The following is a 55,989-nucleotide window of genomic DNA, read 5'->3' as shown; positions in this document are numbered from 1 at the left end:
CCGAAGTCGCGGGCCTGAAGCTGAAAGTGGTCAAGTCCGGCTACACCAAGTGCGCACGTTGCTGGCACTTCCGTGAAGACGTTGGCGTGCACGCCGAGCATCCTGAAATCTGCGGTCGTTGTGTCGACAACATCAGCGGCGCGGGCGAGGTTCGTCACTATGCCTAATGCGTCGGCTGGCCGTATGGGCCGTCTAGGCTGGCTGTGGTTGAGCGTGCTGGTCGTGGTCATTGACCAGGCCAGCAAGTTCCACTTCGAGAACTCGCTGAGCCTGTATCAGCAGATCGTGGTCATCCCCAGCTACTTCAGCTGGACGCTGGCTTACAACACCGGCGCAGCGTTCAGCTTCCTGGCTGACAGCTCCGGCTGGCAGCGCTGGTTGTTTGCACTGATTGCTGTGGTGGTCAGTGCGGTGCTGGTGATCTGGCTCAAGCGCCTTGGGCGAAATGAAACCTGGCTGGCGATTGCCTTGGCACTTGTGCTGGGCGGCGCGCTGGGTAATCTCTACGACCGCATCGCGATTGGCCACGTCATCGACTTCATACTGGTGCACTGGGACACTCGCTGGTATTTCCCGGCGTTCAATTTTGCCGACAGTGCGATCACTGTAGGCGCGATCATGCTTGCGCTGGATATGTTCAAGAGCAAGAAAACCGGAGAACCCGTTCATGACTGAACAGTTGATGACCGAACACGCTACACAGGAAACACGCATCGGTCAGAACACGGAAGTCACCCTGCATTTCGCGTTGCATCTGGAAAACGGCGACACCGTCGACAGCACGTTCGATAAAGCCCCGGCGACCTTCAAGGTCGGCGATGGCAGTTTGTTGCCAGGCTTTGAAGCGCTGATTTTCGGCTTCAAGGCAGGCGACAAGCGCACTCTCCAGGTTCCACCGGAAAATGCGTTTGGTCAGCCCAACCCGCAAAACCTGCAGGTCATGCCGCGCTCGCAGTTCAAGAACATGGAGCTGGCTGAAGGCTTGCTGGTGATCTTCAACGATGCGGCCAATACTGAGCTGCCCGGTGTGGTGAAAGCGTTTGACGACGATCAGGTGACCGTCGATTTCAACCACCCGTTGTCCGGCAAGACGTTGACTTTCGAAGTCGAAATCTTCGAGGTGAAGGCGCTCTGATCGGTCAGATCGCCTGCGGCCCCGACCTGGCTCGGGGCCTTTTCGTTTTTATGTTTCATTGCGCGTAGATACGAGGCACATCATGCAAATCAAACTCGCCAACCCACGTGGCTTCTGCGCCGGGGTGGACCGTGCGATCGAAATCGTCAATCGCGCGCTGGAAGTGTTTGGCCCGCCGATCTACGTGCGCCATGAAGTGGTTCATAACAAATTTGTCGTCGAAGACCTGCGCAGTCGCGGTGCGATCTTCGTCGAAGAGCTGGATCAGGTGCCCGACGACGTCATCGTCATCTTCAGTGCTCACGGCGTTTCCCAGGCAGTACGTACCGAAGCCGCCGGTCGCGGTTTGAAGGTCTTCGACGCCACCTGCCCGCTGGTGACCAAAGTTCATATCGAGGTCGCGCGTTACAGCCGCGACGGGCGTGAATGCATCCTGATCGGCCATGAAGGCCACCCTGAAGTCGAAGGCACGATGGGCCAATACGACGGCAGCAACGGCGGTGCCATCTATCTGGTCGAAGACGAGGAAGACGTCGCTAATCTGCAGGTCCAGAACCCTGAAAAATTGGCGTTCGTGACGCAGACAACTTTGTCCATGGACGACACCAGCCGGGTCATCGATGCCTTGCGTTCGCGCTTTCCTGCCATCGGAGGCCCTCGCAAGGACGATATCTGCTATGCCACGCAAAACCGTCAGGACGCTGTCAAACAGCTGGCCGACGAGTGCGATGTGGTGCTGGTGGTAGGCAGCCCGAACAGCTCGAACTCCAATCGTCTGCGTGAGTTGGCTGAACGCATGGCGACGCCAGCCTATCTGATCGACGGCGCCGAAGACATGCAGCGCAGCTGGTTCGACGGTGCTGAACGGATTGGCATCACCGCAGGGGCTTCGGCCCCGGAAGTCCTGGTTCGGGGCGTGATTCAGCAGCTGCAGGCCTGGGGCGCTATCGGCGCCGACGAACTGGCGGGTCGGGAAGAAAACATCACCTTTTCGATGCCCAAGGAACTGCGCGTCAAGCAGGTTGAGTAAACCGTCTCACGCGCACGGTTCCGTGCCGAAGCCTTCGTTTCGAAGGCTGACGCGTCCCGTGACCGCGATGGCGATTTGAGCGTGGCTGGCGGGTGAGTCCTTGAGGCACACCGCCAGCGTCCCGTTGCCGTTATTGATCAGCCGTCCCGTGCTGTCAAACCCGACGCGGGCCGCGACTCGGGTATTGCCCACCACCTTGATGTTTCGATGACCGCTGCGTTCGGCGAGGATCAGTTCATCGTCGTCTCGAAACTGATTTCGGTTGGCATCGACGAAAACATTCCAGCCTCGACTCCATCCGCCCTCAAGGGCCTGCATGATCACCGGCTGACCTCTCAAAATGGCTTCTACGCGCGCCAGCCTCAGGCCGCTGATCAATTGCTGGGCGGTGTCCTGACGGCGCTGTGAATCAATCAAGGCGCCAAACGCCGGCACTGCCAACGCGGCGATGATCCCAATCAATACCAAACCCGCCAGCAACTCGATGAGTGTCAATCCTTGCTGCCTCACGCTGGCTCTCCCTGACCCCCAATGCCCTCTAGCAGACCCGCCAGGAGGTGAGATGACAAGGGGGCCGATTGTCAGCCGATATGTCCGCAAGGTGCGGTTACACACCGGTCAGGCAGGCTTCTGGTTATCGGCTTCAATGGTCCCTGCACACGGACTTGCACAGAGGCAGGTATGCATACGAGATCGAGACAGGCAGGGATGACGCTGATTGAAGTGTTGGTCGCTCTGGTGGTGTTTTCCATCGGCGCGCTGGGCGTAGCGATGTTGCAGCTCAACGCGCTGAAGCACACCGACAGCGCCATGCGCAGTACCCAGGCGAGCTTTATCGCGCAGGATTTACTGGAGCGCATCCGCGCCAATCCCGACGCGAACTATACGTTGTCCTCCCTGAGCCAGGCGCCCGTCTCCGGTAATCCCGATAATCCCAGAGATCAGGACCTGTTCGATTTTGCCGACCAGCTTCGGCGCATGGTCGGGGACGATGCGCAGGCCAGCGTCTCGGTCAACGGTGCTCATGTCACCTTGGCGCTGGACTGGGACGACTCACGCGCTGAGGGGGAAACCGGACACAGGCAAACGCTCACGCTGAGCAGCCTCACGCAAGCCCTTCGGCCATGAGGCGTCAGACGAAGGGCTTCGGGCTCGTGGAAATCATGCTTGCTTTGGCGCTTGGGCTGGTGATGTCCCACGCGCTCATGCAGATTTTTATCAGCAGCAAAAGCACCTACCTGAGTCAGGCATCGTCGGCGGGCCTGCAAGAAGATGCGCGTTTTGTCCTGAGCAAGGTGGTTCAGGAAATACGCCTGGCCGGCATGTTCGGCTGCCTGGCGACAGTTCGTGACGCCAGCGCGGGTGGACAGTTTTCAGCGGCCGCTCGCGCACCTGTGGAGTGGCAGGCGCAGCAACAGTCGCTGACACTGATCACGGCTGGCGTAGGGCAGGGCGGATCTTGGCACAACTGGGAGATTCATACGGACTGCCTGTCATCCGCCACCGCATGGACCCGAGGCCGCGCGCCACGTCTTACCGAGGGCGAACTGATGCTGCCGATCCACAAACAGGTGTATCGCTTCAATCCGAGCCGGGGCGAGTTGGCGCTCAACGGACAGCCACTGATCAGTAACGTCCGGGCCTTCAGCGTGCTCTTCGGCGTCGCGTCGGGGGTCGCAGAGCCCGGCATTACGCGTTACACCGATCAACCCGATCCCGCGTTGATCCGCAGTGTGCGGCTGACATTGACCCTGTTTGACCCGGCAGACCGTACTCAAGAGCAGACCTTCAATGTCGTGGCTGCCGTTCGTAACCGGCTTGGTTGAGGAGACACCCATGAACGCTCAACGCGGCGTGGTGCTGATTGTCAGCCTGGTGTTCCTGCTGATGCTGACCCTGCTCGCCACCTCATCCATGCAAAACGCCACCCTTCAGGAGAAAGTCGCGGGCAGCCTGGCGCTGCGTCATGAATCGTTTCAGAGGGCTGAAACGGTGCTCAGATCCGCAGAGGCCACGGTTCTTGCGCCCGGATTCTCCCTTCCCGAATGCTCGACCCCGGCGACGTGCCTCCCGCCGATGGAGGCGCTGACCCGTTCCGCCGCGGGCTCAGGCGGCGCGTCTGGCGTGCGCTGGGTGGCGAGCCTCGGTGGGTTCTATGGCATTCAGTACCTGGGGCAGACCGAGGATCCGGCCGGCGCAGGAGAGCGAGGCGAGTTTCGCCGGTTGTACCGTGTCACGGCCGTCGGCCTTCAGGGCTCCACGAGAACCGTGCTGGAAAGCATTCACACCGATAACGGGCGAATCATGTGGCGACAACGGTTATGAACAAGCGGTCACTGTCGAAGCGCGGCAAGGGATTTACCCTGATCGAACTGCTGATCGCCATCGCCGTCGTCACGATCCTGGCGGCGATTGCGTACCCGACGTACACCGAACACACGAAGAAAACCCGCCGCTCGGAAATCGCCGGTGTGCTGGTCGAGGAAGCGCAAAGGCTGGAGCGCTTTTTCTCCCGCGCAGGGCAGTACTCAAATACCGCCGGACCTCCCGTTCGGGAACATGAGGTTGCTGTCGGAAACGCGTTTTATGCGATCAGTGCCGAGCGTTCGGAACAGGCATTCGTCCTGACAGCGATGCCTGTCGCCGGAACGCTGATGAGCGGCGACAGATGCGGCGGGTTCGTGTCGGATAACACTGGCAGGCACGACAATGTGGGGATGTCGGGTGATGCCAGTGTGGCGGAGTGTTGGGGGCGGTGAGGTTGTTATCTCCAGCACTCCGGTGTGTTCGGTGTTTTTGTCCCTGCCTGATCGAGGGTCATGGTGCCGCACGTATCGTTGGCCTGAGTGCCCTGGGGGGCAATCTGCAGGGTGTAAGTGGTTGCACTGGACGATCCGGTGACGAAGGTCAGCTGGTACTTGCTGCTGGCCGAGTTCAGTATGGTGACCTTATCGTCGGCGACCAAGCCGATGGTTTTCAGTGTTGCCCCCGAGTAGGTGTTGTTCTGGGCATAGAAGCGCTCGGTTCTGGCCACCGCATCGTTGAGCATCGCAAGACCTTCGGCCCGATACCCTCGTTGCACGTAGCGGGTATAGGAGGGGTAGGCGATGGCAACTAGAATCGCCACGATCGCGACAGCAATCATCAACTCGATGAGGGTAAAGCCACGCTGTTTAGAGGGTCTGATAAGCATGTGCAAACTGTTCTCATGGTGAGGGGATCACCCGCCAGCTCTGGCGGCCGTTGTATTTGAGCCCGGTGAATACGCCTGTGCCGCCTAGGGTCCCGGTGCTGCTGCCTGCGCCGTCGCTGTTATACATCGTCAGCAGCCCGGAGGGGTTGTTGTTCGATGACAAGGTGAAGCCTCCGGCCACTGAGTCAAAGCCGCTGACCACAGTGCCATCGAGGCTATCGTCCCGGCTAATCACGCCGTTACGGTTGAAATCAAAGACTGAAAACGTCGTCGCGCCGCCCGTGTTCGGGTCCAGGCCCAGGCGTTTGCCCAGGATCCCGGCCTCGCAGACGTCGGCAATCGGCGTTCGGGTTGCAACGAACAGCACGCTGCCGGAAATGGTTAGCAGGTCGACCATCCTCTCGCCGACAGCCGAGACGGTGGTGATGTTGTTGACCGTGGTGCTGGTTTGCAGGTCCAGGTACCAGCCGTATTTGGTGGTCCAGTCGACGCCATTGCGGGTCACCGTGCGCAGGCCCGTGGTGCCGCCAATGCTGCCAGCGGCCGACGACAACGTCTGGCTTTGCAGGTTGCTGCGTGCAATCGACGCCAGCGTGCTGGACGCCGCTGGGTTGGTCGCTGCTTGACCCGCGGTCTGTTTGTCCCAAATGCCGTAGAGGCTTTGCACGTCCTTTGAGGTCTTGTCCGCCGATGTGAAATATCGCCCGGTGCCAAAGATCACCAGGGTGCCGGTTCCACTGGGGTGCGGATAGACGGTCGGTGGTGTGGTGATTGACTGAGGGTTGGCCGCCGCCGTCGGCGAGGAGGCGGTGAACAACGGCTTGTTGCCGAACGCCACTTTGTAGTTGGAAGCGGTGGCCTTTTCAGTCAATGAGCTGCCGATCAGGTCGAAGCGCCACAGATTGCCCAATAGATCGCCGGCGTACACATAGTCGGCAATACCGTCGGAGTTGGAGTCGAGGATAGCGGGGGTGGACAGGCCATTTTCCACTTTGGGGCTGCTGTCCGGCACCGCCATTTTCTTGATGACCGCTCCAGTCCCGACGTTGAGTACGAACAGGCTGGCATTGCCGCTATTGCCGTTATACCCGCTGCCGAATATCACGCCCCACTCGCCTGAATGCAGCTTGGCGATATAGGGTGTGGAGAACGTCGAGCCCAAGTCCACGTCGTTCTGCGAGGTGAACTCCCACAGCAGCTTGATGCCGCCGGGGTCGGTCACGTCCAGCGCGAAAATCTCACGCCCGCCCGCGCCAAGGCTACCCACCAGCACGGTGTGCCAGGCCCCGCCAAAATACGCATCGGAAACTATCGACGAGCCATCGACATAGAAGCGGTGCAGCGATGAGTCGGAGTTGTAGGTCGAGCTGCTCAGCGCCCCCAGGTTGGCGATGACGGCCGACGGTATGAAGGCAAATGTCTCGACACCGGTATTGGCGTTGAAGGCGTGGAACATGCCGTCGTTGGCGCCGACGTAGACCTGAGGAACCCGGGAACTGACAGACGCTTGAAATGCGCTGTAATCCCCTGGCTTGCCATCCAGGGCGTCGGCTGCCGACGCAATGAAAGAGGTTTTCTGCACCACCACGGGCTGGGAGTTGATGATGTCGCCCAGTACCGAAATCGGCGAGCGTCGGCGGAATGTGGTGCCTTCCAGGGTCCGTACACCGCGGATGAACGACACCTGATCCGAGTTCAGCACGCCATTGGTGTACTGCGCGGAGTACTGCCATCTGACCCCGTTGAAGACCCGACCGGCCAGGTTGCTGTAGGTGAAGTCCTGCAGGCCGCTCCCGGCCGAGTTGGCCATCTGTATGTTGCGTTTGCCGGGGTCGGGTATCAACGCCGCTGCAGACCAGTTCACCGCAGTGGTGCTGGTACCACCGGTGTAGTCATAGGTCGCGGTGGTCTTGATCAGGTCGCCGCTCCACTGATTGACGTTGAAACTGTTGGTGTAGGTGGAAGTGGTGGTGGAAGACGCCTGCGGTGGTGGCGATACTGCCGGTGGCGAGACCGAGGTGTTTTTCTGCACGATCTGGCTGAAGGCTTCCTGAAGTTGCTGTTTGAGCGTCGAGGCGCTGCTCACCAGAAAGTAATTATCCGGGGTGCCAGAAACGTTCGAGTCCCATTGTCCAGCCACCGGCAGGCTGTTGGTGGTGTTGTCCTTGGTGCCGAAGCCGCCCCATTTGGCGGCGTACCACAGCGGGTCCTGCAGGTTGGTAACCGAGCGCGCCGAGGACGGGCTGAATGTGCGGGTGTGACTATCGCTGCCGTTGACGATGGCACTGCCGGAGCGGCGACCGGGCAGCAGATCAGCCGTCCCAGTACATTGGTTCGAAGGCACGCAGGCCCCGGGCAGTTTGGTGCCTGGGGTGTCGAGTTCGTAGTGGCTGTTACCGGCCCCGCCCCCGGTGACTTCCAGATAGATACCGTCGTTGGTGGTGCCGGAAATGGTGTAGCCCATGTGCGACTCTGCGCCTGACACCGAGTAGACCGTCTGGGTGACGACGTTCAAGGTGCTGGCGGCAGTCACTGACACGGTATACAGGACGATGGCGTCCATGTCGTAGTCGCAACCCTGCCCGCAATCGTCGAACACGACGCGGAAGATCGCCTGCGGCCGGCCGCCATTGACGGTGGTGTCCACTGGCTGGCCGGGCATGTTGTACAACGAGTCGATGTAAAAACCGGTGATCTGCTCGGTGACTCCGCTGATGACCTTGCCGAATGGCAGCAGGGTGATCGTGGCGCTGCCCACTGGCATCTGAATGCGTGGCAGGGTGGAGGACAATGCAATGGAGAAGGTCTGAACCTTCTGGCTGCCCAGCGTGGTGATCGGGTTGGTGTTGGCGTAATAGGCCACGGCCCCTGCGTTGAAGGTCCCCTGTTTGGTGGGTTCTTCCGGCAGCCCGCGGATGTTGCCTAGGCTGGTGGCCGATTTGGCGGTGGGCGCCGTGTCGGTCAGGCTGGTGGTCTGGCCGATATTGATGTTGCGGCTGCCTGAGCCAACGTCATTGGTCCAGATGGTCTGGCCCTGGGTCTGCGCGCTGAATCCGCTTAGCGCCGAGGTCGCAGTGGGCGCATTGCTGGTGGTGAACGCGCTGCCGGGCAGGTCCGAGTCGTAGGTCGGGTTGACGTCGCTGAACAGCGTCTCGAATGGCTTCGAGCAGCTGGGGAAGGTCGGCGTGCTGGCGTCCGGGTTCGGCGAGCTCGAATAGGGATTGGTCCAACTGGTCAGGCCGCTCAGACCGAGGGCGGTGTCGCCTGCGCCGGAAAGGAACGCAGTGGTCGGCGTGGTTGCACCACTGAAGTAGCGCATGGTTTCGAACATCATTTCCGCCAGCGGATTGCCCCAGTCCTGACAGGTGCCGTTGGTGGTAGTGTTACCGGTGCTGCTGCAACCACTGTTGCGGATTCGCAGGCCGTCCAAGGTGCCGATGATGCCGCTTTTGACGTAGTTGCCGTACTGGTTCTTGGTGCCGAAAATCCCGGTCGAGGTCTCGATTTCGTTGGCAAAGCTGCTGATGGCTTTGCGAATCACCCCGCCCTGGATATTGTTCTGATAGGTGCCGGTCATCAGGCCGAAGTACATCTGGTTGCCTTCACCGTAGTCGTGAAGGATGCCGGTCGGTTTGTACTTACCGTTAGGGTAAAGCCGGCAGTTGCTCTCCAGGAAGCCGGTTTTGCACACTTCCACCCTGACTTGATAGTCGCTGGGGAAGACCACGACATCCTGGAAGTTGGTGTTGGTGGCGACCGATCCGCCTTGGGTCACTTCCCGCGAGACCCAGCCAAAGACGCGGATGTTCGACACGTTGGACAGCACCCGCAGCAACGGCGCCGAGTTTTGCGTGTTATTGGCGAACAGCGTGTAGTTGCTGCCGGTGGGGTTGGTCAACGGCGTGTAGTCGGAGAGGTTGTAGCCGTCGACCGCCAGGCTGCGGTATTCCTTGCCCCAAGTGTGGGCGTCGGTGGGAATGTAGGCACGTTCGAGAATGGTCTGGTTGGTGCTATCAGTGCTGCGATAGCCACCGTACAGCACTTTGCGCAGCGCATCGGCCCGAGAGGTCGTCAGGTAATTGAGGTAGTCGCCGCTCCAGCTTCCCGGACATTTCTTCAGGTTCGCAGTCGAGGTCGTCGAGGCGGCTGTGAAGTAGCCGCCGCTGTAGTTGTAGCAGGTCAATGAATCGAAATAGCCGAGATAGTCGATCGACGGTTTGTAGCGAATGTCGATCGAGCCGTCGCCGTCCAGGTCCGAGGCGTCGTTGTACGCCGGGAAAAACAATTTGTGGTCACGCCCCACGACCAGCATGTTCAGTGGTGGCACCGAGTTGTTGACGAACAGCGGTGCCTGGGCGGGCAACTGGCTCACGGCGCCGAGTGCAGCAGGCGATGCCAACGCCAGCGTGGTGGCAAACGCACCCATCTGCTTGATGGTGCTGACGGCAGGAAGAAGGCTCAGGTAACGGCTGATGTTCATTGGTTGTAATACCGGCCTATGACAGTTCGCAGAGTCACGCGAGGGGTGGTGTTATCGCTGGTGCACAGCACCGTTGAAGCGCACGCATTGACTTCGTAATAACGGAACCCGCAGCCCGTGCTCGCACAGTTGCCCAGGCTGGTACCCACCAGGTTGCCCAGGTCCACTACGTACCACTGCACCTTCACATCGTAGTTGATGGCGACGGTGGTCACGTTATTGCCGTCGGACGTGGTGAAGCGCACAGGGGTATCGATCGACGCCGGGACCGCGAGGTCCGCAAGGCTCCAGCGCAGGCAGAAGGTGCTGTTGCAGACACTGCTCGCCGAAGGCGGCGCCGCCTGGCTGATACTCGCCTCGCCGATCCGCAGTGCGCCCTCGGCGGCATTGAACAGGGTCTTCTGGTTTTTCAGGTTGCCGGTGATGCGCGATTCGAGTGAAACGCCGCGCATGCTCGACAGCGCCAGCAGCGTGATGATCAGCAGCATCATGATCGCCACGAGCAGCGTCGCGCCATTCTGATAGTGACGTGGGCGCGCGCAATGGGTCGAGGTGATGGGCCTCATTTCATCTGGTTCCTGATCATGGTCGTGCCCTGGACCAACTGATAGATCTGGTTGCTGTCAGCCAGCTTGTCGCCGAACCGGCTGTTCCACTCAGCCAGTGCGGAAGACGGGGCCGCGGTGTCGCGCACCGACGCGCTGCCCTGGCTTTGCATAAGCACCGTATAGCGCACCGCCCCGATGGTATTGGCGGCCAGCGGTTTGACGTCGAAGGTCGAAACCTCCTTATTGTCCCCACTGCCGGAACCGTACTCGAAGCGCAGCCCTGCAACGCCCGTGACCAAAGGCAGGGAGGTGCTGCCCGAGGTGCAGATAATGGATTGGCTGGCGGCATCGAACTCGATTTTTTCGACGATGACCGGATTAATCTGCCGATACGGCGAAATGATGGTGTCCTGGCTGGCGGCCGGCAAGGCCGTGCCCTGGCAATTGACGTCCGTCTTGTTGGCGGCCTGATAGCGCAAGCACAGAGCAGTGGCCGAGACCGCAACCACCGAAGCGTCATCGGCGAAGGTGCATCCCAGGCCGACGCTGGTGGAAAACGTCTTCGCGGGTTGGCTGCGATAGCCCGCCTTGGAAAGCTCCTGGCTCAGCACCGCTAGCGCGAAGCGGCTGTTCTCCTGATTACCGACCTGGCCTTGCTGAAACAAATAGCTCTTCTGATTATTAATGAAGATTTGCGTGACGCCAAGAATCAGTACTAAGCCAATCACCATCGCAACCATCAGCTCGATCAGCGACAGCCCTCGTTGTTGGTCAGCGTTCAGGGAAATGCTTGTCAGACGCTTCATTACAGTCGTGTCCTGATGCGATAAGTGCACGTCGTACTGGGGCTGGTCACTTTGGCGTCCATGCATTCTGCAGCTGTCTTGACCGTCCAGGCGACCTGAATCTCAACTTCGGTGTTGGTCTCGGTGGTGGTGCCGCAGGCGGTGGCCGTCACGTCTCCCGGTACAGCGCTACGGCAGATGTAAAAGGATTTGGCCAGCAGATCAGTGCCTCCCGGCAACGCCTTGCCTGCCTGAACCGCCCAGCATCCAATCTGTCCTGAAAGCGTTGTAGGCGTCGGATTGCAGTTGGCCGGTGCCGTCGGAAAACTGGCACCCGGTGGGGTGATGCAGCTGTTGGCTTTCGTACAGCTTCCGGCCGTGCGGATAATGTCGACCAGATCGTCCACCAGCATTATGGCGGTGTTGCGCTGTACCGAATCCTGGGTGTACGGGATGGACTTGCTTTGCAGCGCGACCATTCCCAGAACGCCGATAACTGTGATTAGCAAGCTCACTAGCACTTCGATCATGCTGAATCCGCCGCTGCGGTTACCTGTGCAGGGCTTCATCAGCAGCCACTCGGTTTGGCAGTGGACGGAGGAGTGACGCGGCCGCTGGTGGATAACGCGACGTATTGTGGGGCGACGGCGGGATCCGTGGAGTGCAGGATTTCAAAACATGCGCTCGTCGAGGCCGTTCCTGTGGCGGTAAACGTAACGCTGTTCACGGCTGAGTTAATCGCTACACCTGCCTGCAGACCGTTCGATCCGACCTGCCTGAGCCGGGTGCCGTTGCCGGTCGCGCCCAATGCCACCACGATACTGGTCGTGTTAACAGGAGCGCTGATATTGACGACAGTGCCACGTGTCACCGCCTCAGCTCGGGCGTACTGCAGCAAGCTATAAAACTCGTCCGCCGCTGATCTGACGTTCATTCGATGAATCAAACTCGAAAAACTCGGCAACGCAATCGCCGCAAAAATCCCGACGATCACCACCACCACGATCAATTCGATCAAGGTAAACCCGGCGCTGTTGCCCCTATGAGGACCCTGCCAACGGCGATGCAGATTCGGGCGTGTGTGTGGATACGGACGCCCTGCGCTGAAATCCATCAAGGAAATTCCATTTTTCGTTTGAAATATGGTGATACTACTCAGGTTCGAAGTCGCTATGTAGTGGATGTCCGGGGATATTCGCCGGACCAGTGGCATGGCGTTGATTGTTGGCCATTGTCGAGTCGGTTTTTCAGCCACCTGTGGGGCGCAACCGGCGTTTATTTTCTATTGATGATCAGGTTCTGCATGTCCAGGCAACACGTGGTAATCGTCGGCGGTGGCGTCATCGGTCTGTTGACCGCTTTTAACCTCGCGTCAAAGGTCCAGAGTGTGGTGCTGCTCGACCGTTCAGGTGTGGGGCAAGAGTCTTCCTGGGCCGGCGGTGGGATCGTTTCGCCGCTTTATCCGTGGCGCTACAACCCGGCCGTGACGGCGTTGGCGCATTGGTCGCAGGATTTTTACCCACAGCTGGCCGAGCGGTTACTCGAGGTCACGGGTATCGATCCTGAGGTGCACAAGACCGGTCTGTACTGGCTGGATCTTGATGACGAGAAGGAAGCGCTGGAGTGGGCTCAACGGTTGAACCGCCCCCTGTCCTCCGTGGACATCTCCCAGGTGCATGACGCCGTGCCGGTGATGGGTGGTGGCTATTCCCGTGCGGTGTACATGCCCGACATCGCCAACGTGCGTAATCCCCGGCTCGTCAAATCGCTCAAGGCGGCGTTGCTGGCAATGCCGAACGTGACGATTCATGAGCAGAGTGAGGTCAGTGATTTTGTGCGCGACGGCGACAGGATCATCGGGGTGAGCACCGCTGCCGGTGATGTGCTCGGCGACAGCGTTGTGTTGGCGGCCGGGGCGTGGAGCGGCGACCTGCTCGGCAAGCTCGGTCTTGAATTGCCGGTCGAGCCGGTGAAGGGACAGATGATTCTGTTCAAGTGCGCGTCGGATTTCCTGCCCAGCATGATCCTCGCCAAAGGCCGCTATGCGATCCCACGTCGTGACGGGCACATTCTGATTGGCAGCACGCTGGAATATGAAGGCTACGACAAGACACCGACCGACACGGCGCGTGAAAGCCTGAAGGCATCGGCGGTCGAGCTGATCCCGGCGCTGGCGGACGCTGAGTTGGTGGGGCACTGGGCAGGATTGCGGCCGGGCTCTCCCGAGGGGATTCCATACATCGGCTCGGTACCGAATCACGATGGGCTGTGGCTGAACTGCGGCCATTTCCGAAACGGACTGGTGCTGGCCCCCGCGTCCTGTCAGTTACTGACCGACTTGCTGGTGGGCGATGCGCCGATTATCGATCCGGTGCCGTATGGGCCAGAAGGAAGAATCCAGAGCTAAGGTGTCATTGCCTTGTGTCCCTTATTCGCTTCCAATGATCGTGATCTTGTCCTGCTCGGTCACGCGCAACACGAAGCTGTTTCCGGCTTTGAGCTTCGCCGCCCAATCAGCTGGCGAATAAAGCGTCGGGTTGATTGTTCTGCCCAGTAATTCCTCGAGCGGGATCATACGCTCCAGCACTTCGCTGTAACTGATTCCCTCGCCTATCAGCATCAAGTCAATGTCACTGGATGTGTTCGCGGTTCCTTTCGCGATTGATCCATAGATGAAGGCTTGCTGAAGACGGTCCGCAAACGGCATCAATTCCACCCGCAAGTGATCGGCGATGCCGAAGGTTTTGCGCACGATAGCCACCAATTCCTGGAAAACAGGATTATCGGGATTGGCCTGGTAGTGAATCTGATTTCCTTGGCGGGTCGCCGTGAGCAGGCCGGCGGAGTGCAGTTTCTCCAGTTCGCGGACCATGCTTCCCCTGCCAACCTGAGCCCATCGCCCAATTTCATTGGTGTAAAAGCTTCGCTCTGGATGGCCGTATAGCAGTCCAAGCAGCCGCTGTTGGGTGGTAGTGAAGAGTGCGTCGCCGATAGACATAAGCGCCCGATGCGATAAGTCCCAAAAAGGGAACGATAGGTCCCTTTTTGGGACTTATCAAGTGAGGAAGCTTTCTGACTACTCCAACCCCAGCTTCTTCAACCGATAGCGCATCGACCTGAACGTCAGGTTCAAGCGCTGCGCGGCGGCGGTTCGGTTCCAGCGGGTTTCTTCAAGCGCCTGGAGGATCAGCTTGCGCTCGATGCTTTCGAGGTAGTCTTCCAGGTTGTCGATATCGGCCAGGCTCGGACCGTCTTGCTCGCTGGCGTTGACGGGCTCTGCGAGGCGCAGGTCGTCGGCGTTGATCTGGTCGTTTTCGCACAGCGTGTAGGCGCGTTCGAGCATGTTCTCCAGCTCGCGAACATTGCCGGGAAAGCGGTAGCCCTTCAGCGCGGTCAGGGCCTGGGACGTCAACCGCGCAGGCGGTTGGTCAGCACCTTCGGCAAGGCGTTGAAGCACGTTGTTGGCGATTTCCTCGATGTCTTCGCGGCGCTCGCGCAACGGTGGCACGCGCAGTTCAATCACGTTGAGGCGGTAATACAAATCCTGGCGGAAGCGTTGGGCAGCCACTTCGACGCCGAGGTCTTTGTGGGTGGCGCACAAGACGCGGACGTCCACGACCTGTTCCTGCTGGCCGCCGACGGCACGCACGGATTTTTCCTGGATGGCCCGCAGCAGCTTGACCTGCATCGCCAGCGGCAGGTCGGCCACTTCATCGAGGAAAAGCGTGCCGCCGTGCGCGGCCTGAAACAGACCGGGTTTGTCTTCGTGAGCGCCCGTGAAGCTGCCTTTACGGTGGCCGAAAAACTCGCTTTCCATCAGCTCGGTAGGAATCGCCCCGCAGTTGACTGGCACGAACGGTTTGTCGATGCGCGGGCCTTGTTCGTGAATCAGGCGCGCGACCAGTTCCTTGCCGCTTCCGGACTCGCCGCTGATATAGATCGGCGCCTGGCTGCGCGCCAGTTTGCCGATCTGCTTGCGCAGCGCCTGCATGGGCGGTGAGTTGCCGAGCAGACGATTGTCGATGCTGTTTTCATTGGAGGGCGAGGCGTGCAGGCGCAATGCGCTGCCCACCAATTCGCGCAGACGGCCTAAATCCACCGGTTTGGTGAGAAAGTCGAACGCCCCGGCTTTCAGGGCATGGATCGCCGTGTCAACGCTGCCGTGGGCCGTGATCATCGCCACGGGCACCTGCGTGTGGCGCTTCTGGATATGCTGCACGAGTTCGAGGCCGTTCCCGTCCGGCAGACGCATGTCGGTCAGGCACAGGTCGAAAGGCTCGCGCGCCAGCCAGTCCTGGGCTTCCTTGACGTTGCGCGCGCTGCGCGTGTCCAGTTTCATTCGCCCCAGAGTGATCTCCAGCAATTCGCGAATGTCCGGCTCATCGTCGACGATCAGGATCTTTTGCCGTTGGCTCATGTTCAACTCAATTTGAACGGATGGGCGAAGGTGATCCGCATGCAGCTGCCGCCACCTTCCCGTGGTGTGTAATCCAGGTTCGCCTGATTGCTTTCGCACAACTCACGCGAAAGGTACAAGCCCAGGCCGGTTCCTTTGCTTTCGGTGGTGAAAAAAGGCTCGAAAATCTTCGTCAGGTGTTCGGTCGCAACGCCGGGACCGTCGTCCAGCACTTCCAGGCTGGGCAACTCGCTGTGTGGATCATGGAACAGTTTCAGCCAGACCTGGGCTTTTTCATGCAATTGGCCGCTGTAGCGCAGGCCGTTCTGCACCAGATTGGTCAAGACTTGCTGCAACTGCTCGGCGTCCATGCGCGTGGTCAGGGTGCCGTCACCGGTTTCCAGGTGCACAGACTGTTCGGCGGACAGCCGACTGCGCAGGTCACTGACGAAGCGTTCGAGCCACTGCTTGAGGTCGAGCAGGTGAGGTTCGGTCTGACGTCGGCGAGACAGCTGCAAGACGTTCTCGATCACCAGATTCATCCGTCGCGATTGATCTTGAATGATTTCACTGAGACGCCGGTCTGGCCCGCTCAGTTCCTCTGACTCGTGAAGCAGCTGCGCCGCATGGCTGATGGCCCCCAGCGGGTTGCGGATCTCGTGGGCGATGCCGGCCGTCAGCCTGCCCAGCGCAGCGAGCTTGAGTTGTTGGGCTTGTTGGGAAATCTGCGAAAGGTCGTCGAGAAACACCAGGGTGTGGCGGTGGCTGCCGCGGGTCAGGGCAATGAAGCCCGGACGCAGCACCGGGCCGATTGCCGACGTGGTCATGCTGCGCGACGCCATGGAAGGGTTGATCAACCATTGGCGCAAGCGCTCGACCAACTGAGGTGAATACGGATCGATGACTTCACCCAGCAGGTGCTGATGGCCCAGCAAGGTCAACGCGCTCTGGTTGGCGAGCAGCACCTGGCGGTTCGAATCGAGCACCAGAATGCCTGTGCGCATGCGCTGCAGGATCAGGGCGTTGAGCTGTTCCAGGTTATCGACATCGGCTGCACGCTTCTCTGCGATGTCTTCGCTGACCTGCAGTCGACGGGCCAGCGTTTGAACCAGCAGCGCGGCCGCAAAACACAAGGCGCCGAGCGAACCCGCCTGGACGAAGTGATTGGCTGCCGCAGGCTGGTGGTAACTGATGAAGAAGGTCAGGTAGATGATGCCGATGGCTGACACGGCGGCAATCAACAGCCCGCTGCGCTGGCGCAACAGCACGTTGCTGATGGCCACCGAGGCCACAATCAGGTTGCCGATGCCGCTCGGGGCGCCACCTCCGGCATAGAACAAAGCGCACAGTGTCAGTGCGTCGGCCATGGCCAGCGTGAACAGTTGTCCCTGACGGCTGGGTCGCTCAAGCAGTACGACCACAAGGATATTGAAGACCAGGTACAGCCAGCAGCCCGTGCGGAACAGTTCGATGTCGGCCAACTGAAGCAGTTCGGCGTCCATGCTGCTGGAAATCAACAGCACCAGCAGAATGCCGATGCTCAGACGGTAGAGGTGATAGAGACGCAGAATGCGCTGGGCCTGTGGAGTCGCCAGCGACAGGGTTTCAGCGGTCACGTGCTGCAGGGCCCTGTAGGCGGTGCGCTTCGGTGCAATACCATTGGAGACCCTGGCTCAGTGCGCGGTCGCGTGGAACATGCACGCCACACTGCGCGCAACGCACCATTGGCGCGGCGTCGAGCTCCGGTGCTGCAGGTTTCGAGCGTGCGGCGGGGCCTTTGGTCGCGCGTTTGAACAACCAGACAATCGCCATGATCAAGGCGATCCACATAATCAAGCGAATCATGTCTACCAGCTTATGAAGTGAAGATGCCGCAGTGTAGCCAAGGCGTTGTCAGCCGCACAGTGACCTGCGCCGATTCAGGCTGTCGGAAAACTGACTGAAATAAAAAAGAGGCCTTAAAGGGCCTCTTTTGCTGACGTTCGAACCGCGACCGTGATCAGTCGAAGACGCCGAAGGTCATGTAGCTGAAGATCGAACGGCTTTTTGGCGTGCCGTCATCATCTTCGTTCTTCTTGTCGGCTTCGTCCGGCTGGTTCTCAGGCAACAGGTCGGCCGGGATGGCTTCCTTGGCGTCCTGATATTGCTTGATCACGTCCTGGTTGGCGCGGGTTTCTCCCGGCGGCAGAGGCGGACGGCTTTCGATCAGGCCCAGCGTCGCTTTCGACAGCCACGAGCGGTTGTCTGGATCGGGTGTGCGAGGCTCGAACTTGCCATCAGCCAGTTGGGGGAAGTCCGGGTAGTTGGTTTTCAGGACTTGCAGGCTGGTGTCGGCCAGGTCGTTCAGTTGCAGGCGCTGATACGCTTCGACCATGACCGCAAGACCGTCCGGAACCGAAGGGGTCTCCTGGAAGTTTTCAACCACGTAACGACCACGGTTCGCTGCTGCGACGTAGGCCTGGCGGGTCAGGTAGTAGTCGGCCACATGAATTTCGTACGCCGCCAGCAGGTTGCGCAGATAGATCATGCGCTGCTTGGCGTCAGGCGCGTAGCGGCTGTTCGGGTAGCGGCTGGTCAACTGGGCGAACTCGTTATACGAGTCACGCGCAGCACCCGGATCACGCTTGGTCTGATCCAGCGGCAGGAAGCGCGCGATGATGCCCACGTCCTGGTCGAACGACGTCAGGCCCTTGAGGTAGTAGGCATAGTCGACGTTCGGGTGCTGCGGATGCAGACGAATGAAGCGCTCGGCGGCGGTCTTCGCAGCCTCGGGCTCGCCATTCTTGTAGTTGGCGTAGATCAGCTCCAGCTGCGCCTGGTCGGCATAGCGACCGAACGGGTAGCGGGATTCCAGCGCTTTGAGTTTTTCGGTCGCGCTGTTGTAACTGTTGTTGTCCAGATCGGCCTGCGCCTGCTGGTACAGCTCGACTTCACTGAGGTTTTCGTCGATGACTTCTTTCTTCGAAGAACAGGCAGCGGTAAGTCCGAGGATGGCTATCAGCAGCAGGTGTTTCACTTGCATGGCGGCTTGCGTCCCTATAACGGCCTGCTGTCTTGCGCAGGACCGTCCTGTTATGATGGGCGCCCCGTGGAACCCCCGGGACAAAAGACGCCGTATTTAACCACAAGCGCACAGCCGAAACCAAAGGCCAGTGCCACCTCCTAGTTTGAGCATGTCTGAGATCATAGAACTCCGCGCAGAGGTGCCGTCCGAATTGGGCGGTCAACGCCTCGACCAAGTCGCCGCCCAACTCTTCGACGAGCACTCGCGCTCGCGCCTTTCCGCCTGGATCAAAGACGGCCGCCTGACTGTGGACGGAGGCGTTCTGCGCCCGCGTGACATCGTGCATGGCGGTGCCGTGCTGGTCCTCAAAGCCGAGCAAGAGGCTCAGGGCGAGTGGGTCGCGCAGGACATCGAGCTGGATATCGTCTACGAAGACGACCAGATTCTGGTGATCAACAAACCGGCCGGGCTGGTTGTCCACCCGGCCGCCGGTCATGCCGACGGCACGCTGCTCAATGCCTTGCTGCACCACGTGCCGGACATCATCAATGTCCCGCGTGCCGGCATCGTGCACCGTCTGGACAAGGACACCACCGGATTGATGGTGGTCGCCAAGACCCTTCAGGCGCAGACCCAACTGGTCACTCAGTTGCAAAACCGCAGCGTCAGCCGCATTTATGAGTGCATCGTGATCGGTGTCGTGACGGCCGGTGGCAAGATCAACGCGCCGATCGGCCGTCATGGCCAGCAGCGTCAACGCATGGCCGTGATGGAAGGCGGCAAGCCAGCGGTCAGCCATTACCGCGTTCTGGAGCGTTTTCGTTCCCATACGCATGTCCGGGTCAAGCTGGAAACCGGCCGTACGCACCAGATTCGTGTGCACATGGCGCACATCAACTTTCCGTTGGTCGGTGATCCGGCCTACGGCGGTCGCTTCCGCATTCCGCCAGCGGCCAGCGTCACGATGGTCGAGTCGTTGAAACATTTTCCGCGTCAGGCGCTGCATGCGCGTTTCCTGGAACTGGATCATCCGACGACCGGTCAGCGAATGAGCTGGGAATCGGCGTTGCCGGATGATTTTGTCTGGCTGCTGTCGCTGCTCAAGCAAGACCGTGAGGCATTCATCGGATGAGCGAATTCGTGGCGGACTGGCTGATTCCCGACTGGCCTGCGCCGGCGGGCATCAAGGCGTGCGTCACGACTCGCGCGGGCGGCATAAGCATTGCCCCGTTCGACAGTTTCAATCTGGGTGATCACGTCGACGACGATCCGGCAGCCGTTGCGCATAACCGTGCGCTGCTGACCTCGCGTCTGCACACCCAGCCTGCCTGGCTCAAGCAGGTTCATGGCATCGATGTCGTCGAAGCGTCACCCGCCGAGGTGCAGCAGGCCGATGCCAGCTGGAGCCAGACGCCGGGCGTTGCCTGCACCATCATGACCGCGGACTGCCTGCCCGCTCTGTTCTGCAACCGCCAAGGCACCCAGGTGGCGGCGGCGCACGCGGGTTGGCGCGGGTTGGCCGCAGGCGTGCTGGAAGCGGCGGTCGACAGCTTTGCCGATGCGCCTTCCGAGATTCTGGTCTGGCTAGGCCCTGCCATCGGCCCGCAGGCCTTCGAAGTGGGACCGGAAGTCCGCGACGCTTTTATCGCCACGCACCCTGAAACCATCGAAGCCTTCGTGCCCAGCGTCAACGTGGGCAAATTCATGGCCGATATCTACCAGCTGGCGCGTTTGCGTCTCGCGGCCCATGGCGTGACAGCGGTGTACGGCGGTGGTTTGTCGACCTATAACGACGAGCGCTTCTTCTCCTACCGCCGAGGTGCGCGCACCGGCCGGTTTGCTTCTTTGGTGTGGATCGACGCAGTCTGAAATGTCCTTTGTAGGAGCGCGCTTGCCCGCGATCGCGTTGTTTCAGGCGGCCGATCCATGTGCAGACAGATCGCGATCGCGGGCAAGCGCGCTTCTACAGATTCCGCTTTGCGAACACACCTAATCCTCGTTCGCCAGCTAATGTTGATCTGTGTCAAGCATCCACCGCTTGAATCCTGTTCAATCGGCCGCATCTAGTGGGCTATCTGGCAGGTTTTCTTTATTAAGGTGTGTTCATTGCTCCGGCCTGCCCATTTAGGAAGGTGACCAATGCGTATTGACCGTTTAACCAGCAAATTACAGCTCGCTTTATCCGATTCTCAGTCCCTGGCGGTGGGTATGGACCATCCCGCCATCGAGCCTGCGCACCTCATGCAGGCATTGCTAGAACAGCAGGGTGGGTCGATCAAACCCCTGTTGCTGCAAGTCGGCTTCGATATCAACAGCCTGCGCAAGGCGTTGAGCAAGGAGCTTGATCAACTGCCGAAAATTCAGAACCCGACCGGCGACGTGAACATGTCGCAGGACCTGGCGCGCCTGCTCAACCAGGCCGACCGGCTGGCGCAACAAAAAGGCGATCAGTTTATCTCCAGCGAACTGGTGCTGCTCGCGGCGATGGATGAAAACAGCAAGCTCGGCAAATTGCTGCTCGGGCAGGGCGTCAGCAAAAAGGCATTGGAAAACGCCATCAGCAACCTGCGAGGCGGCGATGCCGTCAACGATCCGAATGCCGAAGAATCCCGGCAGGCGCTGGACAAATACACCGTCGACCTGACCAAGCGCGCCGAAGAAGGCAAGCTCGATCCAGTGATCGGCCGTGACGACGAAATCCGTCGGACCATCCAGGTGCTGCAACGCCGGACCAAGAACAACCCGGTCCTGATCGGTGAACCCGGTGTCGGTAAGACTGCCATCGCTGAAGGCCTGGCCCAGCGCATTATCAATGGCGAAGTGCCGGACGGCCTGAAAGGCAAGCGCCTGCTGTCGCTGGACATGGGCGCGCTGATTGCGGGTGCCAAGTTCCGCGGCGAGTTCGAGGAGCGGCTGAAAGGGTTGCTGAACGAGCTGTCGAAGCAGGAAGGGCAGATCATTCTGTTCATCGACGAATTGCACACCATGGTCGGCGCAGGCAAGGCCGAAGGCTCGATGGACGCCGGCAACATGCTCAAGCCCGCCCTGGCGCGTGGAGAGCTGCACTGCGTGGGCGCCACGACCCTCAACGAGTACCGCCAATATATAGAGAAGGATGCCGCCCTTGAGCGTCGCTTTCAAAAAGTGCTGGTGGACGAGCCGAGCGAAGAGGATACCATCGCGATCCTGCGTGGCCTGAAAGAACGCTACGAAGTTCACCACAAGGTGGCGATCACGGACGGCGCAATCATCGCGGCCGCCAAGCTCAGCCATCGTTACATCACGGATCGCCAGTTGCCGGACAAGGCCATCGACCTGATCGACGAAGCGGCCAGCCGCATTCGTATGGAAATCGACTCCAAGCCCGAAGTGCTGGATCGTCTTGAGCGTCGATTGATTCAGCTGAAGGTTGAATCTCAGGCGCTGAAGAAAGAAGACGACGAGGCGGCGATCAAGCGCCTGGAGAAACTTCAGGAAGAAATCGAGCGCCTGGAGCGTGAGTACGCCGATTTGGAAGAAATCTGGACCTCGGAAAAAGCCGAAGTGACAGGGTCGGCGCAGATCCAGCAAAAAATCGAGCAGTCGCGTCAGGAACTGGAAGCCGCACGTCGTCGTGGCGATCTGAATCGCATGGCCGAATTGCAGTACGGGGTCATCCCGGACCTGGAACGCAGCCTGCAAATGGTCGATCAGCACGGCAAACCTGAGAACCAGTTGCTGCGCAGCAAGGTGACCGAGGAAGAAATCGCCGAAGTCGTTTCCAAGTGGACCGGCATTCCCGTGTCGAAAATGCTCGAGGGCGAGCGCGACAAACTGCTGAAAATGGAAAGCCTGCTGCACGAACGTGTGATCGGCCAGAACGAAGCGGTGGTGGCCGTGGCCAACGCGGTGCGCCGTTCGCGCGCCGGGCTGTCCGACCCGAATCGCCCGAGCGGTTCGTTCATGTTCCTCGGCCCGACCGGTGTGGGTAAGACCGAGTTGTGCAAGGCACTGGCCGAATTCCTGTTCGACACCGAAGAGGCCATGGTCCGCATCGACATGTCCGAGTTCATGGAGAAACATTCCGTGGCCCGTCTGATCGGTGCGCCTCCGGGATACGTCGGTTATGAAGAGGGCGGTTACCTGACCGAAGCGGTACGTCGCAAGCCGTACTCGGTGATCCTCCTGGATGAAGTCGAGAAGGCGCACCCGGATGTCTTCAATATCCTGCTGCAGGTGCTGGAGGACGGTCGCCTGACCGACAGCCACGGGCGTACGGTCGACTTCCGTAACACAGTGATCGTCATGACCTCGAACCTGGGGTCGGCACGCATTCAGGAGCTGGTGGGTGACCGCGAAGCTCAGCGTGCGGCGGTGATGGATGCCCTGACGTCGCATTTCCGTCCGGAGTTCATCAACCGGGTCGACGAGGTCGTGATCTTCGAGCCTCTGGCGCGTGAGCAGATCGCTGGCATCACGGAAATCCAGTTGGGTCGCCTGCGTCAGCGCCTGGCGGAGCGAGACCTTCGTCTGGAGCTGGCACCTGAAGCCATGGACAAGCTGATCGCCGTGGGTTACGACCCGGTGTACGGCGCACGGCCATTGAAGCGCGCGATTCAACGCTGGATCGAAAACCCGTTGGCTCAGTTGATCTTGTCCGGCAGCTTCATGCCGGGCACCAGCATCAGAGGCACGGTGGTGGACGACGAAATCGCTTTCGTCTGATCTGCTGCTTTCTATATAGAAGGTGCATGGGGGCGCTCCGGGTGAGCGCCCTTTTTAATGCGCAGGTGGTTTTGCCCTTCGACTGCCTGATTTTCGGGCTCGGGAGGCGTTCTCGAAAAAAAGTTGCAAATCATTGTCTTAAAAGCAATTTGGAGGGTTGACAGGTGTTTCTGGGAATGTAGAATAGCGCGCCTCAGAGACGTGAACGCAGCGATGCAGACAGGTCGAAGAGGCTGAAAATGCAGTAGATTCAGGGTTGTAAGTGCGGGATTCGTTTCGCAAAGAAGTACTGAATTTGTTGTGTTGAAGTGCGTCAAACGCTGCATCTGGAAATTGAAATTCCGTGATAGCTCAGTCGGTAGAGCAAATGACTGTTAATCATTGGGTCCCAGGTTCGAGTCCTGGTCACGGAGCCAATTTCAAGAGGTAGTACCGTCGGGGTATAGCGCAGTCCGGTAGCGCGCCTGCTTTGGGAGCAGGATGTCAGGAGTTCGAATCCCCTTACCCCGACCATTTTTGGGTCGTTAGCTCAGTTGGTAGAGCAGTTGGCTTTTAACCAATTGGTCGTAGGTTCGAATCCCACACGACCCACCATTTTTGACCTGGTTGTTTCGGGTTAAATCTTAGGGAGTGACGCCAGTCGCGTCACCCGCTTGAAATACGCCTCAAGGGGCGTATTTTAGTAACACCGGGGTATAGCGCAGTCCGGTAGCGCGCCTGCTTTGGGAGCAGGATGTCAGGAGTTCGAATCCCCTTACCCCGACCATTTTCGCCCCAGCAGCATCCGGGCAGAAAATCCGGCAACAGCGCCAAGCGCGTTGAAGCCTACAAAAAAGGCGTCCTTCGGGACGCCTTTTTTCGTTTTCGGGTTCCTGCGTCTCAGCGTTCTTCCCATCCCGCCGCTGATTCAGGCGCCGCCCTAGCGGCACCTAATGATGCAATTGGATGTTCAGGCTGGCGTCTACTGCGCCTTGGGTGCGTCGTCCCAGTAGGCTTCGATCTGGGTTTTCAGATCGGTCGGAATCGGGGCGAAGTCCAGTGAGCGGGCTTGTTCCTGGCCGCTTTCAAGCGTCCAGCGGAAGAAGTCTTGCACCGCCTTCTGGCGGTCGGCGCTCTTCGGTTGCCTGTACAGCACGATGAACGTGGCCGCCGTGATCGGGTAAGCGTTCTCACCCGGCGCGTTGAGCATCGACAGGTCGAAGTCCTTGGCATTTTTCCAGTCTGCGGTCGCGGCCGCCGCCTGGAACGATTCCGTGCTCGGCACCACAAAGTTGCCGGCAGCGTTCTGCAACAGGCCGAAGTTCAAGCCCTGTTGCTTGATGTACGCGTATTCAACGTAGCCGATCGAGTTCGGCATCTTCTTCACGTACGAGGCCACACCTTCACTGCCTTTGCTGCCAATGCCCACCGGCCATTTCACCGACGTGCCGGCACCCACTTTGCCTTTCCACTCGGCGCTGACTTTCGACAGGTAACTCACCCAGTTGAACGTGGTGCCCGAATCGTCGGAGCGATACACCACGTTGATTTTCTGCGCGGGCAGTTTTATGTCCGGGTTAAGCGCCACCAGCGTCGGGTCGTTCCATTGGGTGATTTTGCCCAGGTAGATATCCGCCAGCACCGGGCCGCTGAATTTGAGGCTGCCGGGCTTGATCGACGCAATGTTGATCACCGGCACCACGCCGCCGATCACCGACGGGAACTGCTGCAAGCCGGACGCCTGAAGATCGCTAGAGCTCATTGGCATGTCGGTCGCCCCGAAGTCCACGGCGCCTTCCTTGATTTGCGCGACACCGGCCCCCGAGCCGATGCTCTGGTAATTCACTTTCACACCGGTCTTGTGGTCGTAATCGGTCGCCCACTTGAAAAGCACCGGGTAAATGAAGGTAGAGCCGGCGCCGGTGACTTCTTGCGCAGCGCTGGCGCCGTTCAGCAGCGACAGGTTGAGTGCAATGCCCAGGCCTGCGGCCAGCATCATTCGGGAAAGCTGAAACATGGATGACTTCCTGTAATCGAGCGACATCGGGGTGTGATGTCTTAATGGGATCACAGTAATCAGCATGTTTTTATGACAGGAAGCGTCTGAGCGATTCATCCACCGCGAATGTGTTCGCTGTCGTCAAAAACTGTGGGAGCGAATTCATTCGCGAAAAATTTTCCGGCCGACAAAAAGATGTGTCGGAACTGCTGGCCAATCGCGAATGAATTCGCGCCCACGGGTTTGATGGCTGCGCCGTTGGAGACGAGTGATCAATACGTCCGTGAGGCCGTCACGGTTTCTTGCGGTTCGCGATAACGCGCCAGGTTTTCCTTGGCGGCCTGGCGCAGCAGGCTGATATCAATGCCCACTGCCACGAACTGGCAACCCCAACTCATGTAGCGCCTCGCGTCCTCTTCCGCTGGAGCGAGAATGCCGCAGACTTTTCCGGCTGCCAGCGTGGCGTCCACGGCGTGCCGAATCTGTTTCTGCACCTCGGGGTGCGACGGGTTGCCTATGTGTCCGAGCCCGGTGGACAGGTCCGCAGGGCCGATGAACACTGCGTCGACCCCTTCAACAGCCGCAATCGCTTCAACGTTCTCCACGCCCAGGCGCGACTCCACCTGCACGATCAGGCAAAGCGCTTCATGGGCGGTATTCAGGTAATCGGGCACGGCGTCCCAGCGTGTGGCGCGGGTCAGGCCTCCACCCACCCCGCGAACACCATGGGGCGGGTAGCGCATGGCCTGCACCAGCGCGCGGGCCTGTTCGGCGGTTTCCACCATTGGCACCATCAAGGTCTGCACGCCGATGTCCAGCAACTGCTTGATCAGTACCGTATCGCCGGTCACCGCACGGACCACCGGCGCGGTGCTGTAATGCATCACGGCCTGCAACTGCGACAGAATACTCGGCACGGTGTTGGGCGCGTGTTCGCCGTCGATCAGCATCCAGTCGTAACCCAGGCCCGCGACGATTTCCGAGGCATACCCGGTGGCAAAACCGGCCCAGATGCCGTATTGCGGCTCGCGTTTGGCCAAGGCGGCCTTGAACGCGTTGTGAGGCATTTTCATTCGTGGAGGGCTCCTTTCAGGTGCATGTCAGGTGCGTGTCAGTGCGTGTAAGGGCGGTGCAATGGGCACTCGGGATTGAGCGTCACGCCAAAGCCCGGCTTGTCCAGTCTAGACAATCGCATGCGACCGTTTTCCGGCACAGGCTCGCCCAGCAGTTGTGGATGGAACATCGGCACGACCTCATCGGCCTTTGGCGCCATCATCAGAAACTCTGCGAACGGGCTGTTGGTGCGCGTGGCGACGAAGTGGTAGCTGTAGACGGACGACCCGTGGGGCACGACCAGTGTGTTGTGGGCGTCGGCCAGTGCGGAGATCTTGATGAGCTCGGTAATACCGCCGCACCAGCCAACGTCCGGCTGGATGATGTCGCAGCAGCCCATTTCCAGCAGCATGCGGAACCCCCAACGGGTGGCTTCGTGCTCGCCCGTGGTGACCAGCATGCCTTTGGGAACGTTTTTGCGCAGGTCGGCATAGCCCCAGTAATCGTCGGGGGACAACGCTTCTTCGATCCACTTCAAGCCAAACTCCTGAGCCCCGTGGGCGAGCTTGGTGGCGTAGTTCAAATCCAGGCTCATCCAGCAGTCGAGCATCAGCCAGAAGTCCTTGCCGACCCGCTCGCGCATCACCGCGAGTTCTTCAAGGTTCTTGCGCAGGCCTTCTTCGCCCTCGGACGGGCTGTGATGAAGCGGGAGTTTGCCACCGATGAAGCCCATTTTCTGTGCCAGATCCGGACGTGCGCCCGTGGCGTAAAACTGCAATTCGTCACGAACGGCGCCGCCGAGCAATTGGTGCACCGGCTCCTGACGCACTTTGCCGAGCAGGTCCCACAGTGCCAGGTCGATGCCCGAGATCGTGTTGATCACCAACCCTTTGCGACCGTAGTACTGGGAAGACAAGTACATCTGGTCCCAGATTTTCTCGATATCGGTGACCTTCGCCCCTTCAAGAAAACGCGCCAGGTGCTTCTCGACGATATACGCCGCAGGCTCGCCACCGGTCGTCACGGCAAAGCCGACGTTGCCTGCCGAGTCTTCGATTTCCACCACCAGCGTGCCGAGCACGTTGATGCCGAAGCTGCGACGGCTCTGGCGGTATTCCGGGTATTTGCTCATCGGTGTCGCGATGTGGTCGTCGATCCAGTGGCCATCGCCCTGATCGTGATAGTCGGCACCGCCGCCCCGCAGAACGAAAGCGCGGACGTGCTTGATGGTTGGCGTGCTCATGGAGGACTCCTGTGATTGCGGTGAATGACGATCAGTGTTGAAAGGTCGGCAGCTTGTGCGCCGTGCTCGATTTGGGAGGCCGGATACCCATGATCAGTGCCGCGGCGATCAGCGTGGTCAGCGACAGCAGATAGAGGCCCGCAGCCGGTGTCTGAAACGCGCCTTCGGCCCAGTTCTTGAGGATCGGTGCGATGAAGCCGCCCAGCGCACCGAATGAGTTGATCAGCGCAATGGCGCCTGCCGCCGCGCTGCCGGCCAGGAAACTCCCAGGGAAGGTCCAGAACACCGGTTGCACGGCGATGAAACCGGACGCCGCGAAACACAGGGCGAGAATGGCCAGCAGTGGATTGGCGAACGTGACCGACGCGGCAATGCCCAGCCCGGAGACCACCAGCGTCAGCGCGGCGACCAGACGGCGTTGGCCGGTGCGGTCGGCGATCGCCGGGACGCGCCAGGCGGCAATCAGCGCGCAGACCCACGGAATCGCGCTCACGAGTCCAACCATGAAGCCAACTTTGCTGCCCATCAACCCGGCGACCTGCGAGGGCAGATAAAACACCACGCCGTAGACACTGGCCTGAATCAGCAGGTAGATCGCGCACAGGTACAGCACCGCCGGTTGGCACATGGCCTTGAGCACACTGCCGTGGCCCTGTTTCTGGCTGTCTTCGGCGTCGAGCACCGCTTGCAGCTGTTGGCGCTCTTCAGCGCTCAGCCACTTGGCGTCCGCAGGGCGGTTGTCCAGATAGAAATACGCCCACACGCCCACAGCCGTCGCCATCAGCCCTTCTACCGCGAACAGCCACTGCCAGCCATGGCTGCCGAGCACGCCGTCCAGTTCCAGCAACAAACCTGAGAGCGGGCTGCCGAAGATGAACGCCAGTGGCGCGCCGAAGTAAAAGAAGCCCATGGCCCTTCCGCGCGATGCCTGCGGAAACCAGTAGGTGAGATAGAGAATGACGCCGGGGAAGAAGCCGGCTTCGGCCACGCCCAACAAGAATCGCAACACGTAGAAGGTGGTTTCGTTGTGGGCGAAAACCATCGCCGCCGACACCAGCCCCCACGTCACCATGATTCGGCACATCCAGAGCTTGGCGCCGACTTTGTGCAGCATCAGATTGCTCGGCACTTCCAACAGCGCATAACCGGCGAAGAACACACCCGCGCCGAAGGCAAACGCGGTGTCGCTGATGCCGGTGTCCGCCTGGAACGCCTGTTTGGCGAAGCCGACGTTGGCGCGGTCGAGAAACGCCATGATGTACATCAACAGGAGGAAGGGGAGCAGGCGCCATGAAACCTTGGCCAGCAAGGACGCGGGGAGTGTGTTCACGACAGTTTCCTTTTTGGAATTATTTGACTGCGTACGACCGTGACTCTACTGCTGCGAAACGATGCGCGACCAATCGTTTTTAGCTTAGGATCGATACCCTCACGGTATCGATAACAGGACACTCATCCATGCCCGACAACAGCGCACCCCAGCATCTGTTCAGTCGTTTGCGCTACAAGCATCTGCAGATGCTCGTGGTGCTGGGTTCCAGCCTGAATCTTCATCGCGCCTCGATGAACATGCACATGTCGCAGCCGGCTGCGACCCGAATGCTGCATGAGATCGAAGACATGTTTGGCTGCGAGTTGTTCGAGCGACTGCCGCGTGGCATGCGTCCGACCGCGCTGGGCAAAGAGTTGTTGCGATTTGCCGAGTCGGCGTTGAGCGGGCTGGACCGCTGTGCGGCGGACATGCAGGCGCGGTTGCACGGTGGATACGGGTATCTGGCCATCGGCACGATCATGGGCGCAGCGCCGGACCTGGTCATGAACGCGGTGGCCGAGATCAAGACGCTCAACCCGCAGCTGCGCATCCGCATCATGGGCGACACCAGCGACCAGGTGATTCAATTGCTGGAGCAGGGACGCATTGATCTGGCGATCGCGCGGCGCAACGCAGCCACTGACCGCGAGCATTATGCCTTCGAGCCGCTGGGCAACGAGCAACTGATGGTCGTCGTGCATCAAGGCCATCCATTGGCCCGGCGGCGCAAGCTGGACTGGGCCGAGCTGGTCAGTGATTGGCCATGGATTCTGCAACCCGAGAGCAGCCCAGCGCGTATCGCGTTCGATCAGGCGCTGGAGCGACTGGCCTTGCCTGCGCCCGCAGACATCATCGAGTGCAGCTCGGTGTACTCCATGCAGCAATTGGTGCAACTGACCGATGCAATCATGGTGCTGTCAGCCTCCGCACTGCGTGATTATTTGAAGATGGGGTTGGTCAAGGCGTTGCCGGTCAGGATCGAGGAGCGGATGGCACCGTTCGGGTTGCTGACGCGTAAGGGCGAAGCGGCCAGTCGTGAGCTTGGTCAGTTCATCGAGTTACTGCGGCGCAGGGCGGCCGAGCAAGCGTTCGCAGCGGACTGACCGTCAATGCCAGTGCGCGGGTGCGCATCGGCGAGACCCGGTATAGACTCCAGACAGTCTTTTCAGGATCGGCCGGTATTATGAAAGCGCCCATTCCGCCCTATGAAAAAGAGCGCCTTCAGGCGCTGCACGAGCTTGATATCCTCGACACACCGGCCGAAGCCTCGCTCGACCGGATCACCCGGCTGGTGGCGCGCGTGCTCAATGTGCCCATCGCATTGGTGTCGCTGGTGGATGAAGACCGGCAGTGGTTCAAGTCCCGCACAGGCCTTGAGGCCAGTGAAACGCCAAGAGAAATGGCCTTCTGCGCCCATGCCATTTTGCAAACCACGCCCTTGGTTGTACCGGACGCTGCGCAAGACGAGCGCTTTTGCGACAACCCGCTCGTTACCGGCGCGCCTCATTTTCGTTTCTATGCCGGCGTGCCGATCTGTACCAGCAAGGGGTTCGCTGTCGGGACCTTGTGCGCCATCGACGAACGTCCTCGCGAGCTGACTCAGGAAGAAATGGACATCCTGCGCGATCTGGCCGATGTGGTCAGCCGAGAGGTCCAGCTGCGCGAGAACCTGATGCTGGCGCGGATGCAGAGAAACCGCTCCGACGCCTTGTTCAGGGCGAGCGAAGCGGGGTATCGGTCGATGTTCGAGCTGGCCTCGGTGGGCATCGCACTGGTGGCACCGGATGGCGGTTGGCTCAGCGTCAACACGGCGCTTTGCGACATCTTGGGTTACACACCTGACGAGCTGAAGATTCTGACCTTTCAGGACATCACCCATCCTGAGGACCTGAACACCGACATGGAGCTGCTGCGCCAACTGACCGCTAACGAGATTGATCGTTATCAGATGGAAAAGCGCTACGTGCGCAAGGACGGCAGTGCGGTGTGGGTCAGCCTCAGTGTCACCAAGAAACTGTCCGAAGAGGGTGATCTTGAATATTTCATCTCGATCATCCAGAACATTCAGGCACGCAAAGAGCTGGAGCAGGAGGCGCGGCATGATGCGCTGACGGGGCTTTATAACCGTCGGGCACTGGACGCCATGTTGCCCATCGCTCAGGCGCGCGCTGATCGTTCAATGTTGCAAATGGCGCTGATGTTCATCGATCTGGATGGCTTCAAGGGCATTAACGACACCTATGGGCATGACGCAGGTGACGACCTGCTGCGGACGATTTCTGCACGCCTGCAAAGCAGTATCCGGCGAACCGACAGCCTCGTTCGGCTGGCGGGCGACGAGTTCATCGTTGTGCTGGAAGGCATTGTGCCGGGCGTCGACGAGGCGCGCGAGGTGGCGAAAAAGCTGCTGGCGGCGGTTGCTGAGCCGATCATCATCAAGGGCGAGGTGATCCGAACCAACGCAAGCGTAGGTTTCTCCCTATATGAGCCAGGCTCCGGCAAGGCACCGGATGAACTGATGCGTGAAGCCGACCGCTGGATGTACAAGGCCAAGCACATGGGTAAAGGGCGCGTGATGCCTTAGCTGGCATATCCTGTTTGATCGTTCCGCCGCTCCGCGTCGCTAGTGTCCGGGGAGAATTTTCGATCGTTCCCATGCTCCGCGTGGGAACGCCGCCCTGGACGCTCCGCGTCCTGCTTCGATTGACGCAGAGCGTCAGGGGATGCATTCCCACGCGGAGCGGGGGAACAATCAATTAAGGCGCGGCAGGCCGTGAACTTTAGTGCAGCTTCATCCTTGGCTCTGTCCCTCGCCCAATCCGGCTGCCGAGCATCAGCATCAGCGTGCGGAACGTGCCGTACAGCGCCATCTGGTGCATGCGGTACAGCGACACGTAGAACATCCGCGCCAGCCAGCCTTCGAGCATGACGCTGCCGGTCAGGTTACCCATCAGGTTGCCCACCGCCGAGAACTTCGACAGCGAAATCAGCGAGCCGTAGTCCTTGTAGCTGTATTCCGGCAGATCACCGCCTTCGATACGCAGTTTCAGGGACTTCACCAGCAACGACGCCTGTTGATGCGCCGCTTGAGCCCGTGGCGGAACATTGCGGTCGGTGCCTTTCTGCGGGCAGGCCGCGCAATCGCCGAACGCGAAGATGTTGTCGTCACGGGTGGTCTGCAGCGTCGCACGTACCTGAAGCTGATTGATGCGGTTGGTTTCCAGTCCGGCGATGCCTTCCAGAAACGCCGGCGCGCGAATGCCCGCCGCCCAGACTTTCAGCGTCGCCGGGATCATCTGGCCTGTCGCCGTGACCAGGCCTTCAGCCGTCACTTCACTCACCGCCGAGTTGGTCAGCACGGTAACGCCCAGTTTTTCCAGCGTCTTGTGAACAGGTCCGCCAATGCGCTCCGGCAGGGCAGGCAGTACGCGCGGACCGGCTTCGATCACCGTGATGCGCAGGTTTTCGGGTTTGATCTGGCCCAAGCCATACGCCGCCAGCTCATGCGCGGCGTTATGCAGTTCAGCCGCCAGCTCGACGCCTGTAGCGCCTGCGCCGACGATGGCCACGTTGATTTCTTCCGTCGCTGCCAACTCACTGGCATGGGCGCGCAAATAGCGATTGAGCAACTGCTGATGGAAGCGCTCGGCCTGCTTGCGCGTATCGAGAAACAGGCAGTGTTCAGCCGCACCTTTGGTGCCGAAATCATTGGTGGTGCTGCCGACGGAAATCACCAGCGTGTCGTAATCCAGGCTGCGTGCCGGGACCAGTTCGTCGCCGTTTTCATCCTGCGTGGCGCCAAGGTGGATCTGCTTGTTCTCGCGATCCAGCCCGGTCATGCGACCCAACTGAAACTGGAAATGATTCCACTTGGCCTGAGCCACGTAGTTCAGCTCGTCCTCGTAGGAGTTGAGCGAACCGGCGGCCACTTCGTGCAGCAAGGGTTTCCAGATGTGAGTCAGATTGGCGTCCACCAGCGTGACGCTGGCCGTGCCTTTCTTGCCCAGGGTTTTACCCAGGCGGGTAGCCAGCTCCAGACCACCAGCGCCTCCGCCGACGATCACGATACGATGAGTCATGGGGATATCTCATAAGGCTTAAGGAATTCTCTTTTGGCTCTATCCGAGCGAGCGCCAGGCAGCTCATAGCGTCAGATAGCTCAATAAACGGCTCAGCAGACCCAGTCCGATCACCACGACCAGAACCACCACAAGGAGCAGCCAGGGCCTGAAGGGCCGGCGCTCGACTTGATGCTGCGGTGCGCGAAGGTACTCTTCGACACGCTTTTGGTCTTCGGGGTTCAGGCGGCTGGTCATATAAGCCTCGTCATGAACATTGACCGGCGTCAGGCGACGACGGAGGTTGATGCGTTAACGTCGTTGACGACAGGCTCCGGCGATTCGGTACAGCCAATGCCTGCGTGCGATGTCGCTTTGTAACATTCGACCAAGGATTGCGCCATCACAGGCTGATCCCCACATCGAACACCACGCTGCGCCCCAGGTTTGTGCGCAGAAAATCCGGCGCGTCAGGGTGCGCGAACAGCACGCGAGCGAACGTAGGACCCACCAGAGACAGCGAACGCCAACCCTGACGCAAGTATTCGGTCGGCGGGGGAAAGTGGCTGTTGAGGTCCAGCACTTCGCGTTTGAGGCTGGCGAAGGCGATGATGTCCAGCTCGCTCAGGTCCAGCCCGCGTTCCTTGTAGTTGTGGGCTTTCTTGCGCAGCGTCGGCGCCAGGCGACGCAGCAGTTCTGCGGCCGGAATACGCTTGGGCTTGGCCTCGCGCCGGACCAACTGGCTCAAGGAAAACGCGCTGCGCCTGCGCTGCAGTTCTTCACGCCATTCATCGTTGAGGCGCCGGCCTTCGTCGAGCACGAAGAACACCTCAAAACACGCATCGCGAAACAGTACGTCCGGCGGTTCTTGCCCGGCGGGCAGGAAGTCGTCGGTGCGATGAGGGATGTTCAGGCCTTGCAGCAAACGCTGGCACACCCACCGTTCGCGCTCCCATTTGCGCGCGTTGGACAGGAATGCATTGGCTTGCTCGGCCTGGATCGTCAGCAGACGTAAGTAGTCGGAGTCATCCATGAGGGCAAGCTTAGCTCTCGAATGGAGAAAAAAACAGGGTTCTTTGATAGGTGTGGGGTACGGGGACAGCTCAGGACACTTGACCTGTGGGAGCGAATTCATTCGCGATGCAGCAGTACAGACGACCGTTTGCTATCGATGGTATTGGCCTCTCGCGAATGAATTCGCTTCCACAGATCTCTCATGGGCCATTCGGACGTGGCCAAGGCGCCGTATTGACTTCGCTTACAGATCCCGCTGCTTGCGAAACTGCCCAGGCGGCATGCCATGGGCGTGGCGGAAGCGGCGGGAGAAGTAAGCTTCATCGGCGAACCCGCACAGCCTTGCGACTTCACCCACCGGTTTGGAGCCATTGAGCAGCAGCGTGCGCGCCAGGTGCATGCGGCGTTCCAGCACCAGTTCACTGAAGGTTTTTCCGACCTCTTTGCGCAACCAGTGCGTCAGGTAATTGGGCGAGAGAAACGCCGCCGATGCCGCTTTTTTCAGGCTCAAATCCGGGTCGCTGAGGTTTTTGCGCACGTATTCCGACATACGCGCCAGTGCATCGCGGCGGCTGCGTTCGGCCGCATTGTCGTCGGCCAGCAGTTTGATGGGTTCGGCATAGAGCGCGCACACCGTACCGATCAGTTGCAGCAAGCAGCCCTTCAGAATTTCCCGGGTGCCGAACTGACGGTTCTGGTCCAGAGCGCGCATGCGGTCGAGCAGGCGCTGAATTTCCGCGAAGTTCTCGACATCGAGGGTGAAGTCCAGGTGCTCCTGAAAGCGGAAAGGTGACAGTTCGGGCGCAAGGGCGATCGCGACGTCTTCCAGGTCCAGCGGATCGCACTGCAGCTGTGGGAGCAGAAAGGTCTGTGCGAAGTTGATCAGCAGGAAGTTGCCTTCCGGCGGGTGCGGAATCAGGTGCAACTTGTGCGGCAGGATGAACGCCAGCGTGTTGCGCGGGAAGGGGCGAACGACGCCGCCGATGTGCTGCACGGTATCGCCGCCCAGGTTGATCTGGATCTGGAAATACTCGTGGCGATGGGGCGCGGTTTCCGGTTTGCCTTCGGTCTTGCCACGGATATAAAAATCCGGCCGCTCGCTGCGTTGCTGCATGCCGTACGTGGGGACGCGGTTGGCAGAGTCCATCATGAGGTCCTCGCTGTTCTGCTTTTATTGTCAGTTGTCCTACGACTTCATTCAAAGCCTTTCTGCTGCGCACGGCTATTTTTTTTGTCCAAAAAAACCAGCGGTGGGTGAAAAAAACAAGCCGCTCTAGATCGGGCCTTAGGTGAATTTTCGATCTTGTTTTGACGGTATTGGCTATCCCGAAATTTCTTGGACAAATCATTAGCCCACTGCGTTGAAATCCAAAAACGTTCTAAGCAGCGCCTTGTTTAAAACCGGTCGTACGATAACTTAGGGGTGCGCTTCATCACTCGATTCCAATAAAAACAACGAGGAATTCTCATGTCGAGCAATCCTGATATTCAGGCGATCGACGCCACTGTGGCCGCTCCCGCGGCAGCAGCGCCGGCCCGCCTGTCATCCCATCGTCGCTGGTTCATGCTCTCGCTGTTGCTGATCGCCACGATCATCAACTACGTGGACCGGGTCAACATCTCCATCGCAGCGCCTTTCATGGCCAAGGATCTTGGGCTGGATAAAGTCCAGATGGGCCTGATCTTCTCCGCCTTCGCCTGGACCTACGCCTTCGCACTGGTGCCGGCCGGTTTCATCGCCGACCGTTTCGGTTCCCGACTGACCTACGGCGCGTCGTTGATCTCTTGGTCTGCTGTCACGGTATGCCAAGGGATGGCAGGTGGCTTCGCCTCGCTGTTCGGGCTGCGTCTGGCCATCGGTGCCATGGAGGCGCCTGCATTCCCGGCCAACAGCCGCGCGGTCACCGTCTGGTTCCCGGCGCGCGAGCGTGGCATGGCGAGCAGCATCTACGTCTGCGGTCAGTACCTGGGCACGGCGCTGTTCACGGGTTTGCTCCTGTGGCTGGCGACCACCTATGACTGGCGCCACGTGTTCTACAGCACGGGCATCGTCGGCATCCTGTTCGGTCTCGCCTGGCTCTATCTCTACCGCGATCCGCTGAACTGCAAGAAGGTCAGCAAGCAGGAGCTTGAGTACATCGAAGCGGGCGGCGGTCTGGTCAAAAGCAGTCAGGACAAAAACACATTCAAGTGGGCGCAAATTGCCGAGCTGCTCAAATATCGCCAAGTCTGGGCAATCTGCATCGGTAAGTTCGCGAGCACGTCGGCCCTGTATTTCTTTCTCACCTGGTTCCCGACTTACCTGATTGAAGAGCGTCACCTGACGATGGTCAAGGTCGGTATCTTCGCTGTGCTGCCGTTCATTGGCGCCACTGTCGGTGTACTGCTGGCAGGGTTCATTGCCGACTGGATGATTCGTCGCGGCGTGTCGCTGTCCTTCGCTCGCAAACTGCCGTTGGTGGTGGGTTCAGCGCTGGGCATGTCGATCATGCTGGTCAATTTCACCGACTCCAACGAAGTCTGCATCGCGCTGCTGACCATCGCCTTCTTCGCACAAGGCATCGCGTCGTCTTCCTGGGCGGCAGTGTCTGAAGTCGCACCGAAAGAGCTGATAGGTCTGACAGGCGGCATCACCAGCCTGGCCGCAAATATCGGCGGCATCGTGACGCCCATCGTCATCGGCCAGATTCTTCACCTCACGGGCAATTTCGCCTGGGCCTTCTGGTTCATCGGCGGCATGGCTTGCATCGGAACGCTGTCTTACTCGCTGTTGTTGGGCCGTATTTATCGGATCGAACTCAAGGCGAAGTAAACCTCAAGCATGTGTGTGTGACTTTCTGCCGTACTGGGCAAGGGCGTACGTGAGTACGCCTTTTTTATGCCTGAACGATTGAGTTTTTTAGTCCAGCGCGAACACGTTTTTGTCCAACTTTGGGGTGTTTTGATCCCGTAGTCTCTGGATGAAAGGCCTCGGGCCATGAGGAAATGCCATGAGCAACTTTGTATTCGAACCCACGCGTATTGCCAGTCTGCCGGTCAGCGGTAGTGATGCGCGTTTCCCCGTCGCTCGCGTGTTTTGCCTGGGGCGAAACTACCACTGGGGCGATGCGCTGAATGCCGTGCGTGAAGTGCCCGCCTATTTCATGAAGCCCGCCACCTCGGTGATCGACGCCACAGGTGAGCTGGCGTTTCCAACCCAGACCCAACAGTTCTGCCACGAAATCGAACTGGTCGTGGCCATTGGCAAAGACGGTTTTGAGATCAGCGAAGAGCAGGCACTTGACCACGTCTGGGGTTACGCCGCGGGCCTGGACCTGACGCGCCGCGATCTGCAAATGGCCGCGAAGGCCGTCGGCAATCCATGGGAGCCGGCCAAGGCGTTCGACGGTTCTGCCCCCATCACCCCGATCTTGCCTGCGAGCCGCGACGGCCATCCGAGGCAGGGCGCGATCTGGCTCAGCGTCAACGGTGTCGAGCGCCAGCGCTCGGACCTCGAAAGCCAGATCTGGTCGGTGAGCGAAACCGTCAGCCAGCTCTCTCATTCGGTCAGCCTGCGCGCGGGTGACCTGATCATGACCGGCACACCGCCGGGCGTCGCATCGCTGGAAGCGGGTGACGTGATCAACGGCGGCATCAGCGGTATTGGCGAATTTGAAGTACGAATCGGCAGCCGTCCTGCTGACTGACCCCTTTTGAACACGCAGCACTCAGACGAGCAGCACTCAGCGAGCATCAGGAGAATAACAATGACTGAACAATCCCTTTCGAAAATTGCCTTGGTGACGGGCGCAGGCAGCGGGATCGGCCGCGCCGTGGCGCTGGGTCTGCTGGAAGACGGTTACAAAGTGGTGGTGACTGGACGTCGCATCGAGCCACTGGAAGAGCTGGTTGCCTTGGCACGGGAACAAGGCCGCGAAGCGCTGGCGGTGTCCACCGACGTGCGCGATCCGGCCAGCGTCGACGCGCTGTTCGCGACCATCGAAGAGGTCTACGGCCGACTCGATGTGGTGTTCAACAACGCGGGCGTCAACGCCCCTGCCGTGCCGATGGATGAGCTGCCGGTCGAGAAGTGGCTCAGCGTGATCGACACCAACGTCACCGGCGTTTTTCTGTGCAGCCGTGGCGCCTTCGGCCTGATGCGCAAACAGTCGCCGCAGGGTGGCCGGATCATCAACAACGGTTCGATCTCCGCGCACGTTCCGCGTCCGTTCACCGGCCCTTACACCGCCAGTAAACACGCTGTCCTGGGGCTGACCAAAAGCCTGGCGCTGGACGGTCGCGAGTTCAACATCGCCTGCAGCCAGATCGACATTGGCAACGCGTTGACCGAGTTGTCGGTGCGCATGACCAAAGGCGTGCGTCAGGCCAATGGCTCGATTGCGGTCGAGCCGATGATCGACGTCAAACACATCGCCGACGCGGTGCGTTACATCTCCGCGCTGCCGCTGTCGGCCAACGTGCTGAACATGACCGTCATGGCCACCAACATGCCGTTCGTGGGCCGTGGTTGAACCCGTCTGAATCCGATATGAGCGAGAATTCGATGAAACCTGAAATCCTCCAGCTGAGCCCGATTCTGATTCCGGACGTCAACGCGAAGCTAAACGCGTTGTACACCGTACGCCCTTATTTTCAGCAGACCGACAAGGCGGCGTATCTGCGTCAGCATGGCGCCAATATCCGTGGCGTGGTCACCGGCGGCCACACCGGCATCAAGCGCGAGGTGCTGGAGCAACTGCCCAACGTGGAAGTGATCGCGGTCAATGGCGTCGGCACTGACGCGGTGGACTTGGGCTATGCCCGTGATCGCGGCATTCGTGTCACCGCCACCATCGGCGCACTCACCGAAGACGTGGCCGACCTTGCAATCGGCCTGCTCATCTCGGCTTGCCGAGGGCTCGGAACGGGCGATCGTTATGTGCGTTCCGGCGAATGGGCCAGGACCGCAACGCCGTTGGTGCCACTGCCGCTGGCGCGTCAGTTCAGCGGCATGCGCATCGGCATTGTCGGGCTCGGGCGGGTAGGGCGTGCGGTTGCCGCGCGTGCGGCGGCGTTTGGCTGCCCCATCAGCTACACCGACCTCAACGCCATGAGCGATGTGCCGTACACCTTCGTCAGTGACCTGGTGGAGCTGGCGCGTCAAAGCGACGCCTTGATCGTGGCGGCCGCCGCCGACAACGCCAAGGGCATCATCAACGCCAAGGTGCTGCAAGCCTTGGGCGCGGAGGGCTACCTGATCAACGTGGCGCGGGGCAGTCTGGTGAACGAACCGGACCTGATCGCAGCGCTGGAATCCGGATCGATTGCCGGCGCCGGGCTGGATGTGTTCGTCGACGAGCCGAACGTGCCGGACGTGTTGTTCGGCCTTGAAACCGTGGTGCTGCAGCCTCACCGTGCCAGCGCGACCGTGCAGACGCGCACGCGCATGGGCGAAATGGTGCTGGCGAGCCTCGCGGCGGTGCTTGCGGGCCAAGAGCCGGTGGGCGCCGTCGCTTGAAGGGTCGGTTGAGAGGGGGTTGATCGTGCCGGCTGCGCAGGGGCTTCAACGGTTTGCGCAGCCGGATAATCAGCTAGAATCCGCGACACGGTTTTTCCCTATCTTTGTCGCGGGAGCGCTCGCTTGAAACTCTGGACCCTGCTGTTCATCGCTTTGCTTCCTTTCGCCGCCAATGCGGTGGAAGTCGGCGACACACTTGCCCCCTGGACCTTGCTCGACCAGTACGATCAGCCCTACACCTTCGGCAACGACGCGCAGATTCTGTTGGTCGCGCGCAGCATGGACGCGGCCAAAATCGTCAACGGTGCATTGCAGGACACGCCGAAAACGTTCCTTGAGTCGCGCCATGCGGTGTTCGTCGCCGACATCCAGAAGATGCCGGCCATCATCGCGAAAATGTTCGCCGTACCTGCGATGCGCGCCTATTCCTATCGCGTGATGCTGGATCGCGAGTCACGCGTCGTGCCGCGCTATTCCGGCGATGTGGATAAGGTGCTTATGCTCAAGCTGCACAATGGCAAGGTCGTCAGCCAGGCGCAGTTCGACAGTTCAGAATCCCTGCGTGGCGCCCTCGCACAGCCCTAAGCTGCCTCAAAAGCCGGCGGTGCCCAGCGCCAGTTCCGCCACCAGAAAATCAATGAACGCCCGCGTTTTCATCGGCACCCGGCGTGCCGATGGATACACCGCATTCACCGAAATCGCGGGCGCCTCCCACTCGCACAGCACCGGTTTCAATCGCCCGTCGGCCACGGCCCGTTCGACGATGAAGTTCGGCAGCAACGCGATGCCCATTCCCGAGACAGCCGCTTGCGCCAGGATGTCCCCGTTGTTCGCGTGCAACGGCCCGCTCACGGTCACACGCTGGGTTTCCTTGCCGTTGCACAATTGCAGGCTGATACCGCTCTGCAGATAGCCGTAACTCAGGAATTTGTGGTTGCTCAGGTCCTTGGGCGACTGCGGTACGCCCTCTTTGGCGAGATACGCCGGGGAGGCGACCATGACCCGTGGCGCTGGCGCCAACGCGCGCGCGACCATTGATGAGTCCGGCAGGCTGGCGATCCGGATCGTCACGTCAAACCCGCCCTTCACCGGGTCCACCTGCTGGTCACTCAACACCACTTGCAGTTCGACGTTGGGGTGACGCTCGTTGAACAGCGGGATCAGCGGGCCCAGGCGACTAAGCCCGAAAGACATCGGCGCGTTGACACGTAACACGCCGCGTATCTCACCCATCCCGGTGCGCGCTCGCTGCTCGGCCTCGTCCAGAGAGGCGATGACATCACGACAGGCGTCGTAGTACTCGGCGCCTGCTTCTGTCAGGTGCAGGCTGCGCGTTGTCCGTTGGAGAAGCTGTACGCCAATGGCTTCCTCCAATGCCTGAATCTGTTTGCTGACTTTCGAGCGTGGTACGTCCAGCGCACGGGCGGCTGCGGCAAAGCCATTGGCGCCGACGGTGGCGACAAAAGCACGCATGCATTCGATACGGTCCATTAACGTCCCTAATATGGAAACAATGAGTCTCGATTCTATGGGATTGTTCCGAGGTCGACCAGTCCGTACATTTACTCCCAAGCCAGCAAGCAAACAGCTCAACGGGCAGAACCCACGAGCCAGAGCGGCTAACCCCTACTGACTTTTCGACATCTAAAGGAACATGCCATGTCTATCCGCGAACTGCTGAACCCAACCAACTCTGCTCTGATCCTGATCGACCACCAGCCGCAAATGGCCTTCGGCGTGCAGTCGATCGATCGTCAAACACTGAAGAACAACACGGTCGGCCTGGCCAAAGCCGCCAAGATCTTCAACGTACCGACGATCTTCACCTCGGTTGAAACCAAGAGCTTCAGCGGTTACATCTGGCCTGAACTGCTGGCGGTACACCCGGAGCAACAGCCCATCGAGCGCACCTCGATGAACTCCTGGGAAGACAAGAAGCTGGTAGAAGCGGTCAAGGCGACCGGTCGCAAGAAACTGATCATCGCAGCGCTGTGGACCGAGGTCTGCCTGAACTTCCCGACGCTGGACGCCCTGGCTGAAGGCTACGAGGTGTACATCGTCACCGACGCCTCGGGTGGCACGACCAAGGAAGCACACGACATGTCGGTGCAGCGCATGATTCAGGCGGGCGCGGTCCCCGTGACCTGGCAACAAGTCCTGCTCGAGTTCCAGCGCGACTGGGCACACAAGGAAACCTACGAAGCGGTCATGCAACTGGTCCTGGAGCACAGCGGCGCTTACGGCATGGGTGTCGACTACGCCTACACCATGGTTCACGGCGCACCGCAGCGTAAGCTCGACTGATCTGCAAAAAAGTTGATCACTGAAGCACCCGATCGGGCGAATAAATACGCTCCATCGGGTGTTTTTGGTTTGGACACGCAGACTGTTTTAGCAGGAGTAGACTGCTTCTTATCCGAACCCAGAAGAGCCCTTCATCATGATCGGAACCCAAGTTCTCACCTCGCAAACCATGATCCTCGCCTGGCTCTTCTATGTGCCCCTGCTGCTGTGGGCGGTGTGGCGCTCTCCCTGGGTTGAACTGTTCAGCGATACGCGACGCCAGCATCTGCTGTTCGGCACCGTGTTCGCGTTGTTTCTGCTGTGGTTGATGCGCCGGGACTTCGACACCGGCGTTTCGTACCACCTCCTGGGCATGACCGCCGTGACCTTGTTGCTGGACTGGCCGTTGGCGATCGTCGGCGGGTTGATTGCTCAGCTTGGGCTGTTGGCGATGGGGCGTCAGGACTTGGCGTCGCTTGGGGTCAACGGTCTGTTATTGGTCGTGATGCCGGTGTTGATCACCGAAGGCTGCTCGCTGATTGTCGAGCGGGCCCAACCGAAAAATCCGTTTACCTACATCTTCTGCTCAGGATTCTTTGCCGCGGCACTGGTTGCGCTGGCGTGCGTATTGGTCGCCATGGGGGTGCTGTGGTTCGACGGGCTGTTTGCGATGCCGGAATGGCTGGGAGATTTCATCGGCTATCTCTGGCTGATCATCTTCCCCGAGGCCTTTATCAACGGGATGATTGTCACCGCCCTGGTGGTGTTCTGCCCCGAGTGGCTGGAAACGTTCAACCGCACGCGTTACCTGTCCGAGCCGTGGAGCGATGATGGGGATACGTGAGGATAGGTCATCGCCCGAGCCGGGCCGCTGCGGCTCGTGATCGGACGCAGGCGGTATGTCAGATACATCCCTGTTAACTGACACCACCCGCTGCATGTAGGAGCCAGCTTGCTGGCGAATGCGGTATGTCTTACATATGATTGGTAACTGACCCAGCGCATTCGCTGCCCTCGTAACCTCGGACGTCTCCTACAGGGCCTGGGTCGTCAGTCAGTTTTGGGGTCGATCAATGCTGCCGCGGATCGAAATCACCCGAAAACAGCTCGCATTACGTGTAGGAGCCGGCTTGCTGCGGGCCTTGATCGGACGAATGCGGTATGTCAGATACATCACTGCTAACTGACACCACCCATCACCTGTAGGAGCCGGCTTGCTGGCGAATGCGGTATGTCTTACACATGATTGGTAACTGACACACCGCATTCGCTGCCCTCGTAACCTCGGACGTCTCCTACAGGTCCTAGGTCGTCAGTCAGTTTTGCGCTCGATCAATGCTGCCGTGGATCGAAATCCCCCGGAAACAAATCGCATTACGTGTAGGAGCCTGCTTGCTGGCGAATGCGGTACGTCTTACACATCATTGGTAACTGACCCACCGCATTCGCTGCCCTCGTAACCTCGGACGTCTCCTACAGGGTCCGAGTTGTCAGTGAGCGGGTCGTCAGTCAGTCGGGGATTCAATCAATGCTGCCGTGGATCGAAATCACCGGGAAACAACTCGCATCACCTGTAGGAGCCGGCTTGCTGGCGAATGCGGTACGTCTTACACATCATTGGTAACTGACCCACCGCATTCGCTGCCCTCGTAACCTCGGACGTCTCCTACAGGGGCCGGGTCGTCAGTCAGTCGGGGATTCGATCAATGCTGCCGTGGATCGAAATCACCCGAAAACAACTCGTCCTCAGCGTCTGGCGCAACTGGAATTGCATGTTCTTCCGACGCCCAGGCGCCCAGGTCGATCAGCTTGCAGCGGTCCGAACAGAACGGCCGGAATTTGCTTTCCGGCGTCCATTCCACCGGGGCTCCGCAGGTTGGACAATCGACGGTCATTGGTTGGCTCATCATTGGCCTCCACGCAAAGTTAGATAAAAGTGATGCAGTCGCTCGACCTCGCTTTTCAGCCAGGCCGGGTCGCGGTCATTGACGATCACATCATCGGCGCGGCTTAGACGTTCCTCGCGGCTGGCCTGTGCCTTGAGAATCGCCCGAACCTGCGCTTCGTTGGTCTTGTCACGCAGCACCGTGCGTTCGATCTGCACCGCCTCGGGCACATCGATCACGAGCACGCGCTGGACCATCTGATGCTGCGAAGTCTCCAGCAGCAGCGGCGACACCAGAATCGCATAAGGCGATTGCGCGCGAGCCAGGTACTGCTTGATCTCCTCGCGAATCAACGGGTGCAGCAAACCTTCCAGCCAGGCCCGCTGCTGCCGATCCTTGAAGATCAGTTCGCGCAACGCTGCACGGTTCAGCGTGCCGTCGGTCTGCAACACGCCCGCGCCGAAGTGCTCGGCAATTTGCGCGAGGGCAGGGCGCCCCGGCTCCACCACCCAGCGGGCCGCGTTATCGGCGTCCACCAGATGAATGCCCAGGTCGACAAAGCACTGCGCAGCCGCACTCTTGCCACTGCCAATGCCGCCAGTGAGGCCAAGAATCCAGGGTTTTGTAGCGGGTTGTGGTTCGGAAGCAATCATCTGAAACCGGCGATCTGCAAATACGAAGTCGTTATTTGATCACCCCAGAGCAGTGCGATCCACCCCGCGATGGCCAGATAAGGACCGAAGGGGATCGGCGTGCTGGTTTCGACGTTGCGCATGCGCAGCAAAATCAGGCCCAACACTGCACCGACAATCGAAGACAAAAGAATCGTCAGCGGCAAAATCTGCCAGCCGCCCCAGGCGCCAAGCATCGCCAGCAACTTGAAATCGCCGTAGCCCATGCCTTCCTTGCCGGTGATCAGCTTGAACAGCCAAAACACACACCACAACGCCAGATACCCGAAGACCGCGCCCCACAATGCATCGGTCAGCGAAGCGAACAGGCCGAAAGCATTGACGATCAGCCCCAGCCACAACAGCGGCAGCACAATCGCATCGGGTAACAACTGGTGATCGGCGTCGATCAGGCTCATCGACAGCAAGCCCCAACTCAACAGCAACACCGCCCCCGCTTGCCACCCAAACCCGAAATGCCACGCCACAAACGCTGACATCAATCCACAGGCCAACTCCACCAACGGATAACGCTTACTGATCGGCGCCTTGCAACTCGAACACTTGCCGCCGAGGACCAGATAGCTCACCACCGGCAGGTTCTCCCACGCACGGATCTTGTGGGAACAGTGGGGGCAACGCGAATGCGGGAGGACCAGGTTGAAGGTTTCGGTTTGCGGCTCGGCAGGCAGCTCAAGCACTTCCCGCGCCTGAGCTTTCCAGTCGCGCAGCATCATCTTGGGCAGGCGGTAAACGACGACGTTGAGGAAGCTGCCGACGAGCAGGCCTAAAACGAGGGTGCATAAAATGAAGGCCAGCGGAGAGCTGGCCAGGAGGTCAAGGAGGGACATGGTTAGACGACGCTGCCGAGTTTGAAGATGGGGAGGTACATGGCGATGACGAGGCCGCCCACTATGACACCAAGAACCGCCATGATCATGGGTTCCATGAGGCTGGTGAGGCTGTCGACCATATTGTCGACTTCCTCTTCGTAATAGGTTGCGACTTTATCGAGCATGGAGTCCAAAGCGCCGGATTCTTCTCCGATAGCAGTCATTTGGACGGCCAAGGTTGGAAAGACTCCCGTGCTTCGCATGGAAAAATTCAACTGCATCCCTGTCGATACGTCCTGCTTTACCTTATTGACGGCATTCTTGAAGATGATATTACCCGTCGCGCCTGATACAGAGTCCAGCGCGTCAACCAACGGTACGCCTGCCGCGAACGTCGTTGCCAACGTGCGGGCAAACCGTGCGACCGCGGATTTGTACAGCAGAGGGCCGACAACAGGCACCTTGAGCAGCGTCCGGTCAAGCCCGTTTCTAAATTTCTCTGACGTTTTATGCGCTCGCTTGAATGCAAAGATCATCACGAACAGCGCCAGCAGGACGATGAACCAATAATCCTGGAGGTATTGTGACAAGTTGATAACCATCACCGTGAAAGCAGGCAACTCGGCCCCAAAGCCTGCAAACAGCGACTGAAACTGCGGCACGACCTTGATAAGCAAAATGCCTGTCACAATAAATGCGACGATGACTACAGCGATGGGGTAAGTCATCGCTTTTTTGATTTTCGCTTTCAGCGATTCGGTTTTTTCCTTATACGTTGCCACACGGTCCAGCAGCGACTCCAAGGCCCCGGCCTGTTCACCTGCGTCCACCAAATTGCAAAATAAATCGTCGAAGTATTGCGGTTTTTGTCGCAAGGCGGTCGCAAAGCTATGGCCGGCAGCAACCTCCTGCTTGATGTCGTCTACCAGCTTGCGCATGTTGGGGTTGGCAGAGCCTTCGCTGATGATGTCGAAAGACTGCAGTAGTGGCACTCCGGCTTTCATCATGGTTGCCATTTGACGTGAGAAAAACGCGATGTCCAGCGGTTTGATTTTCTTACCTGCGCTAAAGATCGAAACCGACTTTTTACGAACTTTTAGCGGATTGACGCCCTGCTTTCGCAGTTGCGCCTTGATTAGCGCAGGGCTGTGACCTGTCAACTCGCCCGTAACTTTCGCGCCTTTTCTGTCCACCCCTTCCCACGCATAAACGACGGGTTTGGCCACCTTCGGGCTTTTTACTGCTTTGGTTGCCATGTCAGTCCTTGGTTACCCGGTTTATTTCCTCAAGGCTGGTGACGCCTTGCATGGCCTTCAGCAGGCCAGAGGTGCGCAAATCATTGAAGCCGTCCTTGCGCATTTGGGTGGAAATTTCGATGGAGTTGCCTTCTTCCATGATGATGCGCTCGAGGGCAGGGGTGTTCTTCACCACTTCATAGATGCCCACGCGACCTTTGTAACCTCCGTTGCATTGATCGCAGCCTACCGGGGAATAAAGCTTGAACGTGCCGATTCGCTCTTCTGGAAAACCTTCTGCCAGCAGCGTGTCCCTGGGGACATCTATCTCTTTCTTGCAGTGAGGGCATAATTTTCGAGCGAGGCGTTGGGCGATAATCAAGTTGATCGCAGTCGCGATGTTAAAAGCCGCAATGCCCATGTGGTGCAGGCGTGTCAGGGTTTCTGCTGCGCTGTTGGTATGAAGCGTTGACAGCACCATGTGGCCGGTTTGCGAAGCCTTGATCGCGATTTCTGCCGTCTCGAGGTCGCGGATTTCACCCACCATGATCACGTCCGGATCCTGACGCAAAAACGCTCTCAAAGCTTGGGAGAAGTCCATGCCTTGGCGGGGGTTGACGTTGACTTGGTTGATGCCCTCGAGGTTGATCTCTACAGGGTCTTCCGCTGTGGAAATGTTGATATCCACGGTATTCAGGATGTTCAGGCCGGTATAAAGAGAAACGGTTTTGCCTGAACCCGTCGGCCCTGTCACGAGAATCATGCCCTGCGGCTGGCGGAGCGCTTGCAGATACAGCTCTTTTTGCTCCGGCTCATAACCCAATGCATCGATCCCCATCTGGGCACTGGTCGGGTCAAGGATACGCATAACGATTTTTTCGCCCCACAATGTAGGGAGCGTGTTCACGCGGAAATCGATCGCGCGGTTCTTCGAAATCCGTAGCTTGATTCGGCCGTCCTGAGGCTTGCGTCGCTCAGAAATATCCAGCCCTGCCATGACCTTCAGTCGAGCCGCGATTCGTCCAGCGAGTTGCGTCGGAGGTTTGGCGACCTCGTGCAAAATGCCATCTGTCCGCAGACGCACGCGGAAGGTCTTTTCATAGGGTTCAAAGTGAAGGTCCGAGGAGCCCAGTCGGATGGCATCCATCAACATCTTGTTGACGAAGCGAACAACAGGCGCATCTTCTGCATCCACTTCGCCTAGGGTTGTCTCTTTGCTGTCTGTGGTGGACTCAATCTCGAGACTGAGATCAACGTCTGCCATTTCTCCCAGACCGCTGTGCGTGTCGAAGAATTTGTCGATGGCGACACTGAGTTTGTCGTCCTCAACCAGAATGGCTTCGGTGTTCAACCCCGTGCTGAACTGAATGTCTGTAATTGCCTGATGGTTGGTTGGGTCGGAAACACCCACAAACAGCTTGTTGCCACGTCGCCATAAAGGAAGCGCTGAGTGCTGGCGAACGAGTTTCTCGCTGACCAGACCTTTGGGTTGGCTTTCTTTATCGAGGGTGCTGAGGTCGAGGAACGGAAGTCCGAACTGATCCGAGGCGACCTCTGCCAGGGTCAAGCTGTTGACCAGCTTGTTTTGAACCAGATAGCTCACCAGAGAGAGCTTGTCGCGTCGTGCCTGCTGATAGGCCTGCTGTGCAACTTTTTCATTGAGCAGTTCGGCCACAACGAGTTGTTTGGCCAAACCGGTGAGGACAACATCAGTCATAAAACCACCGAACGCAGACAGTGTCTGGTTTATAGCGTAGTCGGGCGACGCTGCCAAATGTATGCACGTAGGGTGACAAAAATTGTCAGTTATTGCTTTGTTTGGCCGTGAGGTCGGAGGTATGGGATATGGGGTATGAGTAAATTGGATATAACTAACTGGTTGAAAGTTTCGTAAAAAAAAGCCCCGGGAAACCGGGGCCTTCCAGTTCAAAAACTTAGGACGCAGCAGCCTGAGGACAGCTCTTAGGAGCCAGGTCTGGATCTTTTGCACCAGTCGTTTTGCAGGTCCATGTGCCGTCACCGCCGCGAGTCCAAGTGACCACTGCGCCCAGAACCTGAGGAGGAGCATTTACGATGGTGCAGGTAAGGGTGCCTGCGCCACTGGCCATGTTCGCGGCCAAAGTGCAGTTTCCAGTTGAAGTGTTTGTCAGTCCGGCAGACCCAGCGTCAGTCACTGTCGTGCCGTCATTTATTTTTATTTCCACGGTTGTCTTGGCTGCTGAAACTTCTGCCAACCCTGCGGCCAGCTTGGCTTTTGCTTGATAAGTGCTGTAAGCCGGGATAGCGATAGCGGCTAGGATGCCAATGATCGCGACCACGATCATCAGTTCGATCAGGGTAAAACCTTTCTGGAGTGACTTCATATCTACGCCCTTTTTGTGCAACGGAAATTTGGCAACGGAATTGACAAAGCAACCGACGTGCCATTATGCCAACGCTTTGGCTGTTAACTGGTCATCTTTGCAGCGCTGGAATTTCTGGTTAATCTGACAACGCCGCCGAAATAGCTCAGTCGGTAGAGCAGCGCACTCGTAACGCGAAGGTCGTAGGTTCGATTCCTATTTTCGGCACCAGAAACACAAAAAGCCCGGTCTTCAAGACCGGGCTTTTTCGTTTCTGGAGGGTCGGACATCCTGTAGGAGCGCGCTTGCCCGCGATTGCGGTGTATCAGCATCATCCAGCGTAACTGACCCACCGCAATCGCGGGCAAGCGCGCTCCTACAGGTTTTGCGGTGTTCGTGAGTCGGCGCGACGGCGTCCGTCAAACGCTCAGCCGCATCGACAGATCCACGGCCTTCAAATCCTTGGTCAGCGTGCCAATCGAAATGTAATCCACGCCCGTTTCGGCAATCGTGCGCAAGGTCGCATCGGTCACCCCGCCGCTGGCTTCAAGCTTCGCTTTGCCCGCCGTGAGGCGGACGGCTACGCGCATGTCGTCCAGGCTCAGTTCGTCGAGCATGATGATGTCGGCGCCGCCGTCGAGGGCTTGTTTCAGTTCGTCGAGGCTTTCGACTTCGACTTCCACTGGTTTGCCGGGCGCAATCTTGTGTGCAGCGGTGATGGCTTCGGCGATACCGCCGCAGGCGGCGATGTGGTTTTCCTTGATCAGGAAGGCGTCAAACAGGCCGATTCGGTGGTTATGGCAACCGCCGCAGGTCACGGCGTATTTCTGCGCCAGTCGCAGGCCCGGCAGGGTTTTGCGGGTGTCGAGCAGCTTGACCTGAGTGTCGGCGACCATGTCGGCGTAATGCTGGGCGCGAGTGGCGACGCCTGAAAGCATTTGCAGGAAGTTGAGCGCGCTGCGCTCGCCCGTCAGCAGCGAGCGGGCGGGGCCTTCGAGGTGGAACAGCGGTTGATTGGGTTTGACCCGCTCACCGTCGGCGACTTGCCAATGCACCGCGACGCGCTGATCCAGCTGACGAAAAACGCTGTCGACCCAGGCTGTGCCGGCGATCACTGCAGCATCGCGGGAGATCACGGTGGCCTTGGCCAGGCGCTCGGCGGGAATCAGTTGCGCGGTGATGTCGCCACTGCCGACGTCTTCAAGCAACGCACGGCGTACGTTGGCTTCGATTTCAGCGGTCAGCGTGGCAAGACGTAGATTCGGCATATCGGGCTCCACTTACTAAGTGCCCGGAGTATAAGGCAGTCGACTGTACCAACCCACCTGCACCGCTTCACGCGTTTGAGTGTATCGGCTGCACTCTGTCGGTTTTTTCGCTTCTCGTGCGACAGAATGCGATTTTCGCGGTCTATCGCTGCACATGCTTCTTCGTCCCCTCCTATTATTTCAATCAAGGCGAAGAGTCCGCTGGCGAGCGGGCCGCATTTAAAACATAATTCGCCTTGTATTTGACGTCATAGCTTTGACGTTCCGCCTGCGTACCCCAGGGACAATACCTTTGAGCGCCGTCCATTCGGAGGTCTTCTTCCGTTTGCGATCAGGTTGTGGCTGTGCATTCGTGGTTGAGTGAAGTGGATGAAAGGAGTCCTTGATGCAGAACGACAATAAAGTGGTGCCTTTGAGCAAGATGGGGCCGGACCTTCCGGGTTCCTCGCCTGTCGCTCGGCTGCCTGTCGTTCTGTTGCAGGTGCGCGACAAAGCCGCCCAGCAGCTCAAGGAAAGCCTGCAGACCCTGTTCGATAACGCCGACGACACCTTGTTCGAAATGGCGGACCGGGCGCACAACAACGCCGAACAGAATGTGTTCTTCGAAGCCATGCGCGACCTGCGCCTGAAGCGAAAGAGCATCGAACGTAACTTCCTGGACAAATTCTTCGAGGCGTTTCTGCGCCTCGGTCAGTACGAGATCGCCGAGCCGATCCTTTCTGAACCCGTTTCTTTCGACAAGCTCGCACTGGTTCACAACGATGACCTTGAGCGCACTGTGGCCATTGATGCCATGGTCACCAAGGTCGTGAACCGCGACGGCGTGGCGCTGAGCCAGCTCACCACGCGCTTGAACGAACTGATCCCGCAGCCGTTGACCGATGAAACCAACCCGCTCGGTCCGACCCTGCTGTGCGACTTCTTCTTGCAGGCCGGTCGCAATCTCGGTGTCGAGATCAAGGTCAAGCTGATCATTCTCAAGCTGTTCGAAAAGTACGCGTTGACCAACGCCGATCAGCTGTATGAAGAGGCCAACCTGCTGCTGATCTCCGCCGGTGTGTTGCCCGACCTAAAAGTGCTGCCGTCGCGCCGTTCCACCGATCGTTCCTCGAGCACTGCGCCGGCCACTGAAGCCCAGCGCGCTGACAGCGCAGCGCTTGTGCAAGCTGCCGAGAAGCTCGACAAGAGCGTTCAGGAAGTCTTCTCGGCCTTGCAGGAGCTGCTGGTTTATGTGCGCGGCAACCTGACGCCGCGTCCGGATAACAACGCCGAGTCTCGGCCCATTTCAAGCCAGGACCTGCTGCGTCTGTTGTCGCATCTGCAGCAATACGTCCCCCGCGCGGAAAATCCGGACGACTTCGATCTGCGTGCGCAACTGGAGCAACTGATCGGGCGTGTGAGTGCGCGCAGCGGCAAATTCCGCACGGTGGGCACCATCGACGAGGACGTGATCAACCTGATCTCGATGCTCTTCGAATTCATTCTCGATGACCGCAACCTGCCCGGCTCGCTGCGCGCGTTGATTGGCCGTTTGCAGATTCCGATGCTCAAAGTGGCTGTCATCGACAAGAGTTTCTTCAGTCGCGGCAGCCATCCTGCCCGTCGTCTGTTGAATGAAATTGCCTCGGCGGCGCTGGGTTGGGGCGGGCGCGACGACAGCCAGCGGGATTCGCTGTACACGCGCATCGATCAGATCGTGCAGCGCCTGTTGCACGACTTCGTCGATGACCCTGCGATCTTCACCGAACTGCTGGTCGACTTTCTGGCGTTCACCAGTGACGAACGTCGCCGCAGTGAGCTGCTGGAACAACGCACCCGTGACGCCGAAGAAGGCCGCGCGTTGGCCGAACTGGCGCGTCAGCGGGTTCAGCAGGCGCTCAATGATCGCCTGCTGGGGCGCACGCTGCCGGAAGTTGTCGTGCGCCTGTTGCAGGAAGCCTGGAGCAAGGTGCTGTTGCTGACCTGCCTCAAGCACGGCGAGCAATCGGGTGAGTGGAAAGCCGGTCTTCAGGCGATGGACGATCTGATCTGGAGCGTGGAGCCTCATGAAGAACCAGACGCCCGTCAGCGTCTGCTTGAGTTGGTGCCGGGGCTGTTGAAGTCGTTGCGTGACGGGCTGAGCAGTGCCGCGTTCGACCCGTTCGCCACCAGCGAGTTTTTCAGCCAGCTTGAAGCGTTGCATGTGCAGGCGTTCAATCACGTGGCCCGTCCGGCCGGTGAAGCGGATGAAGTCGCGGCCGATGAGCCCGGTGACGGTCCGACGATGATGGCCGTGGTGGAAGAAATCGTGCTGGTCGCGCCGGGCGAGCAGGTCATCAGCGAGCCGTCCCTGCATTTGCCCGAGAACGATGAAGGGCTGATGCAGGTCGACAAACTGCGCTTGGGAAGCTGGGTTGAAATCCAGGAAGACGAGGACCACAAGCTGCGTTGCAAGCTGGCGGCGATCGTCGAGCCAAGCGGGCGTTATGTGTTCGTCAACCGCACGGGCATGAAGGTGCTGGAAAAGACCCGCATGGGCCTGGCGGTCGAATTCCGTCGCGGCACGATTCGCGTGCTGGACGATTCGCTGCTGTTCGACCGGGCGCTGGAGTCGGTGCTGGGGAATCTGCGCAAGCTCAAGGGCTGAGGTTCGTCCCCACAGGCTATTCGTCGCACGCATGTTGCGTGCGCCCCGCATAACCCATCGGCGAATCGAATCACGATTCGCTGCCCACATCCTTTCTCATCACGGGCATACTGGCCGCTGTCGATTCACGTCCCAAGGACCCTCCATGCAATTGGACCTTGCCACAGGCTGGTGCCACGGCGCGCACCATTGCCCTTCGCCCAATTTCAATGCTCGCCCCGAAGCCGAGATCTCGTTGCTGGTGATTCACAACATCAGCCTGCCGCCGGCTCAGTTCAAGACGGGCAAGGTGCAGGAATTCTTTCAGAACCGGCTGGACGTCACAGAGCATCCCTACTTTGAAGGCATCGCTGAGCTTCGGGTATCGGCGCACTTCCTGATCGAGCGCGACGGTGAGCTCACGCAGTTCGTCTCTTGTCTGGACCGGGCGTGGCACGCCGGTGTATCGGTGTTCGACGGGCGTGAGACGTGCAACGACTTTTCCGTGGGTATCGAGCTGGAAGGCACTGACGATCAGCCGTTTACCGATGCGCAATACGACACGCTGATCGCCCTGACCCGACAGTTGCAGTCGGCATGGCCGGCGATCACCCCATTACGAATAACCGGGCACAGCGACATTGCTCCGGGACGCAAGACCGATCCGGGGCCATGCTTTGACTGGGCCCGGTTTCGGTCGGCTTTGCAGGATTGAATCGAGGAGCGGGTCATGAGTTTTCTGGTGTTGCTGTTGGCCGTGTGGATCGAGAAATTCTCCGCCCTGCGTCAGCGTGTTCAGCGCGATGCGCCCTGGTTGAATCAGCTGGGTCGGCTTGAGTCGAATCCTCGCACGGCCAGGCGCCCGTGGTGGATTCTCACCCTGACGATCCTGTTTCCCTTGTTGCTGCTGGCGCTGGTGCTCTGGATCGTCGGCTCGGTGGCGTATGGCTGGCTGGCGCTGCCGATTCATCTGCTGGTGCTGATCTACAGCCTGGGCCGGGGCGATATCAAAGCCAACCTGGGTTCGTTTCGCGATGCCTGCCGACGTGGCGATCAAGAAGCGGCGGTGCTGGTGGCCGATCGTGATCTGGGCGTTCAAGCGGAAAATGAAGAGCAACTGCTGGGCGGCGTGCAGACGTATTTGTTGTGGCAGGTCTATCAGGGTTTCTTCGCGGTGATCTTCTGGTATTTCGTACTGGGGCCTGTGGCCGCGCTGGCGTACCGGTTGCTGGCACTGGCGTCTGAGCACGGCAAGACCCCGGCGCTGGTGGAGCGCGCGACGCAGCTGCGTCATGCATTCGATTGGGTGCCTGTGCGTTTGCTGGCCGCGAGCTTTGCATTGGTCGGCAACTTCGTCGCGGTCAGCCGCGTGATGCTCACTGAATTGCTCAACTGGAATATCAGCGCGGCCGGGTTGATCACCAAGGCCGGCTGCGTAGCGGGTGAAGTGCCCGCCCCGGTCGTGGGCGCCGAAGGCGTGAACAGCCTGGACGTGCTGTGGGAGTTGCTGATTCGTTCGGCGATTGTCTGGTATGCGGGGTTTGCGTTGTTCACGTTGTTGGTTTGAGGACGCAGCGTCAAGCACCTCGCTGCCTATCGAACGCGCATTGACCTATATCAAGCGCGTTCGACCGCCTGAGATTAATCTTTCCCCTTAACTTTCCTGCCCTGATATCGGTTTGAACCGCACGAATCTTTTCGATATTCAATGCGGTCGCTATTTATCTCGAAGTTGCTAAAAGTGGCTTTTCGCTAGCAGATAAAGGCATTTTCCATTTCTTGCTTAGTGAGAATCTTTTGCTATAGCTAAAAGCCTCTCACTTCATCCTATGAGGCAACGGAATGTCAGTCGCAAAGAAAATGAGTGTGGGACAACTGACAATGTTGACGGCCGTCAACATGTTGGGATCCGGCATCGTGTTGTTGCCTACCAAACTCGCCGAAGTCGGCGGTATCTCGATCCTCTCCTGGCTGATCACGGCCACCGGTTCACTGGCTCTGGCCTACGCCTTTGCGCGCTGCGGCATGCTCAGTCGCAAGACCGGCGGTATGGGCGGTTATGCCGAATACACCTTCGGCAAGTCCGGGAACTACATCACCAATTACACCTACGGCCTGTCGTTGTTGATCGCGAACGTCGCGATCAGTATTACGGCCGTGGGTTATATCCAGACGTTGTTCGATATCAAGCTTGGCTCACTGCAAGTTGGCCTCGCCACCATCGCCTTGTTGTGGGTTACCACGTTTGCCAACTTTGGCGGTGCGAGCATCACCGGCAAGATCGGCGCCGTCACGGTGTGGGGCGTGATTGCTCCTGTCGTGTTGGTGTCGACCATCGGCTGGTTCTGGTTCGACAGCAGCGTGTATTCGGCGGGCTGGAACCCCCACGACATGCCTTGGTATCAGGCGGCAGGCGCATCGGTAGCGATCACGCTCTGGGCGTTCCTTGGATTGGAGTCGGCGTGCGCCAACGGCGATGCGGTGGAGAACCCTGAGAAGAATGTCCCTATCGCTGTGCTCGGCGGCACCTTGGGCGCGGCGGTGATCTACATCGTCTCCACCAACGTGATCGCAGGCATCGTCGACAACGCCGAACTCGTTTCTTCCACCGCGCCGTTCGGGTTGGTGTTCGCCAAGATGTTCAACCCGATGATTGGCAATGTCGTCATGGGGCTGATGGTGCTGGCGTGTATCGGCTCGCTGCTGGGTTGGCAATTCACCGTTGCGCAAGTGTTCAAGAGCTCGGCGGACACCGGTTACTTTCTGCCGATCTTTGCCAAGGCCAACAAGCATGGTGTGCCGATCATCAGCATGCTGATCCTGCTGGCGATTCAGACCGCCATGGCGCTGCTCACGATCAGCCCGGACCTCGCCAAACAGTTCGACACGCTGGTGAACCTGGCGGTGGTTACCAACCTGGTGCCGTACATCCTGTCGATGGCGACCTTGATGACGCTGCAGAAGATTTCCAATGTCCCGCCGAACAAAGCACTCATTACCAACATCGTTGCTTACATCGCAGCCGCGTACAGCTATCTGGCGTTGTACAGCTCAGGCGCCCAGGCGCTGATGCTCGGCGGCGTCGCCACCATCGTCGGCTACACGCTGTTCGGCTTCGTCAACACACGTCTGATCAAACTGGAAGCCCTCAACAACAGCGTACCGACCCAGACCGTCGCTGCGCAGCACATCGTCGGTGAACCTGTCCCGGTCAATGACCTGCCTCTCAATAACTTGCCTCGCAACGACCTGAATCGCGCCACTCTGGAGACTCAACCATGACGGAATACAGACACCTGCTCGGCATGCTCGCCTTACTCGTCACCAAGCAGCCCGACAAACGCAGCGTGTTCGGTCGGGCACTGATTCAGCTGATCAGCGACGTGGAAGAGCGCTCTATCAGCGTACTGACCTCGGAAAGCCTGAGCGACGCGAA

Annotated in this window: 54 protein-coding genes and 5 tRNA genes (2 of these 59 cut by a window edge); 31 read left to right on the top strand and 28 right to left on the bottom strand. The window is 59.3% G+C overall.

From position 1 onward, the window contains the following. From ileS to ispH, 4 genes are all read left to right on the top strand, one after another. Positions 1 to 167, top strand: partial view of an isoleucine--tRNA ligase gene (ileS, locus tag AB4N84_RS06890; RefSeq protein WP_460045726.1) — the 3' end only. Its footprint begins 2,665 nt before the window's first position; only the last 167 of its 2,832 coding nucleotides appear in the window; the start codon falls outside the window, past its left edge; the stop codon is at positions 165 to 167. Continuing rightward, on the top strand, positions 160 to 675 hold the full coding sequence (gene lspA / locus AB4N84_RS06885; RefSeq protein ID WP_074752089.1) for a signal peptidase II: 516 nt from the start codon (positions 160 to 162) through the stop codon (positions 673 to 675). The genes ileS and lspA overlap by 8 nt, the downstream gene beginning before the upstream one ends. Then, on the top strand, positions 668 to 1,135 hold the full coding sequence (locus AB4N84_RS06880; protein WP_460045725.1) for an FKBP-type peptidyl-prolyl cis-trans isomerase: 468 nt from the start codon (positions 668 to 670) through the stop codon (positions 1,133 to 1,135). The genes lspA and AB4N84_RS06880 overlap by 8 nt, the downstream gene beginning before the upstream one ends. An 82-nt stretch (positions 1,136 to 1,217) precedes the next feature. Continuing rightward, entirely contained in the window at positions 1,218 to 2,165 is a 948-nt protein-coding gene (ispH, locus tag AB4N84_RS06875; protein WP_074752090.1) for a 4-hydroxy-3-methylbut-2-enyl diphosphate reductase, read from the top strand. A 6-nt stretch (positions 2,166 to 2,171) separates the two neighbouring features. Here the strand turns inward: ispH and AB4N84_RS06870 are convergent, their stop codons facing one another. Further along, the gene (locus tag AB4N84_RS06870; RefSeq protein WP_460045724.1) at positions 2,172 to 2,675 is read right to left on the bottom strand and encodes a GspH/FimT family pseudopilin; all 504 of its coding nucleotides are present in this window, start codon (positions 2,673 to 2,675) and stop codon (positions 2,172 to 2,174) included. A gap of 198 nt (positions 2,676 to 2,873) precedes the next feature. Here AB4N84_RS06870 and pilV (AB4N84_RS06865) point away from each other — a divergent pair, with 198 nt between their 5' ends. From pilV (AB4N84_RS06865) to AB4N84_RS06850, 4 genes are read left to right on the top strand one after another with little or no spacing between them, the layout of a single operon-like run. After that, positions 2,874 to 3,293 carry a type IV pilus modification protein PilV gene (gene pilV, locus AB4N84_RS06865; RefSeq protein ID WP_460045723.1) on the top strand — a complete coding sequence of 140 codons (420 nt, stop codon included), beginning with the start codon at positions 2,874 to 2,876 and terminating at the stop codon, positions 3,291 to 3,293. Beyond that, on the top strand, positions 3,290 to 3,991 hold the full coding sequence (locus AB4N84_RS06860; protein ID WP_074752093.1) for a PilW family protein: 702 nt from the start codon (positions 3,290 to 3,292) through the stop codon (positions 3,989 to 3,991). The genes pilV (AB4N84_RS06865) and AB4N84_RS06860 overlap by 4 nt, the downstream gene beginning before the upstream one ends. Positions 3,992 to 4,001: 10 nt before the next feature. After that, positions 4,002 to 4,490 (top strand): pilus assembly PilX family protein, encoded by a 489-nt coding sequence (locus AB4N84_RS06855; protein ID WP_460045722.1) that lies wholly within the window; start codon positions 4,002 to 4,004, stop codon positions 4,488 to 4,490. Beyond that, positions 4,487 to 4,924, top strand: coding sequence for a type IV pilin protein (locus AB4N84_RS06850; RefSeq protein WP_460045721.1), 438 nt, complete (start codon positions 4,487 to 4,489; stop codon positions 4,922 to 4,924). Before AB4N84_RS06855 ends, AB4N84_RS06850 begins: the two co-directional genes overlap by 4 nt. Before the next feature lie 5 nt (positions 4,925 to 4,929). Here the strand turns inward: AB4N84_RS06850 and AB4N84_RS06845 are convergent, their stop codons facing one another. The 6 genes from AB4N84_RS06845 to AB4N84_RS06820 are packed head-to-tail and all read right to left on the bottom strand — an operon-like array spanning position 4,930 to position 12,285. Then, a complete protein-coding gene (locus tag AB4N84_RS06845; RefSeq protein WP_460045720.1) occupies positions 4,930 to 5,358 on the bottom strand; it encodes a type IV pilin protein in 429 nt (142 codons plus the stop codon). A 13-nt stretch (positions 5,359 to 5,371) separates the two neighbouring features. Next, positions 5,372 to 9,838: a pilus assembly protein gene (locus tag AB4N84_RS06840; protein WP_460045719.1), complete on the bottom strand. Its 4,467-nt coding sequence runs from the start codon at positions 9,836 to 9,838 to the stop codon at positions 5,372 to 5,374. Then, positions 9,835 to 10,404, bottom strand: coding sequence for a pilus assembly PilX family protein (locus AB4N84_RS06835; RefSeq protein WP_460045718.1), 570 nt, complete (start codon positions 10,402 to 10,404; stop codon positions 9,835 to 9,837). Before AB4N84_RS06835 ends, AB4N84_RS06840 begins: the two co-directional genes overlap by 4 nt. After that, positions 10,401 to 11,192, bottom strand: coding sequence for a prepilin-type N-terminal cleavage/methylation domain-containing protein (locus tag AB4N84_RS06830; RefSeq protein ID WP_460045717.1), 792 nt, complete (start codon positions 11,190 to 11,192; stop codon positions 10,401 to 10,403). Before AB4N84_RS06830 ends, AB4N84_RS06835 begins: the two co-directional genes overlap by 4 nt. Further along, positions 11,192 to 11,701, bottom strand: a complete 510-nt coding sequence (pilV, locus tag AB4N84_RS06825) for a type IV pilus modification protein PilV (RefSeq protein ID WP_460045715.1) — start codon at positions 11,699 to 11,701, stop codon at positions 11,192 to 11,194. The genes AB4N84_RS06830 and pilV (AB4N84_RS06825) overlap by 1 nt, the downstream gene beginning before the upstream one ends. Before the next feature lie 38 nt (positions 11,702 to 11,739). Beyond that, positions 11,740 to 12,285: a GspH/FimT family pseudopilin gene (locus tag AB4N84_RS06820; protein ID WP_460045714.1), complete on the bottom strand. Its 546-nt coding sequence runs from the start codon at positions 12,283 to 12,285 to the stop codon at positions 11,740 to 11,742. 189 nt (positions 12,286 to 12,474) lie between these two features. Between AB4N84_RS06820 and thiO the strand changes: the two genes are divergently transcribed. After that, positions 12,475 to 13,578: a glycine oxidase ThiO gene (gene thiO / locus AB4N84_RS06815; RefSeq protein ID WP_460045712.1), complete on the top strand. Its 1,104-nt coding sequence runs from the start codon at positions 12,475 to 12,477 to the stop codon at positions 13,576 to 13,578. A gap of 21 nt (positions 13,579 to 13,599) precedes the next feature. Here thiO and AB4N84_RS06810 read toward each other — a convergent pair whose 3' ends face one another. From AB4N84_RS06810 to AB4N84_RS06790, 5 genes are all read right to left on the bottom strand, one after another. Next, positions 13,600 to 14,169, bottom strand: a complete 570-nt coding sequence (locus tag AB4N84_RS06810) for a nucleotidyltransferase domain-containing protein (protein ID WP_460045711.1) — start codon at positions 14,167 to 14,169, stop codon at positions 13,600 to 13,602. Between the two features lie 78 nt (positions 14,170 to 14,247). Continuing rightward, positions 14,248 to 15,588: a sigma-54-dependent transcriptional regulator gene (locus AB4N84_RS06805; RefSeq protein ID WP_460045710.1), complete on the bottom strand. Its 1,341-nt coding sequence runs from the start codon at positions 15,586 to 15,588 to the stop codon at positions 14,248 to 14,250. 2 nt (positions 15,589 to 15,590) lie between these two features. Continuing rightward, positions 15,591 to 17,183, bottom strand: coding sequence for a sensor histidine kinase (locus AB4N84_RS06800; protein WP_074752103.1), 1,593 nt, complete (start codon positions 17,181 to 17,183; stop codon positions 15,591 to 15,593). Continuing rightward, positions 17,173 to 17,412: a PP0621 family protein gene (locus AB4N84_RS06795; protein ID WP_460045709.1), complete on the bottom strand. Its 240-nt coding sequence runs from the start codon at positions 17,410 to 17,412 to the stop codon at positions 17,173 to 17,175. The genes AB4N84_RS06800 and AB4N84_RS06795 overlap by 11 nt, the downstream gene beginning before the upstream one ends. A 154-nt stretch (positions 17,413 to 17,566) precedes the next feature. Continuing rightward, a complete protein-coding gene (locus AB4N84_RS06790) occupies positions 17,567 to 18,589 on the bottom strand; it encodes an outer membrane protein assembly factor BamD (RefSeq protein ID WP_074752105.1) in 1,023 nt (340 codons plus the stop codon). 151 nt (positions 18,590 to 18,740) lie between these two features. On the opposite strand from AB4N84_RS06790, the gene rluD reads away from it, so the two are divergent. The 7 genes from rluD to AB4N84_RS06755 all read left to right on the top strand — a co-directional run bounded on the left by rluD (position 18,741) and on the right by AB4N84_RS06755 (position 24,041). After that, positions 18,741 to 19,703, top strand: coding sequence for a 23S rRNA pseudouridine(1911/1915/1917) synthase RluD (rluD, locus tag AB4N84_RS06785; protein ID WP_074752106.1), 963 nt, complete (start codon positions 18,741 to 18,743; stop codon positions 19,701 to 19,703). A gap of 8 nt (positions 19,704 to 19,711) precedes the next feature. Beyond that, positions 19,712 to 20,440: a peptidoglycan editing factor PgeF gene (pgeF, locus tag AB4N84_RS06780; RefSeq protein ID WP_460046952.1), complete on the top strand. Its 729-nt coding sequence runs from the start codon at positions 19,712 to 19,714 to the stop codon at positions 20,438 to 20,440. A 270-nt stretch (positions 20,441 to 20,710) separates the two neighbouring features. After that, entirely contained in the window at positions 20,711 to 23,275 is a 2,565-nt protein-coding gene (gene clpB / locus AB4N84_RS06775; protein ID WP_460045707.1) for an ATP-dependent chaperone ClpB, read from the top strand. 340 nt (positions 23,276 to 23,615) lie between these two features. Then, positions 23,616 to 23,691, top strand: a tRNA-Asn gene (locus tag AB4N84_RS06770). A 20-nt stretch (positions 23,692 to 23,711) separates the two neighbouring features. Continuing rightward, positions 23,712 to 23,788, top strand: a tRNA-Pro gene (locus tag AB4N84_RS06765). A 5-nt stretch (positions 23,789 to 23,793) separates the two neighbouring features. Next, positions 23,794 to 23,869, top strand: a tRNA-Lys gene (locus AB4N84_RS06760). 95 nt (positions 23,870 to 23,964) lie between these two features. Beyond that, positions 23,965 to 24,041: transfer RNA gene (locus tag AB4N84_RS06755), tRNA-Pro, on the top strand. Between the two features lie 195 nt (positions 24,042 to 24,236). Here the strand turns inward: AB4N84_RS06755 and pstS are convergent. From pstS to AB4N84_RS06735, 4 genes are all read right to left on the bottom strand, one after another. Continuing rightward, a complete protein-coding gene (gene pstS, locus AB4N84_RS06750) occupies positions 24,237 to 25,271 on the bottom strand; it encodes a phosphate ABC transporter substrate-binding protein PstS (RefSeq protein WP_460045706.1) in 1,035 nt (344 codons plus the stop codon). Positions 25,272 to 25,525: 254 nt separating this feature from the next. Further along, positions 25,526 to 26,326, bottom strand: a complete 801-nt coding sequence (locus AB4N84_RS06745) for an aldolase/citrate lyase family protein (RefSeq protein WP_460045705.1) — start codon at positions 26,324 to 26,326, stop codon at positions 25,526 to 25,528. 38 nt (positions 26,327 to 26,364) lie between these two features. Continuing rightward, positions 26,365 to 27,549, bottom strand: coding sequence for an L-rhamnonate dehydratase (gene rhmD, locus AB4N84_RS06740; protein WP_460045703.1), 1,185 nt, complete (start codon positions 27,547 to 27,549; stop codon positions 26,365 to 26,367). Positions 27,550 to 27,580: 31 nt separating this feature from the next. Continuing rightward, positions 27,581 to 28,879, bottom strand: a complete 1,299-nt coding sequence (locus tag AB4N84_RS06735; RefSeq protein ID WP_460045701.1) for an MFS transporter — start codon at positions 28,877 to 28,879, stop codon at positions 27,581 to 27,583. Between the two features lie 128 nt (positions 28,880 to 29,007). On the opposite strand from AB4N84_RS06735, the gene AB4N84_RS06730 reads away from it, so the two are divergent. Beyond that, complete coding sequence (locus AB4N84_RS06730; RefSeq protein WP_460045700.1) at positions 29,008 to 29,964, top strand: LysR family transcriptional regulator; 957 nt, start codon at positions 29,008 to 29,010, stop codon at positions 29,962 to 29,964. 80 nt (positions 29,965 to 30,044) lie between these two features. Then, on the top strand, positions 30,045 to 31,445 hold the full coding sequence (locus tag AB4N84_RS06725) for a sensor domain-containing diguanylate cyclase (RefSeq protein WP_460045699.1): 1,401 nt from the start codon (positions 30,045 to 30,047) through the stop codon (positions 31,443 to 31,445). A 196-nt stretch (positions 31,446 to 31,641) separates the two neighbouring features. On the opposite strand, the gene AB4N84_RS06720 is transcribed toward AB4N84_RS06725, so the two are convergent. The 4 genes from AB4N84_RS06720 to AB4N84_RS06705 all read right to left on the bottom strand — a co-directional run bounded on the left by AB4N84_RS06720 (position 31,642) and on the right by AB4N84_RS06705 (position 35,080). Then, complete coding sequence (locus AB4N84_RS06720; protein ID WP_460045698.1) at positions 31,642 to 32,940, bottom strand: NAD(P)/FAD-dependent oxidoreductase; 1,299 nt, start codon at positions 32,938 to 32,940, stop codon at positions 31,642 to 31,644. A 63-nt stretch (positions 32,941 to 33,003) separates the two neighbouring features. Then, positions 33,004 to 33,177, bottom strand: coding sequence for a DUF3094 family protein (locus AB4N84_RS06715; RefSeq protein WP_062378735.1), 174 nt, complete (start codon positions 33,175 to 33,177; stop codon positions 33,004 to 33,006). 145 nt (positions 33,178 to 33,322) lie between these two features. Beyond that, complete coding sequence (locus tag AB4N84_RS06710; RefSeq protein WP_120127636.1) at positions 33,323 to 33,952, bottom strand: DUF1780 domain-containing protein; 630 nt, start codon at positions 33,950 to 33,952, stop codon at positions 33,323 to 33,325. A gap of 225 nt (positions 33,953 to 34,177) precedes the next feature. Then, positions 34,178 to 35,080 carry a helix-turn-helix transcriptional regulator gene (locus AB4N84_RS06705; RefSeq protein WP_460046951.1) on the bottom strand — a complete coding sequence of 301 codons (903 nt, stop codon included), beginning with the start codon at positions 35,078 to 35,080 and terminating at the stop codon, positions 34,178 to 34,180. Between the two features lie 321 nt (positions 35,081 to 35,401). Between AB4N84_RS06705 and AB4N84_RS06700 the strand changes: the two genes are divergently transcribed. The 5 genes from AB4N84_RS06700 (at position 35,402) to AB4N84_RS06680 (ending at position 40,015) form a co-directional block, all read left to right on the top strand. Continuing rightward, positions 35,402 to 36,745 (top strand): MFS transporter, encoded by a 1,344-nt coding sequence (locus tag AB4N84_RS06700; RefSeq protein WP_460045697.1) that lies wholly within the window; start codon positions 35,402 to 35,404, stop codon positions 36,743 to 36,745. 178 nt (positions 36,746 to 36,923) lie between these two features. Then, positions 36,924 to 37,619 carry a fumarylacetoacetate hydrolase family protein gene (locus AB4N84_RS06695; RefSeq protein ID WP_460045696.1) on the top strand — a complete coding sequence of 232 codons (696 nt, stop codon included), beginning with the start codon at positions 36,924 to 36,926 and terminating at the stop codon, positions 37,617 to 37,619. A 60-nt stretch (positions 37,620 to 37,679) separates the two neighbouring features. Further along, positions 37,680 to 38,444: an SDR family oxidoreductase gene (locus tag AB4N84_RS06690; protein WP_460045695.1), complete on the top strand. Its 765-nt coding sequence runs from the start codon at positions 37,680 to 37,682 to the stop codon at positions 38,442 to 38,444. Between the two features lie 32 nt (positions 38,445 to 38,476). After that, positions 38,477 to 39,430 (top strand): 2-hydroxyacid dehydrogenase, encoded by a 954-nt coding sequence (locus tag AB4N84_RS06685; RefSeq protein WP_460045694.1) that lies wholly within the window; start codon positions 38,477 to 38,479, stop codon positions 39,428 to 39,430. A gap of 123 nt (positions 39,431 to 39,553) precedes the next feature. Then, the gene (locus AB4N84_RS06680; RefSeq protein ID WP_460045693.1) at positions 39,554 to 40,015 is read left to right on the top strand and encodes a hypothetical protein; all 462 of its coding nucleotides are present in this window, start codon (positions 39,554 to 39,556) and stop codon (positions 40,013 to 40,015) included. 6 nt (positions 40,016 to 40,021) lie between these two features. Here AB4N84_RS06680 and AB4N84_RS06675 read toward each other — a convergent pair whose 3' ends face one another. After that, complete coding sequence (locus tag AB4N84_RS06675; protein WP_074752121.1) at positions 40,022 to 40,921, bottom strand: LysR family transcriptional regulator; 900 nt, start codon at positions 40,919 to 40,921, stop codon at positions 40,022 to 40,024. A 168-nt stretch (positions 40,922 to 41,089) separates the two neighbouring features. Between AB4N84_RS06675 and AB4N84_RS06670 the strand changes: the two genes are divergently transcribed. Further along, the gene (locus AB4N84_RS06670; RefSeq protein ID WP_074752122.1) at positions 41,090 to 41,734 is read left to right on the top strand and encodes a hydrolase; all 645 of its coding nucleotides are present in this window, start codon (positions 41,090 to 41,092) and stop codon (positions 41,732 to 41,734) included. Between the two features lie 136 nt (positions 41,735 to 41,870). Continuing rightward, a complete protein-coding gene (locus tag AB4N84_RS06665) occupies positions 41,871 to 42,557 on the top strand; it encodes an energy-coupling factor ABC transporter permease (RefSeq protein WP_460045692.1) in 687 nt (228 codons plus the stop codon). A gap of 859 nt (positions 42,558 to 43,416) precedes the next feature. Here the strand turns inward: AB4N84_RS06665 and yacG are convergent. The 6 genes from yacG to AB4N84_RS06635 form a co-directional block, all read right to left on the bottom strand. Further along, complete coding sequence (gene yacG / locus AB4N84_RS06660; protein ID WP_062378727.1) at positions 43,417 to 43,620, bottom strand: DNA gyrase inhibitor YacG; 204 nt, start codon at positions 43,618 to 43,620, stop codon at positions 43,417 to 43,419. Further along, positions 43,620 to 44,252, bottom strand: coding sequence for a dephospho-CoA kinase (coaE, locus tag AB4N84_RS06655; RefSeq protein WP_460045691.1), 633 nt, complete (start codon positions 44,250 to 44,252; stop codon positions 43,620 to 43,622). The genes yacG and coaE overlap by 1 nt, the downstream gene beginning before the upstream one ends. After that, the gene (locus AB4N84_RS06650) at positions 44,249 to 45,121 is read right to left on the bottom strand and encodes a prepilin peptidase (RefSeq protein ID WP_460045690.1); all 873 of its coding nucleotides are present in this window, start codon (positions 45,119 to 45,121) and stop codon (positions 44,249 to 44,251) included. The genes coaE and AB4N84_RS06650 overlap by 4 nt, the downstream gene beginning before the upstream one ends. 2 nt (positions 45,122 to 45,123) lie before the next feature. Continuing rightward, positions 45,124 to 46,359, bottom strand: a complete 1,236-nt coding sequence (locus tag AB4N84_RS06645; RefSeq protein ID WP_460045689.1) for a type II secretion system F family protein — start codon at positions 46,357 to 46,359, stop codon at positions 45,124 to 45,126. 1 nt (position 46,360) lies between these two features. Beyond that, a complete protein-coding gene (gene pilB, locus AB4N84_RS06640) occupies positions 46,361 to 48,055 on the bottom strand; it encodes a type IV-A pilus assembly ATPase PilB (protein WP_460045688.1) in 1,695 nt (564 codons plus the stop codon). Positions 48,056 to 48,272: 217 nt separating this feature from the next. Beyond that, positions 48,273 to 48,701, bottom strand: a complete 429-nt coding sequence (locus AB4N84_RS06635) for a pilin (RefSeq protein WP_460045687.1) — start codon at positions 48,699 to 48,701, stop codon at positions 48,273 to 48,275. 134 nt (positions 48,702 to 48,835) lie between these two features. On the opposite strand from AB4N84_RS06635, the gene AB4N84_RS06630 reads away from it, so the two are divergent. Next, positions 48,836 to 48,911, top strand: a tRNA-Thr gene (locus AB4N84_RS06630). 188 nt (positions 48,912 to 49,099) lie between these two features. Here AB4N84_RS06630 and nadC read toward each other — a convergent pair. Beyond that, positions 49,100 to 49,948: a carboxylating nicotinate-nucleotide diphosphorylase gene (nadC, locus tag AB4N84_RS06625; protein ID WP_460045685.1), complete on the bottom strand. Its 849-nt coding sequence runs from the start codon at positions 49,946 to 49,948 to the stop codon at positions 49,100 to 49,102. A 385-nt stretch (positions 49,949 to 50,333) separates the two neighbouring features. On the opposite strand from nadC, the gene AB4N84_RS06620 reads away from it, so the two are divergent. The 5 genes from AB4N84_RS06620 to AB4N84_RS06600 all read left to right on the top strand — a co-directional run. Beyond that, complete coding sequence (locus AB4N84_RS06620; RefSeq protein ID WP_460045684.1) at positions 50,334 to 52,574, top strand: DUF1631 domain-containing protein; 2,241 nt, start codon at positions 50,334 to 50,336, stop codon at positions 52,572 to 52,574. 145 nt (positions 52,575 to 52,719) lie between these two features. Next, entirely contained in the window at positions 52,720 to 53,268 is a 549-nt protein-coding gene (ampD, locus tag AB4N84_RS06615) for a 1,6-anhydro-N-acetylmuramyl-L-alanine amidase AmpD (protein ID WP_074752138.1), read from the top strand. A 15-nt stretch (positions 53,269 to 53,283) separates the two neighbouring features. Further along, complete coding sequence (gene ampE, locus AB4N84_RS06610; protein ID WP_460045683.1) at positions 53,284 to 54,120, top strand: regulatory signaling modulator protein AmpE; 837 nt, start codon at positions 53,284 to 53,286, stop codon at positions 54,118 to 54,120. A 275-nt stretch (positions 54,121 to 54,395) separates the two neighbouring features. Continuing rightward, on the top strand, positions 54,396 to 55,835 hold the full coding sequence (gene potE / locus AB4N84_RS06605) for a putrescine-ornithine antiporter (RefSeq protein ID WP_460045682.1): 1,440 nt from the start codon (positions 54,396 to 54,398) through the stop codon (positions 55,833 to 55,835). After that, positions 55,832 to 55,989: the beginning of an Orn/Lys/Arg family decarboxylase gene (locus tag AB4N84_RS06600; protein ID WP_460045681.1), read on the top strand. The gene runs 2,128 nt beyond the window's last position; 158 of the gene's 2,286 nt are visible here — the first part of the coding sequence; the start codon lies at positions 55,832 to 55,834; its stop codon lies off the right edge, out of view. The genes potE and AB4N84_RS06600 overlap by 4 nt, the downstream gene beginning before the upstream one ends.

The organism is Pseudomonas sp. S2_H01 (genome assembly GCF_054668305.1).
This window is presented reverse-complemented; position numbering and strand designations above follow the sequence as displayed.

Coding starts and splice junctions, on each gene's coding strand:
- lspA (WP_074752089.1), top strand. CDS start 160: ATGCCTAATGCGTCGGCTGGCCGTATGGGCCGTCTAGGCTGGCTGTGG.
- AB4N84_RS06880 (WP_460045725.1), top strand. CDS start 668: ATGACTGAACAGTTGATGACCGAACACGCTACACAGGAAACACGCATC.
- ispH (WP_074752090.1), top strand. CDS start 1,218: ATGCAAATCAAACTCGCCAACCCACGTGGCTTCTGCGCCGGGGTGGAC.
- pilV (WP_460045723.1), top strand. CDS start 2,874: ATGACGCTGATTGAAGTGTTGGTCGCTCTGGTGGTGTTTTCCATCGGC.
- AB4N84_RS06860 (WP_074752093.1), top strand. CDS start 3,290: ATGAGGCGTCAGACGAAGGGCTTCGGGCTCGTGGAAATCATGCTTGCT.
- AB4N84_RS06855 (WP_460045722.1), top strand. CDS start 4,002: ATGAACGCTCAACGCGGCGTGGTGCTGATTGTCAGCCTGGTGTTCCTG.
- AB4N84_RS06850 (WP_460045721.1), top strand. CDS start 4,487: ATGAACAAGCGGTCACTGTCGAAGCGCGGCAAGGGATTTACCCTGATC.
- AB4N84_RS06845 (WP_460045720.1), bottom strand. CDS start 5,358: ATGCTTATCAGACCCTCTAAACAGCGTGGCTTTACCCTCATCGAGTTG.
- AB4N84_RS06840 (WP_460045719.1), bottom strand. CDS start 9,838: ATGAACATCAGCCGTTACCTGAGCCTTCTTCCTGCCGTCAGCACCATC.
- AB4N84_RS06835 (WP_460045718.1), bottom strand. CDS start 10,404: ATGAGGCCCATCACCTCGACCCATTGCGCGCGCCCACGTCACTATCAG.
- AB4N84_RS06830 (WP_460045717.1), bottom strand. CDS start 11,192: ATGAAGCGTCTGACAAGCATTTCCCTGAACGCTGACCAACAACGAGGG.
- pilV (WP_460045715.1), bottom strand. CDS start 11,701: ATGATCGAAGTGCTAGTGAGCTTGCTAATCACAGTTATCGGCGTTCTG.
- AB4N84_RS06820 (WP_460045714.1), bottom strand. CDS start 12,285: ATGGATTTCAGCGCAGGGCGTCCGTATCCACACACACGCCCGAATCTG.
- thiO (WP_460045712.1), top strand. CDS start 12,475: ATGTCCAGGCAACACGTGGTAATCGTCGGCGGTGGCGTCATCGGTCTG.
- AB4N84_RS06810 (WP_460045711.1), bottom strand. CDS start 14,169: ATGTCTATCGGCGACGCACTCTTCACTACCACCCAACAGCGGCTGCTT.
- AB4N84_RS06805 (WP_460045710.1), bottom strand. CDS start 15,588: ATGAGCCAACGGCAAAAGATCCTGATCGTCGACGATGAGCCGGACATT.
- AB4N84_RS06795 (WP_460045709.1), bottom strand. CDS start 17,412: ATGATTCGCTTGATTATGTGGATCGCCTTGATCATGGCGATTGTCTGG.
- AB4N84_RS06790 (WP_074752105.1), bottom strand. CDS start 18,589: ATGCAAGTGAAACACCTGCTGCTGATAGCCATCCTCGGACTTACCGCT.
- rluD (WP_074752106.1), top strand. CDS start 18,741: ATGTCTGAGATCATAGAACTCCGCGCAGAGGTGCCGTCCGAATTGGGC.
- clpB (WP_460045707.1), top strand. CDS start 20,711: ATGCGTATTGACCGTTTAACCAGCAAATTACAGCTCGCTTTATCCGAT.
- pstS (WP_460045706.1), bottom strand. CDS start 25,271: ATGTTTCAGCTTTCCCGAATGATGCTGGCCGCAGGCCTGGGCATTGCA.
- AB4N84_RS06745 (WP_460045705.1), bottom strand. CDS start 26,326: ATGAAAATGCCTCACAACGCGTTCAAGGCCGCCTTGGCCAAACGCGAG.
- rhmD (WP_460045703.1), bottom strand. CDS start 27,549: ATGAGCACGCCAACCATCAAGCACGTCCGCGCTTTCGTTCTGCGGGGC.
- AB4N84_RS06730 (WP_460045700.1), top strand. CDS start 29,008: ATGCCCGACAACAGCGCACCCCAGCATCTGTTCAGTCGTTTGCGCTAC.
- AB4N84_RS06725 (WP_460045699.1), top strand. CDS start 30,045: ATGAAAGCGCCCATTCCGCCCTATGAAAAAGAGCGCCTTCAGGCGCTG.
- AB4N84_RS06720 (WP_460045698.1), bottom strand. CDS start 32,940: ATGACTCATCGTATCGTGATCGTCGGCGGAGGCGCTGGTGGTCTGGAG.
- AB4N84_RS06715 (WP_062378735.1), bottom strand. CDS start 33,177: ATGACCAGCCGCCTGAACCCCGAAGACCAAAAGCGTGTCGAAGAGTAC.
- AB4N84_RS06710 (WP_120127636.1), bottom strand. CDS start 33,952: ATGGATGACTCCGACTACTTACGTCTGCTGACGATCCAGGCCGAGCAA.
- AB4N84_RS06705 (WP_460046951.1), bottom strand. CDS start 35,080: ATGGACTCTGCCAACCGCGTCCCCACGTACGGCATGCAGCAACGCAGC.
- AB4N84_RS06700 (WP_460045697.1), top strand. CDS start 35,402: ATGTCGAGCAATCCTGATATTCAGGCGATCGACGCCACTGTGGCCGCT.
- AB4N84_RS06695 (WP_460045696.1), top strand. CDS start 36,924: ATGAGCAACTTTGTATTCGAACCCACGCGTATTGCCAGTCTGCCGGTC.
- AB4N84_RS06690 (WP_460045695.1), top strand. CDS start 37,680: ATGACTGAACAATCCCTTTCGAAAATTGCCTTGGTGACGGGCGCAGGC.
- AB4N84_RS06685 (WP_460045694.1), top strand. CDS start 38,477: ATGAAACCTGAAATCCTCCAGCTGAGCCCGATTCTGATTCCGGACGTC.
- AB4N84_RS06675 (WP_074752121.1), bottom strand. CDS start 40,921: ATGGACCGTATCGAATGCATGCGTGCTTTTGTCGCCACCGTCGGCGCC.
- AB4N84_RS06670 (WP_074752122.1), top strand. CDS start 41,090: ATGTCTATCCGCGAACTGCTGAACCCAACCAACTCTGCTCTGATCCTG.
- AB4N84_RS06665 (WP_460045692.1), top strand. CDS start 41,871: ATGATCGGAACCCAAGTTCTCACCTCGCAAACCATGATCCTCGCCTGG.
- yacG (WP_062378727.1), bottom strand. CDS start 43,620: ATGAGCCAACCAATGACCGTCGATTGTCCAACCTGCGGAGCCCCGGTG.
- coaE (WP_460045691.1), bottom strand. CDS start 44,252: ATGATTGCTTCCGAACCACAACCCGCTACAAAACCCTGGATTCTTGGC.
- AB4N84_RS06650 (WP_460045690.1), bottom strand. CDS start 45,121: ATGTCCCTCCTTGACCTCCTGGCCAGCTCTCCGCTGGCCTTCATTTTA.
- AB4N84_RS06645 (WP_460045689.1), bottom strand. CDS start 46,359: ATGGCAACCAAAGCAGTAAAAAGCCCGAAGGTGGCCAAACCCGTCGTT.
- pilB (WP_460045688.1), bottom strand. CDS start 48,055: ATGACTGATGTTGTCCTCACCGGTTTGGCCAAACAACTCGTTGTGGCC.
- AB4N84_RS06635 (WP_460045687.1), bottom strand. CDS start 48,701: ATGAAGTCACTCCAGAAAGGTTTTACCCTGATCGAACTGATGATCGTG.
- nadC (WP_460045685.1), bottom strand. CDS start 49,948: ATGCCGAATCTACGTCTTGCCACGCTGACCGCTGAAATCGAAGCCAAC.
- AB4N84_RS06620 (WP_460045684.1), top strand. CDS start 50,334: ATGCAGAACGACAATAAAGTGGTGCCTTTGAGCAAGATGGGGCCGGAC.
- ampD (WP_074752138.1), top strand. CDS start 52,720: ATGCAATTGGACCTTGCCACAGGCTGGTGCCACGGCGCGCACCATTGC.
- ampE (WP_460045683.1), top strand. CDS start 53,284: ATGAGTTTTCTGGTGTTGCTGTTGGCCGTGTGGATCGAGAAATTCTCC.
- potE (WP_460045682.1), top strand. CDS start 54,396: ATGTCAGTCGCAAAGAAAATGAGTGTGGGACAACTGACAATGTTGACG.